54 protein-coding genes (2 of these 54 cut by a window edge) are annotated in these 55,352 nt (G+C 64.1%); 38 read left to right on the forward strand and 16 right to left on the reverse strand.

Going from position 1 to position 55,352, the window contains the following annotated elements; all coding sequences use genetic code 11:
• On the forward strand, positions 1–400 hold the final stretch of the coding sequence (recN, locus tag RAZWK3B_RS10220; protein ID WP_007814810.1) for a DNA repair protein RecN. It extends 1,250 nt beyond the left edge of the window; the window shows 400 of its 1,650 coding nt (coding positions 1,251–1,650); the start codon falls outside the window, past its left edge; it ends in the stop codon at positions 398–400.
• Between the two features lie 31 nt (positions 401–431).
• On the opposite strand, the gene RAZWK3B_RS10225 is transcribed toward recN, so the two are convergent.
• Positions 432–1,808, reverse strand: a complete 1,377-nt coding sequence (locus RAZWK3B_RS10225) for an FAD-binding oxidoreductase (protein ID WP_007814811.1) — start codon at positions 1,806–1,808, stop codon at positions 432–434.
• 85 nt (positions 1,809–1,893) lie between these two features.
• On the opposite strand from RAZWK3B_RS10225, the gene RAZWK3B_RS10230 reads away from it, so the two are divergent.
• A complete protein-coding gene (locus RAZWK3B_RS10230; protein ID WP_007814812.1) occupies positions 1,894–3,582 on the forward strand; it encodes a chloride channel protein in 1,689 nt (562 codons plus the stop codon).
• A gap of 27 nt (positions 3,583–3,609) precedes the next feature.
• Here RAZWK3B_RS10230 and RAZWK3B_RS10235 read toward each other — a convergent pair whose 3' ends face one another.
• The 4 genes from RAZWK3B_RS10235 to cobS all read right to left on the reverse strand — a co-directional run bounded on the left by RAZWK3B_RS10235 (position 3,610) and on the right by cobS (position 8,936).
• Positions 3,610–3,951 carry a DUF427 domain-containing protein gene (locus RAZWK3B_RS10235; RefSeq protein ID WP_037295625.1) on the reverse strand — a complete coding sequence of 114 codons (342 nt, stop codon included), beginning with the start codon at positions 3,949–3,951 and terminating at the stop codon, positions 3,610–3,612.
• Between the two features lie 62 nt (positions 3,952–4,013).
• On the reverse strand, positions 4,014–5,816 hold the full coding sequence (locus RAZWK3B_RS10240; protein WP_007814814.1) for an aminopeptidase P family protein: 1,803 nt from the start codon (positions 5,814–5,816) through the stop codon (positions 4,014–4,016).
• A gap of 148 nt (positions 5,817–5,964) precedes the next feature.
• A complete protein-coding gene (gene cobT, locus RAZWK3B_RS10245) occupies positions 5,965–7,842 on the reverse strand; it encodes a cobaltochelatase subunit CobT (protein WP_007814815.1) in 1,878 nt (625 codons plus the stop codon).
• 107 nt (positions 7,843–7,949) lie between these two features.
• Complete coding sequence (cobS, locus tag RAZWK3B_RS10250; protein WP_007814816.1) at positions 7,950–8,936, reverse strand: cobaltochelatase subunit CobS; 987 nt, start codon at positions 8,934–8,936, stop codon at positions 7,950–7,952.
• A gap of 146 nt (positions 8,937–9,082) precedes the next feature.
• Between cobS and RAZWK3B_RS10255 the strand changes: the two genes are divergently transcribed.
• From RAZWK3B_RS10255 to msrB, 4 genes are all read left to right on the forward strand, one after another.
• Positions 9,083–9,625 (forward strand): sigma-70 family RNA polymerase sigma factor, encoded by a 543-nt coding sequence (locus tag RAZWK3B_RS10255; RefSeq protein ID WP_037295589.1) that lies wholly within the window; start codon positions 9,083–9,085, stop codon positions 9,623–9,625.
• Positions 9,622–10,332, forward strand: coding sequence for an anti-sigma factor (locus RAZWK3B_RS10260; protein WP_007814818.1), 711 nt, complete (start codon positions 9,622–9,624; stop codon positions 10,330–10,332). The genes RAZWK3B_RS10255 and RAZWK3B_RS10260 overlap by 4 nt, the downstream gene beginning before the upstream one ends.
• Before the next feature lie 90 nt (positions 10,333–10,422).
• Positions 10,423–10,983 (forward strand): fasciclin domain-containing protein, encoded by a 561-nt coding sequence (locus RAZWK3B_RS10265; RefSeq protein ID WP_007814819.1) that lies wholly within the window; start codon positions 10,423–10,425, stop codon positions 10,981–10,983.
• Between the two features lie 86 nt (positions 10,984–11,069).
• Positions 11,070–11,546, forward strand: coding sequence for a peptide-methionine (R)-S-oxide reductase MsrB (gene msrB / locus RAZWK3B_RS10270; RefSeq protein WP_007814820.1), 477 nt, complete (start codon positions 11,070–11,072; stop codon positions 11,544–11,546).
• Between the two features lie 106 nt (positions 11,547–11,652).
• Here the strand turns inward: msrB and RAZWK3B_RS10275 are convergent, their stop codons facing one another.
• From RAZWK3B_RS10275 to RAZWK3B_RS10285, 3 genes are all read right to left on the reverse strand, one after another.
• Positions 11,653–12,276 (reverse strand): J domain-containing protein, encoded by a 624-nt coding sequence (locus RAZWK3B_RS10275; RefSeq protein ID WP_007814821.1) that lies wholly within the window; start codon positions 12,274–12,276, stop codon positions 11,653–11,655.
• 228 nt (positions 12,277–12,504) lie between these two features.
• Positions 12,505–12,906 carry a DUF4177 domain-containing protein gene (locus tag RAZWK3B_RS21445; RefSeq protein ID WP_007814823.1) on the reverse strand — a complete coding sequence of 134 codons (402 nt, stop codon included), beginning with the start codon at positions 12,904–12,906 and terminating at the stop codon, positions 12,505–12,507.
• A 121-nt stretch (positions 12,907–13,027) separates the two neighbouring features.
• Complete coding sequence (locus RAZWK3B_RS10285) at positions 13,028–14,071, reverse strand: YeeE/YedE family protein (protein ID WP_007814825.1); 1,044 nt, start codon at positions 14,069–14,071, stop codon at positions 13,028–13,030.
• Positions 14,072–14,426: 355 nt separating this feature from the next.
• On the opposite strand from RAZWK3B_RS10285, the gene RAZWK3B_RS10290 reads away from it, so the two are divergent.
• Positions 14,427–15,701 (forward strand): aminotransferase class V-fold PLP-dependent enzyme, encoded by a 1,275-nt coding sequence (locus RAZWK3B_RS10290; RefSeq protein WP_007814827.1) that lies wholly within the window; start codon positions 14,427–14,429, stop codon positions 15,699–15,701.
• Here the strand turns inward: RAZWK3B_RS10290 and RAZWK3B_RS10295 are convergent.
• The 3 genes from RAZWK3B_RS10295 to RAZWK3B_RS10305 are packed head-to-tail and all read right to left on the reverse strand — an operon-like array spanning position 15,698 to position 19,348.
• Positions 15,698–16,576 (reverse strand): ABC transporter permease, encoded by an 879-nt coding sequence (locus RAZWK3B_RS10295; protein ID WP_007814829.1) that lies wholly within the window; start codon positions 16,574–16,576, stop codon positions 15,698–15,700. The two genes, RAZWK3B_RS10290 and RAZWK3B_RS10295, sit on opposite strands and share 4 nt — an antisense overlap.
• A 28-nt stretch (positions 16,577–16,604) precedes the next feature.
• Complete coding sequence (locus RAZWK3B_RS10300; protein WP_007814831.1) at positions 16,605–17,621, reverse strand: ABC transporter permease; 1,017 nt, start codon at positions 17,619–17,621, stop codon at positions 16,605–16,607.
• Positions 17,618–19,348 carry a peptide ABC transporter substrate-binding protein gene (locus RAZWK3B_RS10305; RefSeq protein WP_007814833.1) on the reverse strand — a complete coding sequence of 577 codons (1,731 nt, stop codon included), beginning with the start codon at positions 19,346–19,348 and terminating at the stop codon, positions 17,618–17,620. The genes RAZWK3B_RS10300 and RAZWK3B_RS10305 overlap by 4 nt, the downstream gene beginning before the upstream one ends.
• A gap of 275 nt (positions 19,349–19,623) precedes the next feature.
• On the opposite strand from RAZWK3B_RS10305, the gene RAZWK3B_RS10310 reads away from it, so the two are divergent.
• Positions 19,624–20,787, forward strand: coding sequence for a M20 aminoacylase family protein (locus tag RAZWK3B_RS10310; RefSeq protein WP_007814834.1), 1,164 nt, complete (start codon positions 19,624–19,626; stop codon positions 20,785–20,787).
• Between the two features lie 18 nt (positions 20,788–20,805).
• On the opposite strand, the gene RAZWK3B_RS10315 is transcribed toward RAZWK3B_RS10310, so the two are convergent.
• Genes RAZWK3B_RS10315 through moaA form a run of 3 tightly spaced genes read right to left on the reverse strand, consistent with a single transcriptional unit; the run spans position 20,806 to position 24,184 of the window.
• Complete coding sequence (locus RAZWK3B_RS10315; protein ID WP_007814836.1) at positions 20,806–21,852, reverse strand: glycosyltransferase family 4 protein; 1,047 nt, start codon at positions 21,850–21,852, stop codon at positions 20,806–20,808.
• Between the two features lie 36 nt (positions 21,853–21,888).
• Complete coding sequence (locus tag RAZWK3B_RS10320; protein WP_007814838.1) at positions 21,889–23,169, reverse strand: 3-deoxy-D-manno-octulosonic acid transferase; 1,281 nt, start codon at positions 23,167–23,169, stop codon at positions 21,889–21,891.
• 7 nt (positions 23,170–23,176) lie between these two features.
• Complete coding sequence (gene moaA / locus RAZWK3B_RS10325) at positions 23,177–24,184, reverse strand: GTP 3',8-cyclase MoaA (protein ID WP_007814840.1); 1,008 nt, start codon at positions 24,182–24,184, stop codon at positions 23,177–23,179.
• 97 nt (positions 24,185–24,281) lie between these two features.
• On the opposite strand from moaA, the gene RAZWK3B_RS10330 reads away from it, so the two are divergent.
• Both RAZWK3B_RS10330 and RAZWK3B_RS10335 read left to right on the forward strand, forming a co-directional pair.
• Positions 24,282–24,794 (forward strand): hypothetical protein, encoded by a 513-nt coding sequence (locus RAZWK3B_RS10330; protein WP_007814842.1) that lies wholly within the window; start codon positions 24,282–24,284, stop codon positions 24,792–24,794.
• A gap of 211 nt (positions 24,795–25,005) precedes the next feature.
• Entirely contained in the window at positions 25,006–27,033 is a 2,028-nt protein-coding gene (locus RAZWK3B_RS10335) for a sensor histidine kinase (RefSeq protein WP_007814843.1), read from the forward strand.
• Positions 27,034–27,049: 16 nt separating this feature from the next.
• Here the strand turns inward: RAZWK3B_RS10335 and glmS are convergent, their stop codons facing one another.
• Both glmS and glmU read right to left on the reverse strand, forming a co-directional pair.
• Positions 27,050–28,876 (reverse strand): glutamine--fructose-6-phosphate transaminase (isomerizing), encoded by a 1,827-nt coding sequence (gene glmS / locus RAZWK3B_RS10340; protein WP_007814846.1) that lies wholly within the window; start codon positions 28,874–28,876, stop codon positions 27,050–27,052.
• Positions 28,876–30,231, reverse strand: a complete 1,356-nt coding sequence (glmU, locus tag RAZWK3B_RS10345; protein ID WP_007814848.1) for a bifunctional UDP-N-acetylglucosamine diphosphorylase/glucosamine-1-phosphate N-acetyltransferase GlmU — start codon at positions 30,229–30,231, stop codon at positions 28,876–28,878. Before glmU ends, glmS begins: the two co-directional genes overlap by 1 nt.
• Before the next feature lie 140 nt (positions 30,232–30,371).
• On the opposite strand from glmU, the gene RAZWK3B_RS10350 reads away from it, so the two are divergent.
• The 28 genes from RAZWK3B_RS10350 to RAZWK3B_RS10485 form a co-directional block, all read left to right on the forward strand.
• Positions 30,372–31,037 (forward strand): HAD-IA family hydrolase, encoded by a 666-nt coding sequence (locus tag RAZWK3B_RS10350; RefSeq protein WP_007814850.1) that lies wholly within the window; start codon positions 30,372–30,374, stop codon positions 31,035–31,037.
• Positions 31,038–31,140: 103 nt separating this feature from the next.
• Positions 31,141–32,340 carry a DegT/DnrJ/EryC1/StrS family aminotransferase gene (locus RAZWK3B_RS10355; protein WP_037295629.1) on the forward strand — a complete coding sequence of 400 codons (1,200 nt, stop codon included), beginning with the start codon at positions 31,141–31,143 and terminating at the stop codon, positions 32,338–32,340.
• 282 nt (positions 32,341–32,622) lie between these two features.
• Positions 32,623–33,786, forward strand: a complete 1,164-nt coding sequence (locus tag RAZWK3B_RS10360) for an isovaleryl-CoA dehydrogenase (protein ID WP_007814855.1) — start codon at positions 32,623–32,625, stop codon at positions 33,784–33,786.
• The gene (locus RAZWK3B_RS10365) at positions 33,783–34,091 is read left to right on the forward strand and encodes a hypothetical protein (RefSeq protein ID WP_007814857.1); all 309 of its coding nucleotides are present in this window, start codon (positions 33,783–33,785) and stop codon (positions 34,089–34,091) included. Before RAZWK3B_RS10360 ends, RAZWK3B_RS10365 begins: the two co-directional genes overlap by 4 nt.
• Positions 34,092–34,100: 9 nt before the next feature.
• Positions 34,101–35,657, forward strand: coding sequence for an AMP-binding protein (locus RAZWK3B_RS10370; protein WP_007814859.1), 1,557 nt, complete (start codon positions 34,101–34,103; stop codon positions 35,655–35,657).
• A gap of 205 nt (positions 35,658–35,862) precedes the next feature.
• Positions 35,863–37,467 (forward strand): carboxyl transferase domain-containing protein, encoded by a 1,605-nt coding sequence (locus RAZWK3B_RS10375; RefSeq protein WP_007814861.1) that lies wholly within the window; start codon positions 35,863–35,865, stop codon positions 37,465–37,467.
• An 81-nt stretch (positions 37,468–37,548) separates the two neighbouring features.
• A complete protein-coding gene (locus RAZWK3B_RS10380) occupies positions 37,549–38,154 on the forward strand; it encodes a hypothetical protein (protein WP_007814863.1) in 606 nt (201 codons plus the stop codon).
• Positions 38,155–38,159: 5 nt separating this feature from the next.
• The gene (locus tag RAZWK3B_RS10385; protein WP_007814865.1) at positions 38,160–39,146 is read left to right on the forward strand and encodes an NAD(P)H-dependent flavin oxidoreductase; all 987 of its coding nucleotides are present in this window, start codon (positions 38,160–38,162) and stop codon (positions 39,144–39,146) included.
• A 97-nt stretch (positions 39,147–39,243) separates the two neighbouring features.
• The gene (locus tag RAZWK3B_RS10390) at positions 39,244–41,211 is read left to right on the forward strand and encodes an acetyl/propionyl/methylcrotonyl-CoA carboxylase subunit alpha (RefSeq protein WP_007814866.1); all 1,968 of its coding nucleotides are present in this window, start codon (positions 39,244–39,246) and stop codon (positions 41,209–41,211) included.
• On the forward strand, positions 41,208–41,876 hold the full coding sequence (locus tag RAZWK3B_RS10395; RefSeq protein WP_007814868.1) for a glutathione S-transferase family protein: 669 nt from the start codon (positions 41,208–41,210) through the stop codon (positions 41,874–41,876). The genes RAZWK3B_RS10390 and RAZWK3B_RS10395 overlap by 4 nt, the downstream gene beginning before the upstream one ends.
• A complete protein-coding gene (locus RAZWK3B_RS10400; protein ID WP_007814870.1) occupies positions 41,869–42,726 on the forward strand; it encodes a hydroxymethylglutaryl-CoA lyase in 858 nt (285 codons plus the stop codon). Before RAZWK3B_RS10395 ends, RAZWK3B_RS10400 begins: the two co-directional genes overlap by 8 nt.
• Positions 42,727–42,743: 17 nt before the next feature.
• Positions 42,744–43,526: a crotonase/enoyl-CoA hydratase family protein gene (locus RAZWK3B_RS10405; protein ID WP_007814872.1), complete on the forward strand. Its 783-nt coding sequence runs from the start codon at positions 42,744–42,746 to the stop codon at positions 43,524–43,526.
• 268 nt (positions 43,527–43,794) lie between these two features.
• Entirely contained in the window at positions 43,795–44,160 is a 366-nt protein-coding gene (locus RAZWK3B_RS10410) for an NADH-quinone oxidoreductase subunit A (protein ID WP_007814874.1), read from the forward strand.
• Positions 44,151–44,684 (forward strand): NuoB/complex I 20 kDa subunit family protein, encoded by a 534-nt coding sequence (locus tag RAZWK3B_RS10415; protein ID WP_007814875.1) that lies wholly within the window; start codon positions 44,151–44,153, stop codon positions 44,682–44,684. Before RAZWK3B_RS10410 ends, RAZWK3B_RS10415 begins: the two co-directional genes overlap by 10 nt.
• A 55-nt stretch (positions 44,685–44,739) precedes the next feature.
• Complete coding sequence (locus RAZWK3B_RS10420) at positions 44,740–45,348, forward strand: NADH-quinone oxidoreductase subunit C (RefSeq protein ID WP_007814877.1); 609 nt, start codon at positions 44,740–44,742, stop codon at positions 45,346–45,348.
• Positions 45,348–46,565 carry an NADH-quinone oxidoreductase subunit D gene (locus RAZWK3B_RS10425; RefSeq protein ID WP_007814879.1) on the forward strand — a complete coding sequence of 406 codons (1,218 nt, stop codon included), beginning with the start codon at positions 45,348–45,350 and terminating at the stop codon, positions 46,563–46,565. The genes RAZWK3B_RS10420 and RAZWK3B_RS10425 overlap by 1 nt, the downstream gene beginning before the upstream one ends.
• 2 nt (positions 46,566–46,567) lie before the next feature.
• A complete protein-coding gene (locus RAZWK3B_RS10430; protein WP_050774221.1) occupies positions 46,568–46,846 on the forward strand; it encodes a hypothetical protein in 279 nt (92 codons plus the stop codon).
• 2 nt (positions 46,847–46,848) lie between these two features.
• Positions 46,849–48,039: an NADH-quinone oxidoreductase subunit E gene (locus tag RAZWK3B_RS10435; RefSeq protein WP_007814883.1), complete on the forward strand. Its 1,191-nt coding sequence runs from the start codon at positions 46,849–46,851 to the stop codon at positions 48,037–48,039.
• A 35-nt stretch (positions 48,040–48,074) separates the two neighbouring features.
• On the forward strand, positions 48,075–48,842 hold the full coding sequence (locus RAZWK3B_RS20580; protein WP_007814885.1) for a helix-hairpin-helix domain-containing protein: 768 nt from the start codon (positions 48,075–48,077) through the stop codon (positions 48,840–48,842).
• A gap of 16 nt (positions 48,843–48,858) precedes the next feature.
• On the forward strand, positions 48,859–49,086 hold the full coding sequence (locus RAZWK3B_RS10445) for a DUF5337 domain-containing protein (protein WP_007814887.1): 228 nt from the start codon (positions 48,859–48,861) through the stop codon (positions 49,084–49,086).
• A gap of 6 nt (positions 49,087–49,092) precedes the next feature.
• Positions 49,093–50,388 (forward strand): NADH-quinone oxidoreductase subunit NuoF, encoded by a 1,296-nt coding sequence (nuoF, locus tag RAZWK3B_RS10450; protein WP_007814889.1) that lies wholly within the window; start codon positions 49,093–49,095, stop codon positions 50,386–50,388.
• A 4-nt stretch (positions 50,389–50,392) separates the two neighbouring features.
• The gene (locus RAZWK3B_RS10455; protein ID WP_007814891.1) at positions 50,393–50,722 is read left to right on the forward strand and encodes a hypothetical protein; all 330 of its coding nucleotides are present in this window, start codon (positions 50,393–50,395) and stop codon (positions 50,720–50,722) included.
• 125 nt (positions 50,723–50,847) lie between these two features.
• Positions 50,848–51,261, forward strand: a complete 414-nt coding sequence (locus RAZWK3B_RS10460) for a DUF5333 domain-containing protein (protein ID WP_007814892.1) — start codon at positions 50,848–50,850, stop codon at positions 51,259–51,261.
• 6 nt (positions 51,262–51,267) lie between these two features.
• Positions 51,268–53,256: an NADH-quinone oxidoreductase subunit NuoG gene (nuoG, locus tag RAZWK3B_RS10465; RefSeq protein WP_007814894.1), complete on the forward strand. Its 1,989-nt coding sequence runs from the start codon at positions 51,268–51,270 to the stop codon at positions 53,254–53,256.
• Positions 53,256–53,657, forward strand: coding sequence for a YNQ4 family lipoprotein (locus RAZWK3B_RS10470; protein WP_007814895.1), 402 nt, complete (start codon positions 53,256–53,258; stop codon positions 53,655–53,657). The genes nuoG and RAZWK3B_RS10470 overlap by 1 nt, the downstream gene beginning before the upstream one ends.
• Before the next feature lie 7 nt (positions 53,658–53,664).
• Positions 53,665–54,702, forward strand: coding sequence for an NADH-quinone oxidoreductase subunit NuoH (gene nuoH, locus RAZWK3B_RS10475; RefSeq protein ID WP_007814897.1), 1,038 nt, complete (start codon positions 53,665–53,667; stop codon positions 54,700–54,702).
• Positions 54,703–54,705: 3 nt separating this feature from the next.
• A complete protein-coding gene (gene nuoI, locus RAZWK3B_RS10480; protein ID WP_007814898.1) occupies positions 54,706–55,200 on the forward strand; it encodes an NADH-quinone oxidoreductase subunit NuoI in 495 nt (164 codons plus the stop codon).
• Positions 55,197–55,352 carry the 5' portion of a carboxymuconolactone decarboxylase family protein gene (locus RAZWK3B_RS10485; RefSeq protein ID WP_007814900.1) on the forward strand. 258 nt of this gene lie beyond the right edge of the window, so 156 of the gene's 414 nt are visible here — the first part of the coding sequence; the start codon lies at positions 55,197–55,199; its stop codon lies off the right edge, out of view. Before nuoI ends, RAZWK3B_RS10485 begins: the two co-directional genes overlap by 4 nt.

A 55,352-nucleotide genomic window follows, 5' to 3' on the forward strand; every position in this document is an offset into this window, starting at 1 on the left:
TGCGCCTGCTGGTCCGCTCAACAAAATCGCCTCAGGTGGCGAACTCAGCCGGTTTCTTCTGGCTCTGAAAGTCTGTCTGACCGGAACCGACTCAGGGCTAACGATGATTTTCGACGAGATTGACCGTGGTGTCGGCGGGGCGACGGCGGATGCGGTGGGTCGGCGGCTTGCGCAACTGGCGGGTGGTGGACAGGTGCTGGTGGTCACGCACTCGCCGCAGGTGGCTGCCCGTGGCGCGCATCACTGGCGTGTCGAAAAGAAGGTTGTGCACGATATCACCTTGTCGACGGTCACACCTCTTTCGCAGTCCGACCGCGTGGACGAGATCGCCCGCATGTTGTCCGGTGACCGGATCACGGCAGAGGCGCGGGCCGCGGCCGAAGCCTTGATGGCAGGCTGATCGGTCGCCGCGCCTCCTCTGGCGCCGGGTGTCAGCTGTCAGGCGGGACCAGTTTGCCGGGGTTCATGATGCCTTTGGGATCAAGCGCCCGCTTTAGCGCACCCATCACGCACCAGGCCGCCCCATGTTCGCGCTCCATGTAGCCCAGTTTGCCGATGCCTATGCCGTGCTCGCCAGTGGCCGTGCCGCCAAGCGCCAGTGCACGCTCGACCATGCGCTCCGAGACGGCCATGGCCTTGCCGACCGCTTCAGTATCGGTGTCGTCGAAAAGCAGGATCGCATGGAAATTACCGTCTCCGACATGGCCCAGTATCGGGCCGGGTATGCCGGTGGCTTCAAGATCCGTGCGGGTCGTCTCGATCGCCTCGGCGAGCCGCGAAATCGGCACGCAAATGTCAGTGACCAAGGCCCGCATCCCAGGGCGACTGGCAAGGATCGCGTGATAGGCATTGTGCCGCATGGTCCAGAGCGCGGTGCGATCCTCGGGTCGTGTGGCCCAGTCAAAGCCCGTCCCGCGGTGCTCGGCGGCGATCAGTCCGAAGGTTTCTGCCTGTTCTGCCACGCCTGCATCCGAGCCGTGAAACTCCAGAAGAAGATGCGGCCGTTCAGGCAAGTCCATCCCGGCATAGGCATTCACGGCCGCGACACTGGCGGGATCCATCAGTTCGATCCGCGCCATCGGGATCCCCATCTGGATGGTCTCAATAACCGCCTGCACCGCATCGCCGACCGTCTCGAACCCGCAGACCGCGCTTGATATCGCCTCGGGTTGACCGTGCAGGCGCAACGTGACCTCGGTGATCAGACCTAGCGTACCTTCCGATCCCACGAATAGCCCCGTCAGGTCATAGCCCGAAGACGATTTGCGCGCGCGCGTGCCGGTGCGGATCACTTCGCCCGAAGCGGTCACCACCTCAAGCCCCAGAACATTGTCGCGCATCGTACCATAGCGCACCGCCGTCGTGCCGCTTGCACGGGTCGAAGTCATACCCCCGATCGAGGCATTGGCGCCGGGATCCACTGGAAAGAACAATCCCGTCGCGCGGAGGTCTTCATTCAGCGATTCGCGCGTCACCCCCGGCTGAACCGTCACGTCCATGTCTTCGGGATGCACGGCAAGGATGCGGTTCATCCGGCTGAAATCCACGCTTATACCTCCTTGAAAGGCCTGTGCCTGCCCTTCAAGAGAGGTACCGGTTCCCCATCCGATCACCGGGCATTCTGCCTTTGCGCAAGCCTTCACGATCCTTGTGACCTCTTCCGTGGTTTCAGGATAGGCGACCGCATTCGGTGGGCTGCAGGGAAAATGACTTTCGCTTCTGCCATGCAGGTTCAAATCGGACTTGGACCGGCTGAGCCGTTGGCCTAGAAACGTGGATATCTCGGCGATTGCTTCCTGCACGCCCATGACTGCCCTCCAGAACTGCGACAGGTTCAGGTTACGGTAAGCAAAGCGCAGGGAAAAGAGCGCTAGACCCGGCAAGTGGCAGGCAATGAACGACGGCGAACAGTCTATTTTCCGACAGAAGGCGACCGCCGCGCGCGGTGCTGTGCGCAGTGGCTGGGACGTGCTGCTGCATCGGGGGCCAAGCCAGTTCCAGTTCTGGCTGATCGCTCTTGCCATAGGGATCGCCGCCGGTTTTGCCGCGTTGTTGTTCCGCAAGGGGATCGCTGCGCTCCAAAACCTCGCCTATGGCTCCGATGATCCGGGCTATTTGCATTCACTGGCCGAAACCTTGCCTTGGTATTGGGTTTTGATCGTGCCGATCCTCGGCGGTCTGGTTGTCGGGATCATCCTGCATCTGTTCACCGATGATGCGCGGGTACGGTCGGTCTCGGATGTGATCGAGGGGGCCGCGCTCAACGATGGCCGGGTCGAGGGGCGTGAGGGTGTCGCCTCTGCCTTCGCGTCGCTGATCACGCTTGGTACGGGCGGGTCTTCCGGGCGCGAAGGACCGGTCGTGCATATGGCTGGCGTGATCTCGAGCTGGGTGAGCGATCGGATCAACGCCGATGGGATCACCGGCCGCGATCTTCTGGGATGTGCGGTTGCCGCTGCGGTCTCGGCGTCTTTCAACGCGCCGATTGCAGGCGCGCTTTTCGCGCTTGAGGTGGTGCTGCGCCATTTCGCGCTGCATGCCTTTGCCCCGATCGTGATTGCCAGCGTCGCGGGCACGGTCATCAACCGCCTTGAATTCGGCGACATCACGGAATTCGCCCTGCCCACGGTCAGTGTGCTGGAATTCTATGTCGAACTGCCCGCTTTCCTTATTTTGGGGCTTGTCTGCGGTGTTGTCGCCACGGTGATGATGCACTCGATCTTTTTTGCCGAAGACATGGCCAGTTACATGCAAAAGCGAATCCGCTTGCCGCGATGGCTCCGTCCGGCGGTGGCGGGCGGCTTGCTGGGGGTTCTGGCGATCTGGTTTCCGCATATCATCGGCGTCGGATACGAGACGACCTCTCTTGCCCTGACAGGCCAGCTTTTGCTGCATGAGGTGGTGATCTTCGCCATTCTCAAGGTGCTTGCGGTGTCGATCACGATCGGGGGGCGGATGGGCGGCGGAGTGTTCTCGCCATCGCTGATGGTGGGCGCTCTGACCGGGCTGGCCTTTGGGCTGATCGCCACGGGGCTGCTGCCTGAGGTGTCGGGCTCGGTCACACTTTATGCCTTGGCGGGAATGGGTGCTGTCGCAGCGGCGGTTCTGGGAGCGCCGATTTCGACCACGCTGATCGTGTTCGAACTCACAGGCGACTGGCAGACAGGCCTTGCGGTGATGGTTGCGGTGTCGATGTCGACAGCGCTTGGCGCCAAGCTGGTGAAGCGGTCATTCTTCCTGACGCAGCTTGAGCGGCGCGGGCGTCGGCTGGCCGCTGGACCGCAAAGCTATCTTCTGGCGATGTTCCGCGTCGAACGGTTGATGCGCAAGTCTGACCACGAACGCCCGGCCCGCGAGGAAAAATGCTGGGAGCTGATCGAGCAGGGGCTCTATGTCGACGGCAACGCCACGCTCGAGGCGGCGATGCCGGTCTTTGACCGAACGGGGGTTCCGTTTCTTCCTGTCGTCATGCTCAAGGGCGAGGGACAGCCGCCCGAATTGCTGGGCGCGCTGTTCCATGTCGATGCTCTCAAGATGTACAACAGGGCGCTGGCGGCGGTGTCCGAAGAAGAACACAGCTAGCGCGCCCAGGCTGCGCTCTAACCCGTGTCAGACCCGCTCGACCGTGACGGCATCGCTGCTGTAGAACGCCAGATGGTCCTTGATCCGGGCGACATCGTCCTTGGGCTCCGGGTAACTCCAGGCCGCGTTTTCAAGCGTCTGGCTTTTCGTCACGATGGAATAGTAATGCGCCTCGCCCTTTTTGGGGCAGGTCGTCCGGTGATCGGTTTCATCGAGAAAGGCCATGGCGATATCGTCGCGCGGAAAATAGATCACGTACGGATACCCGTCTTCGACGAGTTCCAGTGCGTTCTTGCTTTCTGCAAGAACCGCTCCGCCTGCACGAACTGTCCATGTGCCTTCGGCCTTGCGTATGGTGATATCAGCCATCATCGTCCCTTTCTTGTTTTTCTTTACGTCCTCAAGTGCCGTCGCTTTGTTACAGCAATGTGTCACAGGGGATCGGTTGCCTGGCGCAACCATAATTCAGCTGGCCCCGACATCCGAGGCCCGATTTTTTCCCGACATTCAGCATGATAGGCATTGAGCCAGTCGCGCTCGGGACCTGTCAGCATCTCCAGCACGATCAGCCGGCGGTCGATGGGAACGAAACTCAGCGTCTCGAAACACAGCTTGCCGCTGGCGTCGCCGCCGGGCAGGGTCTGCGCCTCGGTGACGACGAGCAGATTTTCGATACGGATGCCGAAAGCGCCCTCGCGGTAATATCCGGGCTCGTTTGACAGGATCATCCCCGGCTCCAGCGTGACCTCGCCGCTTTTCGACAGGCGCTGCGGGCCTTCGTGAACGCACAGATGCACGCCCACGCCATGCCCTGTCCCGTGGCCGTAATCCTGATCGGCAAGCCATAGCGGATGCCGCGCAATCGCATCCAGATCGCGCCCCGACAGACCGCGCGGCCAACGGGTGCGGCTCATCGCGATCATCCCCTGCAGAACCCGTGTGAAGGCCGCGCGCTCGTCCGGGCCGGGTTGGCCCACGGGCAGGGTGCGCGTGATGTCGGTGGTGCCATCCAGATATTGCCCGCCGCTGTCGAGCACCAGCAGGTCTCCATCGGTCAGCACCCGGTTTGTCTTGCGTGTCACCCGGTAATGCGCCAGAGCGCCGTTCGGGCCGCTTCCGGCGATGGTGTCGAAGCTGATATCCAGAAGCTTGCCAGTCGCCCGGCGGCAGGCTTCAAGCTCGGTGACAACGTCGATTTCGGTGAGCGTGCCGGGGGGCTGATCGTCAAACCAGGCAAGAAACGCACACACCGCAGCCCCATCGTGCAGATGCGCTTCGCTTGTGGCGGCGATCTCGGCCCGGCTCTTGCAGGCTTTGGGCAGGATGCAGGGATCATCCCCCCAGACATGCGCGACATTCGCTTCGTCCAGTTGGCTGGCGACCCAGACAGGCACGCTGCCCTTATCCAGACGCACAGGGCCGCCAAGACTGCGCAACCCCGGGGCGAAGGCGCTAGGCGGGCGGATGGTGACATCCTCTCCCAGATGCTCTCGTACGGCCTCGTCCAGTTTGCCTGCCTCGACAAAGAGCGTCAGATGCGCGTCCGAATGCAGCACGGCAAAGGCATGGGGAACCGGATTGCGGGGAATGTCGCTGCCGCGGATATTGAGCAGCCACGCGATCGAGTCGGGTAGGGTGATCACCGCGCATGTATGTCCCGCATTGCGCAGGGCCGCAGCCACACGGCGCCGCTTGTCACTATGCGACTCGCCCGCCAGATCCTCGGGATAGACGCGGATCGCCCCGCAGGGGGGCTCGGGTTGATCGGCCCGGACCCGGTCGATCAGGTTGCGGGTCGGCTTGAGGCTGATGGCGGTGCCGCTCAGCTCTTTCTCCGCCGCCTCGATCTGCGTCGGTGTGTAAAGCCAAGGATCAAAACCGATGACGCCGCCATTCGGCAGGTGCCGCTTGAGCCAGTCGGTCAGCTTCACCTCGGGCCAGTCCACCGGGGTGAAATGCGCGCCGTCCACTTGCGCGCGGACCTGCGTGCGATACCGGCCATCCACGAACACACCCGCGCGCTCGGCGAGAACGGCACAGAAGCCTGCCGATCCGGTGAATCCCGTGAGCCATGCCAATCGATTGTCGCAGTCCGCGACATACTCGCCCTGATGCGCATCGGCGCGCGGCACCAGAAACCCCGAAAGACCCTCGGCAGCGATGGCGTCGCGCAACAGGGCAAGCCGGGATTGCCCCTGATCCGGAGACGCGGTGTCATCGAAGGACTGGAACATGGCAATCTCCTTTGGGCGAGCGCGGCTCGTAAGTGCTAGAGAACCGCGCCGCGAAGATCAATCTCCCAACGGTCGGACAATAAAACAAGGGGGCAGGGCAGAGCACGCCGTCATGGTGCAAAGACCAAAAGCCGCAAAACGACCGAGCTCAGCCTGCCTTGCGGATTCCCATGATCCTTGCGCGGGCGCGCGGATCGGGATCGAACAGGGCAGCCAACTGCTCGGTCATCGCACCGGCCAGCTGATCGACATCGGTGATGGTCACCGCGCGGTCGTAATAGCGCGTCACGTCATGGCCGATACCGATGGCCAGCAATTCGACCGCCTTGCGCCGCTCGATCATCGCGATCACGTCGCGCAGGTGCTTTTCAAGGTAATTCGCGGGGTTCACCGAAAGGGTGCTGTCATCGACCGGGGCGCCGTCCGAGATCACCATCATGATCTTGCGCGCCTCCTTGCGGCCAGCCAGCCGCCGATGTGCCCATTCCAGCGCTTCACCGTCGATGTTTTCCTTGAGCAGCCCCTCTTTCATCATCAGGCCCAGATTGTCCCGAGTGCGCCGCATCGGCGCATCGGCGGATTTGTAGATGATGTGGCGCAGATCGTTGAGCCGCCCGGGAACCTGCCGGCGCCCCTCGTTCAGCCATGCCCCGCGGCTTTGACCTCCCTTCCAGGCGCGGGTTGTGAAGCCCAGGATCTCAACCTTGACGCTGCATCTTTCCAGCGTGCGGGCCAGAACATCGGCGCAGATCGCGGCAATCGAGATCGGTCGCCCGCGCATAGACCCGGAATTGTCCAGAAGCAGCGTCACCACCGTGTCGCGGAACTCCATGTCCTTCTCGACCTTGAAGCTCAGAGGGGTGGTCGGGTTGGCCACCACGCGCGCCAGACGGCCTGCATCGAGGATCCCTTCCTCGCGGTCGAATTCCCAACTGCGGCTTTGTTGGGCCTGCAGGCGGCGTTGCAGCTTGTTGGCCAGCCGACTTACCGCGCCTTTCAGCGGATCGAGCTGCTGATCGAGATAGGCGCGCAAGCGTTCAAGTTCGACGGGTTCGGCCAGATCCTCGGCGCGGATTTCCTCGTCATATTCGGTGGAATAGACGGTGTAATTCGGGTCCGCATCCGAAACCGGGGCAGGGGCGGGCGGCTCCATCGGGGCCTCGCCTTCAGGCAATTCGGTCTCTTCGCCCATGTCCTCATCGGCCATGTCGTCCATGCTGACCTGGGCTTGCGCGTCGTCCTGCTGCTGCTCCTGACTTTGCTCGGGGTTGGCCTCGGCGTCGCTTTCGTCGCTCTCGTCCTGACCCGAGCTGTCGGGCTGCTCGTCTTCCTCGGCGGTCTGTTCGGCCTCGTCGTCCTGATCGTCATCGGGGGCGTCGGGATCGTCGCCCAACTGGTCGCCATATCCCAGATCCTCGATCACCTTGCGGGCAAAGCGTGCGAACTCGGTCTGGTCCGCCAGCGTCTTTTCCAGATTTTCCAGAGTGCCGCCGGCCTGTTGCTCGATGAAATCGCGCCACAGGTTCATGACATTCTGCGCGGCGGGCGGCAGATCGCGCCCGGTCGCCAGATGCCGCACAAGATAGCCCGCAGCCGTGGCCAGCGGCGCATCGGCAGGGGTGGTGATCCCGCCATAGCCCAGCCTGTCGGCCTCGGCACCGATCTTGGCGTCGATATTGCCTGCCGTGCCGGGCATGTGACGCGCGCCGATCGCCTCGCAGCGGGCGGTTTCCATGGCTTCATAAAGATCGCGCGCCATCTCGCCCGCCGGAGTATAACGCGCATGCGTGGCGGCATCGTGATATCTGTGCCGCAGTGCAAGGGCATCGGCGGTGCCGCGCGCCTGCAGAACCTCGTCGCGTGTCATGCGGCGGCTGATCTGGGGCAAGCGCAGGGAATCGCCCGACAGTCCGGCAGGATCGACCGAATAGCTGACGTTCAGATCGGAATCGTCGGCCATCACCTTGGTCGCTTGGGCCAACGCCTTCTTGAACGGATCGGCCGGATTGTCGGTTTTCTGCGCCATGCGCGTTCACTCTCCTCGGCGGACTGCAGCGGGGGCGATGGGGCTCCCGTCGCCCAGCCCGTCAGTTCCTGATGCGCCCGTGGCGCCTGACATGCCCGTGGTCAGTCTTACCCAAGGCTCATGCTGGCAGCGCTTTCGGGCAGTTCCTCGTCAAAGCAGCGCTGATAGAACTCGGCCACCGTCTGCCGCTCCAGCTCGTCACATTTGTTGAGGAAGGTCAGCCGGAACGCATAGCCCACATCGCGGAAGATCGTGGCGTTCTGCGCCCATGCGATCACCGTGCGCGGGCTCATCACCGTGGACAGCTCGCCATTCATGAAGGCGGTGCGGCTCAGATCAGCGACCGTCACCATCTGGCTGATGGTCTTGCGTCCGGCGGCGGTGTTGTAGACCGGGTTCTTGGCCAGCACGATGTTGGTTTCCGCGTCATGGCTGAGATAATTGAGCGTCGCGACAAGGCTCCAGCGGTCCATCTGACCCTGGTTGATCTGCTGGGTGCCGTGATAAAGCCCAGTCGTGTCGCCCAGACCAACCGTGTTGGCCGTGGCGAAAAGGCGGAAATACGGGTTGGGCGAGATCACCTCGTTCTGGTCCAGCAGCGTCAGCTTGCCATCGGCCTCCAGCACGCGCTGGATCACGAACATCACGTCGGCCCGGCCCGCATCGTATTCGTCGAACACGATAGCCGTCGGATTGCGCAGCGCCCAAGGCAGGATGCCTTCGTGGAACTCGGTCACCTGCTTGCCATCGCGCAGCTTGATCGCATCCTTGCCGATCAGGTCGATCCGGCTGATATGACTGTCGAGATTGACGCGCACGCAGGGCCAGTTCAAGCGGCTCGCCACCTGTTCGATATGTGTGGATTTGCCCGTGCCGTGATAGCCTTGCACCATGACGCGGCGGTTATGGCTGAACCCGGCAAGGATCGCCAGTGTCGTGTCGGGATCGAACTTGTAGGTGCTGTCATTCTCGGGCACGCGCTCGGTGCGCTCGGGAAAGCCTTTTACAATCATGTCCGTGTCGATGCCGAAAACTTCGCGCACCGAGATTTCCTCGGTCGGTTTCGCGTTTACATCGATGCTGCCGTCAGCCATTCGCGCAGTCCTTCAATCGGGTATCCTGAGTTTGATTTCCGTGGTGCAACATATTGCGTCCGAGAGCAAGGGGAAGGGCGGGAATTGCATGGTGCCGGACGCAAACGTCTCTGGACACCTCCTGTGGCTGCAATAGAACAGCAAGAATGGCGAGTCGTAACGACATCGAAAACTGGCTGGCTCGATGCGCCATGGGCGACAGGCGGGCATTCGCGGCGCTCTATCAGGCGACATCGGCGAAACTTTTCGGCATTTGCCTGCGTGTCTTGCAAGACCGCTCCGAGGCCGAGGATGTGCTGCAGGACGTTTACGTGAAGATCTGGCGCAATGCCGGGAAGTATCAGGTGAACGGTCTGAGCCCGATGACATGGCTGATCACCATTGCCCGTAATGCGTCTATAGATCGTTTGCGCCGCCGGCGCGCGATGTCCGGCGACAGCGACGGCGCGGATCTGCAAGCCGATCCAGCGCCCGGCCCCGAAGCGCGCGCCATGGCCGCCTCGGACAGTGCGCGTCTGACCGGATGCCTTGGGGAATTGGACGAAAGACATGCGCAGGCGGTAAAAGGCGCCTATCTTGACGGCGAGACCTATGCCGATCTTGCGGCACGGTTCGACGTGCCGTTGAACACGATGCGGACATGGCTGCGGCGCAGCCTGCTTAAACTGAGGGAGTGCCTCTCGCGATGAGCGACGCGTTGCCGGAACGCGATGCCGACAAGGCCCTGGCGGGGGAATATGCCCTTGGCCTTCTGCCGCCCGACGAGGCGGTGGCTTTCGAGGCGCGTCTCGCATCCGAGCCCCAGTTGCGCGCACTTTATGCCGACTGGGCCGAGGATCTGGCCCGGCTGACCGACCGGATCGACCCAGTGGCCCCCCCGCCTCAGATTTGGGCCGGGACCGAAGAGCGGCTTTTCGGATCGCGCGGCCGAGTGCGCCCCTCTGCCGCTTGGTCGGGCGGGTGGCTCGGAACCCTGATGGGCGGCATCACCGCCACTGTCCTTGTGCTTGCGCTGATCGTCGGTGCGGACCTGATGCAGCGCGGGCCGTCTGGCCCCTCTGATCCGGCCTATGTCGCGGAACTTGTGTCCGAAGATCGCAACCTGATCCTCTTTGCCGCCTATGACGCGCAGCAGGGCACGCTATTTGTCGAGCGCCAAAGCGGCGCCCCTGCGCAGGATCGTGCCCTTGAGCTTTGGCTGATCGCAGGCTCCGATGCGCCGGTCTCCCTTGGGGTGTTGCCCGACGCGCGCGCCGGAGTAATCGATATCCCCGAGGCTCTGCGCCCCCGGCTCGAGGGAGCTGCACTGGCGGTATCCGACGAACCCGAAGGCGGCTCGCCCACGGGCGCACCGACCGGTGCGGTGCTGGCCGTGGCACAGATCACGAACACGTGAGACCGATTTCTGAAACTTCCTGATGCGCCCTGCGTGACTTCGGGGTCTGCGGGCACTTGCGCCCGGGATTACAAATCAGGAGAATTTCTCATGTTCAGATCAACTTTTTTCGCAGCAACAGCCGCCGCCGCACTTGGCCTCGGCGCATCCGTGGCCAGTGCCGACAACCCGATGGTGGGCGGCGCGCCGATGTTCGCCAACAAGACGATCGTCGAAAATGCCGTGAACTCCAAGGACCATGAAACCCTTGTGGCCGCGGTGCAGGCGGCAGGCCTTGTCGATGTGTTGAACTCCGATGGTCCGTTCACCGTCTTCGCGCCGACCGATGCAGCCTTCGGAATGCTCAAGGAGGGCACGGTCGAGGCGCTGCTTCAGCCCGAGGCCAAGGCGCAACTGGCCAACATTCTCAAATGCCACGTGGTCGGCGCCGAGGCGATGTCGATGGCGATCAAGGGCATGATCGACGATGACGGTGGCGTGCATCCCGTTCCCACGCTCGGGACCTGCACACTTCAGGCCACCTACAAGGGTGACAGCATCATGCTCGAGGATGAACGCGGCCGCGTCATCAACGTGACCATCGCCGATGTGCAGCAGTCCAACGGCGTGATCCATGTGGTCGACAGGGTCATCCTGCCCCCGCAGTCCTGAGATCACAGCATCGTGCGGGGCCGTGCATTGCGCATCGGCCCCGTGCAGCTCATTTTTGCCAGGCATAGAGCCAAAGGAGAGCCGCCATGAACCGACGCAGAGCGATCGCAACGATCATGACCGCAAGTGCGGTCCTGTCGATCTCCGGCAGGGGCGGGGCCGCGCCGGGCGCGTTCGACGTGACCCGCACCGATGCCGAATGGAAAGCCATGCTCAGCGATCTGGAATACAAGGTGATGCGCAAGGAAGGCACCGAACGCGCCTTCACATCGCCCCTGCATGACCTCAAGACCGCCGGGACCTATCACTGCCGGGGGTGCGATCTGGAACTTTATTCAAGCCAGCACAAGTTCGATAGCGGCACCGGCTGGCCCAGCTTCTGGCAAGCGGTCGACGATCAGGCCATCGGCACCAAACGTGACTGGAAACTCGTCATTCCGCGCACAGAATGCCATTGCGCGCGCTGCGGCAGCCATCTGGGGCATATCTTCGATGACGGCCCTCAGCCAACCGGCAAGCGCCACTGCATCAACGGCGTCAGCCTGGTGTTCAAACCGGCCTGATCCCAAGGATACCTGCTCCGCTCGTGGTGATGGCGCTTCACAGCGCCATGACACGCGATTTTGAAATCGCGTCGGCAAGGCCATGTGAATGGCCTTGCGTCCCGCTTCACTTGAAATTGCGGCTCTGCTTGATCTGGTCCCAGGCCCAGACCACCTGCTGCAGCTGTTCTTCCTGGCTGCGGTCCCCGCCGTTGATGTCGGGATGCAGCACCTTGATCAGCGCCTTGTAGGATTTCCGGATTTCCGTCTTGGTCCAGTCGTCCTTGGCCTCGAGGATCTCGATCGCGCGCCGTTCCGTCGGCGGCAGCTTGCGTCCCCCCACCTTGGCACGGCCCGGATTCTGCGTCGCATTGCCGCCCAGCACCTGATGGGGGTCTTCGATCCCCAGACGGGCCCACGCGCGCTGCTCGGGATCGACAAAAGCCTTGGTCTCGCGCTCCCAGACCTTGTCCTTGGACATTTGCGCATTCATCTCGGCCTCGGTGGTGCCGTGGAAGAAGTTCCACTCCTGATTGTATTCGCGCACATGATCCTTGCAGAACCAGAAATACTCATCCAGCACATCCGGAGCCTTGGGGGCGCGATATTTGCCCGGCTCCTGACAGCCGTCTTTCTCGCAAATGCGCGTCGAGGTTTCGGACGCGCCCGACATGCCTCGGCGTCCGCGAGGATTTTTCTTCTTCGCCGACGAAACCGACAGGTCGAAACCGAAGGGATCTGTCTTGGACATGGCTCTACCTTTGCGACTCGGAGGGTGGAGTTTATTGCAAACACGTGGAAATTGAAGGGGCGACGGACAAAAAAGTTTGCTCGTCGGCCAGCATTATCTTTTATGCGCCATCAGCGTCAGGCCGCGTGCGATACCGGCAATCCACGCGCGGCGTATGGCGGATGACTCCCTGATTGCGATGCGGGGCGAAAGCCCCTGGGCATCATCCCTGCGGCCCGATGGCCTGATCTAGCTTTGTGGCCTGTCGCCGTTGGTGGTGTCCTGCGCCGCGTCGCTCATGTCGTCCTGCGCGGATCCGGGCCGGGGCACGTCCTCGCCCGCTGTCTTGTCTTGTGTCATGTCTGGTCGCGTGCGCTGCGTTTCAACCCCCGCACGGGTATCGGGCGCCGTGGTCACCTCGACCGCAAGGGCCCGTCGAAACACCAGCACGCTGCGATAGACGGTATGGGTCGATGTCAGCCCCTGGCGTTCTTCAGAGGGAAGGATGTCCGAGCGCTGATAGTCCCACCCCTCGGCGGCGAGCGCATTCATCACCTCTTCGAGAGCAAGGGCGAAACGCGGCCCGGGGCCTTTGACACCGGCGGCTTTCTTGCCGCGCGCTGGCGCAGGTATCACCTTGTATTCGTACATCACCACCCCCCGGAAACATCTGTCGGCCCGCATCCTATCGGCTGGGTCCGCAAGCACAAGGGCCCCGGCGCGGATCGCGACCGGGGCCCTGAACTCTGAGGCGAAGTGCGTTCTGTGTGCCTCACTCGGCCGGTTGAATTCCCGAGCGCAGGCTTTGTGCCGGACGCAGGACACGGTCCATGAGAACACCACCCGCCACGATCGCGCCAATCGCAAGCAGCGCTGCAATGGACAGGGTGGGGATGCCGGAAAGGCCCGCGCCGACCGTGCAGCCTCCTGCCAGAACGCCGCCCACGCCCATCAGCACGGCACCGGCCAGATAGCGGCCTGTCTGCGCGGGGCTTTCAAAGCTCTGCCAGCGAAAACCGCCAAAGACCAAGGCCGCAATCAAAGCGCCGATCAGCACACCACCCACAAGGCCCACGCCGAAATTCGCCGGGATCGCGCTCGAGGCGACCGTGAAAAAGATGGCATCCGCCGCAGGGGCCGTGAAGGACAGCGATTCCATGGCGATGGGGTCGAACTCATCCTGCAGCACGAAGCCCGTGCCGACCCAGCCAAGCGGCACCAGCGCGCCGATCAGCGCCGCCAGAACCAGCGTTCCCGCCCTGTTGCCCGAACGCAGCCCATAGATCAGCGCCGCCAGCGCGATCAGCCCCGCCCAGATCAGCGCATTGCCGGGCAATGCAGCCGTCTCGAGGCTCAAGGTGATCGACCCGAGCGTCGTGCGCAACGGGGCTAAAACACCTTTCAGCGTGGCATGGGCCGTCAGCGCGAAGACCACCAGCACAACCAGCGCCCGCAGATTGCCCGACCCCGTCAGAACAGTCATCCGCGACACGCAGCCGCGCGTCAGGATCATGCCAGCACCGAACAACAGACCGCCCACGAGGATCGCAACGACCGGCAGCTCCGCCGCCATGAAACGATGCGCGTCGAACCCGATCCAGCCCTGCGCCACGGCAGCCTGCGTGCCAAGTACCGCCACCGCCAGCGCGGTCAGCCAGACGCCCGCCGCTTGCCGGCGATCCTCACCCACCAGCGCGCGGCGCAGGCAAAAGCGTGTCACTTGCGCCAGGGCCCCGAACACGATGCCCAGACCAAGTGCGAACCAGACCGCCGCTTGCGGCGCGGTCAAGGTCTCGAAGCCCAGAATTTCGAACATGGCGGTTCTCCCGGAGTTGGAATTTCGTTCCAAATGACGTGTTACACTCGCTTATTCAAGCATATTAATATGTATGATCGCATCCGGATGCGGGACGATTTCCCATATTCTGCACCTGCAAAGAATGCCTGTTCCAATAGGGGCGCATGTAACGCCGCTGCGTTCGGCACAACGGCTCTCACCGGCAATAGCGGTTCTTTTCTTGTGATACGCGGCCAGAACGCGCCGCGGCATGGGCGATGGCCCTCATCCAGCCCTTGGCCCTTGAATTCCGGCCCTGTGTGGCAGATGGTCCCTCTCGCCATTCGCGGCATGACGCTCCGTTCCACCTCGCGCAGAAGGAAGATTTTCCCGCATGATCGCCGAAACCCCCTGCCTGATGGATGCCGTCCGCTCCCGTTTTGCTCATGTCGAGACCTGCCCCTTTGAAGGCCCCCGCATCTTCTTCGAGAATGCGGGCGGCGCGCTGCGGCTCAAATCCGTGATCGAAAGCTCTGCCGCCTATGCGGGCTATCCAGACAATCAGGGCCGTGACAACCCGGCATCTCAGGCCTTGATGGAGACCATCGCGCGCGGCAAGGCCGATATGGCGCTGTTTCTCAACGCGTCCGGTGGCCAGTGTTTTGTCGGTGAAAGCGGCACCGAGGTGTTGTTCCGACTGGTCCGCACTGCCGCTTTCGGCGCATCGGCGGGCGGGCAGATGATCGGCTCGACGCTGGAACATCCGGCCTCCGCCAGCGCCATGGCGCGGTGGGCCGAAGCCACGGGCCGCCCGCATATCCGTGTGGCCCATGACAACGCGACCGGCACCGTCACCGCCAAGGCCTATCGCGCCGCCGTGACGCCCGACACGCGGGTGGCCACCATCGTGCACACCTCGCCGGTCACCGGCATGTCGGTCGATGTGGCGGCCGTCGCCGCCGCGATCCGCGAGAGTGCGCCCGAGTGTTTCATCATCGTCGACGGCATTCAGCATGCCAGCCACGGCGCTGTGGATGTCGCCGCGATCGGCGCGGATGGCTATGCCCTCTCGCCCTACAAGATGTTTTCGCGCCATGGCTATGGGGTGGGCTGGGCCTCGGACCGGCTGACCGCCTGCCCGAAAGAACAGATCGTCAACGGTCCCGCCGCCAACTGGGAAATGGGCACCCGCGACACCGGCGCCTATGCCACGTTCTCGGATGTGGTGGAGTATCTCGAGTGGTTGGGCGCGCGCGTCAGCGACAGCACCGACAGGCGTGCCCGGCTCGAGGCGGCGGGTCAGGCGATCCGCGCCCATGAGGAACATCTGATGCGCGCCATGCTGCAGGGCGTCGGCAATCTTCCGGGATTGGCGGATATGCCGGGTGTGCAGCTGATCGGCGGTGCCGCGATCGAGGGCCGCGAAGGCGTCGTCTCGCTTCGGCTTGCGGGCATGGCCTCTGCCGACCTGGTTCAGCATCTGCGCGACAACGGCATTCGCGTGCATATCCGCAAGAACGACCATTATTGCGGCAATATCCTCGACCCTCTGGGGTTCGAGGACTGCATCCGCGTCTCGGTCTGCCATTACAACACCGAAGACGAGGTGCGCCGCTTCCTGTCGGCCATGACGCAGGCGGTGGCCAAGGCGCAGCAGGGCGTGGATTAACGCGGCGGCGCGCGGCGCGGGTCCAGCGCATCGCCAAGCGCATCGGCCATCCAGGTGACGCTCAGCACGGTCAACGAAATCGCCATCCCGGGCCAGATCACCCGCCCGGGATGATCCAAGAGACCCGGCGCCGCATCACTGACCAATCGGCCCCATGTGGGGAAATCCGGTGGAAATCCCAGCCCCAGAAAGCTCAGGGCAGATTCCGTCAGGATCGCGCTGGCGATGCCCAAGCTCGCCGAAACAAGGATCGGCGCGGCCACATTGGGCAGGATATGATGCAGGATCAGCCCCATATCCGACACGCCCATGGCGCGGGCCGCGCGGATGAAATCGCGCTCTTTAAGCGCCAGAACCTCGGCGCGCACGATCCGTGCCGTGGTCATCCAGCTGGTGATCCCGACCGCCCCGACGATCAGCACGAACAGCCCTGCTTGCGGGCCAAGCCCCTCTGACAGCGCATCGCGGAACAGCATCATCACCACCAGAAGCAGCGGCAGCAGCGGCAGCGACAAGAAAAGGTCCGTCAGCCGCATCAACGGCCCGTCCAGCCTTCGCGACAGGCCCGCCATCACCCCGATGAGCGTGCCCAGTCCAAGCGCCACCATCATCGCCGCGACCCCCACCGCGATCGAGATGCGCCCGCCTGTCAGAACCCGCGCCATCATGTCCCGTCCCAGCTGATCGGTCCCCAGAGGATGCGCCAGGCTGGCTGGCGCATTGCGGTTGCCAAGATCGACCGCCGCCGGATCAACCCCCCAGAGCACCGCGCCGGGAAAGACCGCCATGCAGATCGCGGCAAAGACCAGCCCGCCCGCGACAGCGCCCCGATGCGCCCCGATCCGCCGCCGTAGCAGGCGCGGCGCGACCGCCATTTGTGGGGCAGGGCGCGGGGAAACAGGCTCAGTCATGCGCGCCAATCCTGGGGTCCAGCAGACGGCAGGTCACATCGGCGGCCAGATTGGCCAGCACGATCAGCACCGCCATCAGGAAGGTGACCGTGCGCACCAACGGCAGGTCATTGGCCTCGATCGACGAAATCAGCAGATGCCCCAACCCGTTCACCAGAAATATCTGTTCGGTCACCACCGCGCCGCCAAAGACTTGCGGCAGCCCAAGGGCGATCACCGTGACAACCGGGATCATCGATTGCCGCAGCACATGCCGCGCCAGCACCGCCGCTTCGCTCAGCCCCTTGGACCGGGCGGTGCGCACGTGATCCATCTCCAGGTTCTCCAGCACCGCAGCCCTTGTGTAACGCGCGATCAATGCCGTGGTCTGCACCGCCAGCACCGCGACCGGCAGGATCATCTGCCGCGCCTGCACCCACAGATCGGACCAGCCCCGCACCTCATGGGTCGTGTCATAGATCGAGGGCAGCCAGCCAAGCCAGACCGAGAACGCCGCGATCAGCACCACCCCAGACAGGAACGGCGGCACCGAATAGGCCAACATGGTCACGGCGGTGCCCGCCCGGTCGAACACCGAATGCCGCCACCAGGCCTGACAGATGCCAAGCGGCAGCGCGATGGCCACGCCCACCGCATAGGCCAGCCCGACCACCCACAGCGTCTGCGGCAGATGCGAGGCGACGATCTGCATCACCGGCGCGCGCGCCTGCCAACTCAGGATACGCGGCTGCCCCTCGCTCAGCTGCGTGCCCAGAACGGCATCCAGCCCCGCCAGCGGCTCGATCACGCAAAGCTGCCACAGCCACAGCCCGAAGCGCATATGCGCGGGCTCATCAAGCCCAAGCGCGCGGCGCATCTCGTCCTTGACCTCGTCGGGCACGGTCATCGGCACCTGCGCCATCGGATCGCCCGGCGCCAGCTCCATCAGCGCAAAGATCGCCAGCGCGAAGATCAGCAGCGTCGCGCCCGCGCGCCCGGCACTTCGGATCAGGCCGCTTGCTTGCGTCATTCGGCCTGCCTGCGCCACTGCGCGATGTTCCAGAACTCACTGTCCCAAGGGTTCATCTCGACGCCCGCAAGCCCTTTCGCCCGCCCCGAGACGCGCCCTCGCGCCACCAGCGGCACAAGAACGTGATCCTGCACCAGCCTGTCATTAAGCGCGCGCACCAGCCGCGCGCGCTCATCAGGCGCGCCCGTGCGCGCCAATTCCTCGGTCAGCCGGTCGTACTCCGCATCGCAAAACCGTGGCACGTTGCTGCCCTGCCAGCCCGTGTCGGGGCCGGGAATTCGGTCGCAGCGCCAGTTGCGCAAAAACGTCTCTGGATCGGTGCCATCGAACATCGAGGCGAACATCTGCACATCGGCGTGGAATTTCTGGAACGTGTCGGGGCTTGCCGGGTCGCTGCCGAAAAACACCGACGCATTGATGTTGCGTAGCTCCGCGCCCACGCCGATCTGCGCCCACCAATGCTTGATTATGGCCTGGAAATCCTGCCTCACCGCGTTGGTGGATGTCTGAAAGCTCAGGCTGAGGTCCCGCCCGTCCTTGTCGTGGATGCCGTCGCCATCGCTGTCGCGCCAGCCCGCCTGATCCAGAAGGGCGCGCGGGGTCTCGATGTCCTGCATGTGGCAGGCCTCATTGGCGGTCGAGGCGACATGCGCCGGCGCCACCACGATGTTGCAGGTCGCCCGCCCGGCGGCGCCATAGCCGATCTCGACAAGTGCTGCACGGTCCAGCGCCAGCGACAGCGCCCGGCGCACCAGCGGATCGCTCAGCATCGGGTGGGGATGCGCCGGTGTCGCGCGCGCGGCGCCATGCCTGGGGTCGGGATCGGTGAGGTTGAGCGCGATATACTCGACCAGCGGTCCGAAGGCGGTCTCGATCTCGCCCCGGCCGCCCTGCGCCATCCGCTCCAGCAGCTCGGGCGCAAGTTGCAGGTTGGTGGCATAATCCACCTCGGCGGTCTGGAACACCGCGCGGGCCGCCCCTGGGGCATCGCCGCCGCCCTTCAGCACTACCTCGGCAAAGCCCGGCAGGGCAGGGTCGCGATACTGTGGATTGGCGGCAAAGCGGATCACGTCATTTGGGCGAAATTCGGCCACCGTGAAAGGGCCGGTGCCGATCGGCGCGAAATTCTGGGCCGTGCAGGTGGCGCTCTGCGCACCCATGCAGCGCGCGAATTGCGCACCTTGCAGGATCGGTGTCTGCGCGCCGACAAAGGCGGCATAGGGATTGGGCTGTGGCGCGTTGAAGCGGATCGTGATCGTGCGCGCATCGGGCGTTTCGATCCCGGCGATCCCGTCGAACTTGGCCGCCTGTGCGCAGCCCGCCCCCTCGGCGGTGCAATAGGCCCAGGTGAAGCGCACATCCTCGGATGTCACCGCGCTGCCATCGGACCACAGCAGCCCCTCTCGCAGGCGCCAGGTGATCGCCATCATGTCCGCGCTGCGTCCGCCATTTTCAAGCGTTGGGATCTCGTCCGCCAGCCAGGCGACCAACTGCCCCTCGGGGGTGAAGCGTGCCAGCGGCTCCAGCACAAGGCTGGCCGCCTCGACATCCTTGGCACCCGCCGAAAGATAGGGATTGAGCGTCGATGGCGCCTGCCATGACAGGATCGTCAGACGCTCGCCCGCCCGTTCCCCGGACTGTTCTTCGGCTAGCTCTTCGGCCTGTGCCGCGCAGGCAAGCAGCGTCACCCATGCGGCAAGGGCCGCGCCCGCGCACCTCGTCACCATACTGGACCCCTTCACTCGTCAACCCGATACGCAGCCTGACACCGCTCGCGCGATGCCGCCGATCCTTGTCTATTTACGTCACTCTGTCCCGCTGGCAAATGCAAGGCTGACCAGTGGTCGGGATATCGGCCCGATCCTCGCATGCTGTTTGACGCATCCGGTCTGCCGCTGTAGCGTTCGGCTTGCGATGCGTTCCTAGACCGTCGGCCCCGCTCAGAGGCCGTGGAACGAGGATTACGCCGCGCCCTCATCGCCCGGAAACAAAGGATGCACCCATGCCCGTTAAGAACCGGTTCGCCGAACTCCATGACGACATCACCGCCTGGCGACGTGATATCCACGCGAACCCGGAACTCCTCTTTGATACGCATCGCACGGCGGCACTGGTGGCCGAGAAGCTGCGCGCCTTCGGCTGCGACGACGTGGTTAGCGGGCTGGGGCGCACCGGCGTCGTGGGCGTCATCAAGGGCAATCAGACCGGATCGGGCCGGGTGATCGCGCTGCGCGCGGACATGGACGCGCTGCCCATCCACGAGGTGACAGGGGCGGACTATGCCAGCAAGACCCCCGGCAAGATGCATGCCTGCGGCCATGACGGGCATACAGCGATGCTTCTGGGGGCCGCGCAATACCTTGCCGAGACACGCAATTTCGATGGCACCTGCGTCGTGATCTTCCAGCCCGCCGAAGAAGGCGGCGGCGGCGGCCGCGAGATGTGCGCCGACGGGCTGATGGACCGCTTCGGCATTCAGGAAGTCTACGGCATGCACAACTGGCCCGGCGTGCCCGAGGGGATGTTCGCGATCCGCCCGGGTCCGTTCTTCGCGGCCACCGACAAGTTCGAGATCGTGATCGAAGGGCAGGGCGGGCATGCCGCCAAACCCCATGACACGATCGATCCCACCGTGGTCGCCAGCCATCTGGTGCTGGCTTTGCAAAGCATCGTCAGCCGCAATGTCGATCCGACCGAACAGGCGGTCGTGTCGGTCACCGCCTTCAAGACCAGCTCGGACGCCTTCAACGTGATCCCCAGCCGGGTGGAGATGATGGGCACCGTCCGCACCCTCAGCGCCAAGGTCCGCGATCAGGTCGAGGCACGGATGCAAGCACTCTGCGAGACGATCCCCGCAGGCTTCGGCGCGACCGGGCGGCTTGACTATGAACGCAACTACCCGGTGATGGTCAATCACGAGGAACAGACCGAATTCGCGGCCTCCGTCGCGCGCACCATCACCGGCCAATGCGAGGACGCGCCGCTTGTTATGGGCGGCGAGGATTTCGCCTTCATGCTCGAAGAACGCCCCGGCGCCTATATCCTGATGGGCAATGGCGACACCGCCATGGTCCACAGCCCGGACTATGACTTCAACGATGCGGTGATTCCCACCGGATGCAGCTGGTGGGCCGGGATCGTCGAGCAGCGCATGCCTTTGGGCTAAGGCCGCAGTACCGCGCGCTCACGCCTCGTCCAGCAGCTCGCGATAGATCCGGCACAAGGCCTCGGCCTCCTGCTCGATCCGGCAATGGGCGGCACTATGGGCGCGGGCCTTGGCGGACCAGTCGGCGCGCAGGGCCGCGTCATCCAGCAAGCGCGCCGTGGCCTCGGTCATCGCGTCCAGATCCTCGATCTCCACCAGCGTTCCCGTCTGCCCGTCCTGCACCAGCTCCTCGAAGGCGCCCGCGCGCGTCGCCACCACCGGCACAGCACACGCCATCGCCTCCAGCGGGGTCAGCCCGAACCCTTCCCACCGTTGCGGCGCCACATAAAGATCCAGCGCCTTGAACCAGCGCGACACATCCCAATGCGGATCTTCGGGCAGGAACAGCACCCGTTCCTGCAGCCCCGCCGCCGCCACCTTGTCGACAAGCCCCTTGTGAAAGTCGCGGAACTGATCGGTCACACCGCCCATCATCACCGCCACCACATCGGGGCGCTCAGGCAGCAGGCGCAGCATCATATCGATGAACAGATCATTGCCCTTCTGTGGCCGGATCCGCCCGAAACAGCCCACCAGCACCTTGCCCTCGGGCAGGCCCAGATCGCGGCGCAGCGCCCTCCTGTCGGGGTGCGGCGCGAAGCGTTCGGCATCTATGCCGTGATGGATCACCTTTGCGGGCACCTCCAGAAACGCCGCCGAGCGCGCCGAGGTCGCCACCACCCGATCCATCTGCCGGATCATCCACTTGGTCAGCGCCTTGTGATCGCGCTGTGCCGCCGAGGTGAACATCAGCTTGAGATCCTTGCCCAACAGCCGCCTGAGCGCGATCCCCGCCAGCATCTCGTTGTTGCGCCTCGCGTGCCAGACGCGCCTCCTCCGGCTCATGGTCACAAGGCTCGATACCGGGATCTGCGGGATATCCTCGGGGATCTTCGGCCCGCTGCTGGCAATCCGCATCTCGCGCGCCTGAATCGGCACCAGCCGGAACACCGTGGACGTGACCCCCGACATCCGCGCCTTGAAATTCGGGGCGATCACGTCGATGGAATCGGCAGAATGGGGCATGGGGCAGGCCTCGGGCTGATGTCTCAGGCCCGGCTCTTACACTGGATCGACCAGCGCCGAAAGGTCCAGCGCCAGCGCATCCAGCGCATCCTCCTGACCCTTGGAAAAGCTGCTGATCGCTTGCCGCGCCTGCGCCAGCGCGGCGCCGTCTCGCAAGAACCGGTCCACCGCAGCCGCAAGCGCCTCGGCCCCCTCTACTTGCGTGCTGGCACCCGCCTCGTGCAATTCGCCATAGGTGTCGGCGAAATTGGCATGCAGCGGGCCATGCACCAGCGCCGATCCCGCCTGCGCCGGCTCATAGGGGTTGTGCCCGCCCACCGGCACAAAAGACCCGCACAGGCAGGTGATCGGGCAAAGCGCATACCAAAGCCCGGTCTCTCCAAGCGTATCGGCCAGATAAACCTGTGTCCCGTCCTCCGGCATCTCTCCCGCCGAACGCTGCGTGATGCGCCGCCCGTTTGCCCTTGCCAGCCCGGCAATCGCCTCGGCCCTCTCGGGATGGCGCGGCACAAGCACCAACAACAGGTCCGGATGATCCTCGAGCAGCGCCCGATGCGCCTCGAGCATGATCTCGTCCTCTCCCGGATGGGTCGAGCTTGCCAACCACAAAGGGCGCCCGGCGATGGCCTCCTGCATCGCTTGCAGCTTTGCCTCATCCACCGGCAACGGACCGGACAGCGACTTGAGGTTACGCCCCGCCTTTGCATGCGCCATTCCCAAGTGCCGCAAATTGGCCTCGGTTCTGCGGTCCTGACAATGGATCAGCGAAAACACCCCCAAGAGATGCCGCGCAGTTGCCGCGAACCTCTGCCAGCCGCGCACCGAGCGATCCGACAGGCGCGCATTTATCAACGCTATCGGCACGCCCCCGGCATGCGTCAGGCACAGCATTTGCGGCCAGAACTCGCTTTCCACGAACACCGCCAGATCAGGGTTCCAATGCGCCAGGAACCGCTGCACCGCGGCGCGGCTGTCCAGCGGCGCGAATTGATGCACACAGCGATCCGGCAGCCTGTCGCTCAGGATCTTGCCCGATGTCGCCGTGCCCGAGGTGATGAGAAAATTCCACTCATCATGCGTCTGACCCATATGCTCGATCAGGCGCAGCACCGACAGGCTTTCGCCGACGCTTGCAGCGTGAAACCAGATCAGCCGCCCGTCGGGTCTGCTTTTCGTTGGATGGCCCAGCCGTTCCCGGATGCGCACCGGATCGGTGCCATGTTCGCGCAGCTTTGCCCGGACGCGGCCATAGGCAACAGGGGCCAGCAGGTTCGCCGCGACCGCATAAAGACGCAAGGGAAACGGCCGGCGGCCCATGGCTGCATCAGCCGCCGGTGTGGCTCATGTGGCGTGACACCCGCCCGTCGACCGTCTGGCGGGAATAGTCGAAATCATGTCCCTTCGGTTTGCGCAGGATCGCCGCGCGAATGGCCTCTTCCAGCATCTCGTCACTGCCGGGATTGTTGCGCAAAGGGGCGCGCAAATCGGCCATGTCCTCTTGGCCAAGGCACATATACAACTCCCCGGTGCAGGTCAGACGCACCCGGTTGCAGCTTTCGCAGAAATTATGCGTGAGCGGCGTGATGAAGCCGATCTTCTGGCCCGTCTCCTCCAGCCGCACATAGCGTGCCGGCCCGCCGGTGCGCTCGGTCAATTCGGTCAGACTGTAGCGTGTCGCCAACTCGGCGCGCAGATCGCTCAGCTTCCAGTATTGGCCCAGTCGGTCCTCGTTGCCGATATCGCCCATCGGCATGACCTCGATAAAGGTCAGGTCCATGTCGCGGCTCTTGCACCACTCCACCAGCGTGAACAGCTCGCTCTCGTTGAAATCCTTCAGCGCAACAGTGTTGATCTTCACCCGAAGCCCGGCGCGCTGTGCCGCGTCTATGCCGTTGATGACCTGGGACAGACGGCCCCACCGGGTGATCTCGGCGAATTTCTTGTCATCCAGCGTATCGAGCGAGACATTGACCCGCCGCACACCCGCCGCAAAAAGATCATCGGCGAAGCGCTCCAGCTGACTGCCATTGGTGGTCAGCGTCAATTCTTTCAGATCGCCCGACTCAAGATGCCGGGTCATCCCATTGAAAAACGTCATGATCCCCTTGCGCACCAGCGGCTCGCCGCCGGTGATCCGCAGCTTTTCCACGCCCATCCGCACGAAGGTCGAACACATTCGGTCCAGCTCCTCCAGCGTCAGAAGTTCTTTCTTGGGCAGGAATGTCATGTTTTCCGACATGCAATAGACACAGCGGAAATCGCAGCGGTCGGTCACCGAAACGCGCAGGTAAGAGATCGCGCGCTGGAAAGGATCTATCAGTGGTGCGGTCATGGCCGAAAACCTATGTGTTCGCGTGGCGATGGGCAACCCCGGAGTTGGGCGCGATCTTGTCATTGAAGGCAGTTGAGCCCGGGCGTAAAGTCCTCTTATGAAAACAGTGTTTCGAACCGTCATTCTGGGTATTCTCCTGAGCGGCTGTGCGCAGGTCGAGGGACTATTTGACCGTGTGCGCGGCCCCTCTGAGCCACAGGTCGCAGCGCCCGCCGATGACCAGCCCCGCCCGGAACAGCGTCCCGACGCCTCTCTCTTGTCCGGTGCGGCCCGCACCCCCGAGGCATTCGACACCACGACCGAGGCCGAACGCCGCGCCGCCCGCGCCGACGCGGCCAGCGCAACCGCCGGTGCCACCGATCTCGGCACCACCATCGCCTCTCTGGGGGCGCCGGGCAAGCCCGGCTTCTGGCTGCGCACACCACTGGTCGACAGCCCCGCCAAGGGGCGTCTGGACTATCCCGCCAAAGGCACGTCCGTAGTGGTCGATCTCATCCCGCTCGCGGCCGAGACAGGGGCGGGAAGCCAGATTTCCCTCGCTGCGATGCGCCTGCTTGAGGCCGATCTGACGGGCCTTCCGGAACTTCGTGTGGTCCGTCTCGCGCAGTGATCCGTTGCGCGCTCCGGCGCCCCGCGCCGTGCGGGCTGTTAACGCGGCCTGCGTCGGCCTTCGATACCGACGCGATACCGACGTTTTACCGACGTGATGCCGATCCCTGTTTTTGCCTGTTAATCAGAGGCTTGAGGGGTGATTCGTCCCTGTCTTGCCGGAAAGGGCTGGACCACCGCCCCCGATCCGCGATTATGCGCCTGTGACCCAGATGGAGGATCAGGTGACCACCCCCGAGCCAGACACGCCGCCCCCCGACGCCGCGCAGGACACGATGTGGCGCGCCGTGTTCCGCTCGGTCCGGGTCCGGCTTCTGGTGATCGCGCTCTTGCCGATGCTGGTGCTTGTTCCTGTGATGCTGGGCAGCACCATGATGCGATGGGGCGGCAAGATCGACGAGATTCTCATCACCAAGGTGAACGGCGATCTTACCATTGCAAATCAGTATCTTGGCCAGCTTCTCCAGAACTCGGGAGAACGTCTGGACGGCTTTGCCAATTCCGTCGCGCTGCGTGATGCCATAGGGGATGAGGCAGCCCTTGCCACCCTGCTCGAGAACCAGCGCAAGGCGCTTGGGCTCGATTTTCTCTATGTCACCGACGGTCGCACCACGCCCGCCGGGTTTACCCCCTCCGACTGGCCGGTGATCCGCAGCGCCCTTGATGGAACCTGGCGTAGTGCCGTGGATATCCTCTCCGCCCAGGACCTCAACGCCGTGTCCGCGGGCCTTGATGCCTGGGCCGCGATCCGCCTTGTTCCCACCGTCGCCGCCATCCCCACCGACCGCTCGGTCGAGGACCGTGGCATGATCATCCACTCCGCCGCCCCCCTTCGCCTTGCCGACAATCGCCCCGGTGCTCTGGTGGGCGGGCTTCTGCTTAACCGGAATTTAAGCTTTATCGATACAATCAACGCACTGGTTTATCGTGAACAAAGCCTGCCGGAAGGAAGTCAGGGCACAGCAACACTTTTTCTGGATGATGTGCGCGTCTCGACGAATGTGCGGCTGTTCGAAAATGTGCGCGCCCTTGGAACGCGCGTTTCGGCTGAGGTGCGTGATCGGGTTCTGGGCGAAGGGAAGGTGTGGCTCAATCGCGCCTTCGTGGTCAATGACTGGTATATTTCGGCCTACGAGCCGATTGTCGACAGCCGCGGAAAACGGGTCGGAATGCTGTATGTCGGCTTTCTCGAAGCGCCGTTTCTCGCGGCCAAGAAAAACGCGGCCTTGTCCGTGATGGTTCTTTTCGTACTGATCGCGGCGATTTCCGTACCAATCTTCCTGCGATGGGCCGGGCGCATTTTCCGCCCCCTCGAACGCATGACCCAGACGATCGCGCGGGTCGAGGCCGGCGACATGGATGCGCGCAACCGGCCTGCCCAGGGCACGGGCGAAATTGCGCAGGTCGCGGGCCATCTCGATACGCTGCTCGACCGCATTCAGGAACGCGACCGGCAGCTCAGGGAATGGGGTGAAAGCCTTGAACGCAAGGTCGAAGAGCGGACCCGCGATCTGCGCGACGCCAATCACAAGCTCGAACGCACGACAGAAAGGCTCATCATGTCCGAGAAACTGGCCGCCGTCGGCGAGATCACGGCCAGCGTCGCCCATGAGATCAACAACCCGATCGCGGTCATTCAGGGCAATCTGGATGTCGCGCGCAGCGTTCTGGACCGCGACGCCGACAAGGTGCAGACTGAATTCCGTTTGATTGACGATCAGGTCTACAGGATCAGCGTGATCGTCTCGAAACTGCTGCAATTCGCCAAGCCCGAAGAATATTCCGGGGCAGCCAACGTGATCTCACCGGTCGATGTCGTCCGCGATTGCCTTGTCCTGACTCGCCACCAGACCGAGGTGGCCGATATCGACGTGGTCACGGAATTCTCAAGCGAAAACAAGGTGATAATGTCGCGGACCGAGTTGCAGCAGGTGGTCGTCAACCTGATCCTCAACGCGGTTCATGCCATGGGGGCAAAGGGCAGACTGAGCCTCGGTGTCCATGACGAGGAAGGCGGGGTTGTGATCCGCGTCGATGACACCGGACAGGGGATCGACGCCGCCGTGCTCAAGCGGATTTTCGATCCGTTTTTCACCACCAAACAGGCCGAAGGCACGGGGCTGGGCCTGTCGATCAGCCAGACCCTCGTCACCCGCGCTGGCGGTCAGATCACCGTCACATCCACGCCCGGGACAGGCAGCCGGTTTCGGGTCTGGCTGCCCTGCGCTGCGCGGGAGTGATGGCCTCGCGCTGCGGCTATTCAACCGTAACGGATTTGGCCAGGTTGCGCGGCTGGTCCACATCCGTCCCCTTGGCCACGGCCGTGTGATAGGCCAGCAGCTGCGCGGGAATGGCATAGAGGATCGGGCTCAGAACCGGGTCCACCTCGGGGAGTGTCAGCAGACGCCATATGCCGCCGTCCGCGGCTTCGGCCCCGCACCGGTCGGTGATCAGTATCACCTTGCCATCGCGGGCCATCACTTCCTGCATGTTGGATACGGTCTTGTCGAACAGGGCGTCGCGGGGGGCCATGACCACTACGGGCATGCGCTTGTCGATGAGTGCGATGGGGCCGTGCTTGAGTTCACCCGATGCATAAGCTTCGGCGTGTATGTAGCTGATTTCCTTTAGTTTCAATGCCCCTTCAAGGGCCAGTGGATACATCAGGCCACGGCCCAGAAACAGGGCGTTGTCGGCCTCGGCAAGGCGCCGAGCGGCCTTCTTGAAATCGTCGTCCATCTCAAGCGCGATATTGATCGTCGCCGGCAGTCCGCGCAGCTTGGACAGAAGGTCCGCGACCGCATCCTCGCTCAGCGTGCCGCGTGCCTTGGCCGCCTTGATCGCCAAAAGCAACAGCACCGTCAACTGGCAGGTGAACGCCTTGGTCGACGCCACCCCGATCTCGACCCCGGCATGGATCGGCAGCGCCAGATCGCTTTCCCGAGCGATCGAGCTTTCGTCCACATTCACCACGCTGACGATCCGCTCCGCCTTGCCCGCGCAATAGCGCAGCGCCGCCAGCGTATCGGCGGTCTCGCCCGATTGACTGACGAAAAGCGCCACCCCGCGCGGCGGGATTGGCGGCTCGCGATAGCGGAACTCCGAGGCGATATCGACCTCGACAGGCAGTCGGGCCAATTGCTCGAACCAGTATTTCGCCGTCAGGCAGGCATAATAGGCCGTGCCGCAGGCCACCATCGTCATCCGGTCGATCTGCGTGAAATCCAAACCGTCGCCGCCGGGCAGGATGACGTCGCGCCCATCCGCCGACAGGTAATGCCCAAGCGCATCGCCGATCACCGCGGGCTGTTCGGTGATTTCCTTGGCCATGAAATGCTTGTGCCCGGCCTTGTCGATCCGGGTATTGCCGATGCGGATGGTCTTGACCTCCCGCTCAACAGTCTTGCCCTCGGCATCGGTGATCCACAGGCTGTCGCGTGTCACGACGGCAACATCACCCTCATCGAGATAGGTGATTCTGTCCGTCAGCGACGCAAGCGCGATCGCGTCCGAGCCGACATACATCTCGCCATCCCCGTGCCCGATCGCCAGGGGACTGCCCTTGCGCGCCGCGATCATCAGGTCAGGCTCGCCATCGAACAGGAACAATAGGGCATAGGCTCCCTCGAGCCGCGCCAGTGTCGCGCGGGCGGCATCGACAGGGGGCATTCCCTGCTCGAGATGGTAGTGGGTCAGCAGGGCGACCGTTTCTGTATCGGTGTCTGTCTCGTGATTGAGGCCTTTTTCGGCCAGTTCGGCGCGCAGGTCGCGGTAATTCTCGATGATCCCGTTATGGACCACGGCCACGGGACCCGAGCGGTGGGGATGCGTGTTCGACAGATTGGGTGCGCCATGGGTGGCCCATCTTGTGTGGCCGATGCCGGCCTTGCCCGCCAGCGGTTCATGCACCAGGAGATCCGACAGGTTCACCAGCTTGCCGACCGCGCGCCGCCGGTCCAGCCGGCCGTGATTCAGCGTGGCGATCCCGGCGCTGTCATAGCCGCGATATTCCAGCCGCCTCAGCGCCTCAACCAGTGTCGGCGCAACTTCATGCGTCCCGAGGATCCCTACAATACCGCACATTATTCTGCCCCTTTATCGCGTTTTGCCTTTTTGGCCTTTAGAATTTCGAACATTTTGCGGGCCATCCCTGGTTTGTCCACCTGTGCGCTGCGCGCCAGCGCCAGGGCGCCCTCGGGCACGTCGCGCGTGATGACCGAGCCCGATCCCGTCATGGCGTCATCCCCGATGGTGACCGGGGCGACCAGCATGGTGTTCGATCCGATGAACACGTTTCGGCCAATCTCGGTATGGTGTTTCATGACGCCGTCGTAATTGCAGGTGATCGTGCCCGCGCCGACATTGCTGGCGGCGCCCAGATGCGCGTCGCCGATATAGCTCAGGTGATTGACCTTGGCGCCTTCGTCGATGATGGCGTTCTTGATTTCGACGAAGTTGCCGATCCGCGTGTCTTCCGCCAATTCGGCGCCGGGGCGCAGGCGGGCGTAGGGTCCGACGACCGCTCCGCGCGACACATGGCACCCTTCGAGATGCGAAAATGCCCGGATGCGCGCACCGGACTCGATGGTGACGCCGGGTCTGAAGACGACATTCTGCTCGATCAACGTATCGCGGCCGATCACCGTGTCATGTGCGAAATGCACCGTGTCCGGGGCAATCAGCGTGACACCATCCTCCAGCGCCGCGGCGCGGGCGCGGGCCTGAAAGGCGGCCTCGGCCAAGGCCAGTTCGCTGCGGGAATTGATACCCAGTGTCTCGGCCTCGTCACACAGGATTGCGGTGGCCGAAAGCCCCTGCGCCTGTGCAAGCCCCACGATATCGGTCAGGTAGTATTCGCCACTGGCATTGTCATTTCCCACCGCGTCAATCAGTTTGAAAAGGGTCGCGGTCTGCGCTGCGATTACGCCCGAATTGCACAGGGTAATGGCGCGAATGGCCTCATCGGCATCCTTGAATTCCACAATTCTTTCAAGGCTCTCGCCGTTCATGACCAGCCGACCGTAGCGCGCGGGGTCTGCCGCGTTGAAGCCCAGAACGACCACATCATGTCTGGCACGGGCCTTGGCCATCCGTTCAAGCGTCTCGGTGCTGATGAAAGGCGTATCGCCATAAAGGACAATGGTGTCACCGGTGTGACCCGCCAGCAGCGGAGCGGCTTGGGCCACGGCATGCGCGGTACCCTTCTGCTCGGACTGAATCGCGATCTCGACGCTGTCATCATGGGCCAGTGCGGCTTTTTTCACGTCCTCTGCGCCATGTCCCGCCACGATCACAGTCCGGTCAGGCTCGAGCGCGGCGCCGGCCTTCATGGCATGCACGATAAGCGGCGCCCCGGCCACCTCGTGCAGGACTTTCGGCAGATCGCTGTTCATGCGTGTGCCCTGACCTGCGGCCAGGATGACAAGGGCTGTACTCATTCCGGCTTTTCCTTCGTCGACTGGCCCCCGTTTTATCGGGTTGCCGATGCTGTGCAAGGTCGCATTGGATCACACTAGATTGCGGTATATGTCAGTCGGGCGCGGATGGGCGCAGACCAAAGGTAAAGGGGCGGGCGGCGATGCGGACTGTGGTTTTCGATCTGGACGGGACTTTGGCGGATACCAGCGGCGATCTGATCGCGGCGGCCAATGCCTGTTTCCGGGCAATGGGTGAGGGGGATCTTCTGCATCCGGTGGCTGATGCGGGGACTGCCCTGCGCGGCGGTCGGGCAATGCTGCGCCTTGGGCTGGACCGGCTGGGCCGGACGCAGGACGAGGCCGAGGTGGATCGGCAATATCCCCTGTTGCTGCAGGCATATGAAGGCGCGATCGACACGCATACCATGCTTTATCCCGGCGCCATGGACGCGGTCGAGGGGCTGCGGACTGCGGGCTACAAAGTGGCCATTTGCACCAACAAACCCGAGGGGCTTGCGCGCCTTCTGATGACCCGGCTTGGTGTTCTGGAGGCCTTTGGGTCCCTGATCGGGGCCGATACGCTGCCCGTGCGCAAGCCCGATCCCGAGGCGCTGCGCGAAACCGTGCGCCGGGCCGGGGGTGATCCGGGGCGCTGTGTGTTGGTGGGCGATACCGAGACCGATCGCGCGACGTCGCGCGCGGCGGGGGTTCCGTCGATTCTGGTGACGTTCGGGCCAGCGGGCCAAGGGGTTGCCGATCTGGCACCCGAGGCGCTGTTGGGCTGCTACACCGAGTTGGGCGACACCGTGCGCCGTCTTATCGGATAGGTTTTCGGAGGGCGCGCAAGCGGCTTTCGGGTTTCGTGAAGAACCGCCCGGGCTGATGCCAAACCCATTGACCCGGACGGGCAACAATCGCAAAGAATACGCCATGACAGATGTTTTCAAAGGCAGTTTCACCCAGCAGGAATCGATCCCCGAAGAGGGGATTGCGGCGGCGGTCGAGGTGATGCGCAGCGGGCGGTTGCACCGCTACAATCTCGTCGGGGACGAGGTTGGAGAGACGGGCCTGCTTGAGCGGGAATTCGCCGCCTATACAGGGGCGCGCTATGCGCTGGCGGTGGCGTCGGGGGGGTATGCGATGTCCACGGCGCTGCGGGCGGTGGGGGTCAGGCCGGGACAGCGGGTGCTGACCAATGCCTTCACGCTGGCGCCGGTGCCGGGGGCCATTGCGAGTGTGGGCGCGGTGCCGGTGTTTGTCGGCGTGACCGAGGATCTGGTCATCGATCTGGATGATCTGGAGGCCAAGTCGGATCAGGCTGACATCCTCATGCTCAGCCACATGCGCGGGCATCTGTGCGACATGGAAAGGTTGATGGAGATCTGCGACCGCGCCGGGATCACGGTGCTGGAGGATTGCGCGCATACGATGGGGGCTGCCTGGAAGGGGCGCGCGTCGGGGCGGTGGGGCAAGGTGGGGTGCTACAGCACCCAGACCTACAAGCACATGAACTCGGGCGAGGGCGGTTTTCTGGTCACCGATGACGATGAAGTCGCCGCGCGGGCAACGATGCTGTCGGGGTCCTACATGCTGTACGGGCGCAATGGGACGGTGCCGCCGGAAGCGATATTCGCGGATGTGAAATACGAAACTCCCAATGTTTCCGGTAGGATGGACCATTTGCGAGCGGCGATCCTGCGGCCGCAGCTGGCGCGGCTGGACAGCCAGTGCGCGGCGTGGAACGCGCGCTATCACAAGGTCGAGGAAGGGTTGCGCGGCACGCCGGGATTGCGGCTGGTCGAGCGGCCCGAGGAGGAGAAATTCGTCGGCTCGTCGATCCAGTTCCTGCTGCTGGACTGGGACGAGACGGCGGTGGGCGAGGTGGTGGCGCGCTGCCTGCGGCGCGGCGTGGAGCTCAAATGGTTCGGGGGCGCGGAGCCGGTGGGCTTTACCAGCCGCTATGACAGCTGGCGCTATGCGCCGAGCGAGCGGATGCCCAAATCGGACCGTATCCTGAAAAGCATTCTGGACATGCGGCTGCCGCTGACCTTCAGCCTTGAGGATTGCGCGCTGATCGCGCGGATCATCCGGGCCGAGGTGGGCGCGGTCTGGCAGGGTGCGCAGAGCTGAGCGTTAATCGCAGTTAAAAAATCGGTGACGGCACTGCGCGCGGATGGCGGCGCAGAGTGCGAATCTCTTTGTTAACAAGGGGAATGACCGCGGAATCGGCCTTCGGTATCGCGTCGGTATGACGTCGGTATCGCGTCGGTATCCTGTCTGCAAAACCCGAGAAAAGGCATGAGTTAACGCAGCGTGCGCCGGGCATGCGATGCGCGGGATTGACCGGACGGCGCAGTTGCGGCTATAAAATGAACAACTGTTCAATAAATGCCGAATTCGGGAGAGAGGCGCATGTTCAACGCCGTCATGCAGTTTGATCTGGGCGAGGATGTGAACGCCCTGCGGGAGATGGTTCACCGGTGGGCACAGGAGCGGGTCAAGCCGCTGGCCGGGGCCATCGACCGCGACAATGACTTTCCGTCCGACCTGTGGCGCGAGATGGGCGATCTGGGTCTGTTGGGCATCACGGTGCCCGAAGAGTATGGCGGTGCCGACATGAGCTATCTGGCGCATGTCATCGCCATCGAGGAGATCGCGCGCGCCTCGGCCAGTGTGTCGCTGTCCTATGGGGCGCATTCCAACCTTTGCGTCAATCAGATCAAGCTGAACGGGACGCCGGAGCAGAAGGAAAAATACCTGCCGGGTCTGGTCAGCGGCGCGCATGTCGGCGCGCTGGCGATGTCCGAGGCGGGCGCGGGCAGCGATGTTGTGTCGATGAAGCTGCGGGCCGAAAAGCGCAACGATCATTACAAGCTGAACGGCACCAAATACTGGATCACCAACGGCCCTGACGCCGATACGCTGGTCGTCTATGCCAAGACCGATCCGGATGCCGGATCGAAGGGGATCACCGCGTTCCTGATCGAAAAGACCATGAAGGGCTTCAGCACCAGCCCGCATTTCGACAAGCTGGGGATGCGCGGATCGAACACCGCCGAGCTGATCTTCGACGATGTGGAGGTTCCCTTCGAGAATGTCCTTGGCGAAGAGGGGCGCGGGGTGCGCGTGCTGATGTCGGGGCTGGATTACGAACGGGTCGTGCTGGCGGGGATCGGGACCGGTATCATGGCGGCCTGTCTGGATGAGATCATGCCGTATATGGCCGAGCGCAAGCAGTTCGGGCAGCCCATCGGCTCGTTCCAGCTGATGCAGGGCAAGATTGCCGACATGTACACGGCGATGAATTCGGCGCGCGCCTATGTGTACGAGGTGGCCAAGGCCTGTGACCGGGGTGATGTCACCCGGCAGGATGCCGCCGCGTGCTGCCTTTATGCCAGCGAGCAGGCCATGGTGCAGGCGCATCAGGCGGTGCAGGCGATGGGCGGGGCGGGCTTTCTGGCGGATGCGCCGGTCGCAAGGCTGTTTCGGGATGCCAAGCTGATGGAGATCGGCGCCGGGACCAGCGAAATCCGCCGGATGCTGGTGGGCCGCGAATTGATGGGCGCCATGGGATGACACGGCGCTGGCTGCTTTTCGTGCCGCTCGCCGCCATTGTGGCGGTGGCGGCGGGAATCGGCCTTTTGCTGGGTGGGCGCGCTGTTCTGACCACGGAAACCGATGTGATCGAGGCGGTGGCGGACCGATATCTGGCCGAGGCGGGCGCCGGGGCCGAGCGCACGGATTGTCAGGCGCGGATCGCGCAATCGGACGGGCTGTGGCTGGTGGTGATCTGCGAGGACGCCGAAGGCGCGGGATACGAGTATTTCATCGACCGGTTCGGCCGGGTGGCTGACCGCAAGCGCCTTGATGGGCGGGCGTGAGGGGCCGGGATGCTGAGACGCGCGCCATATGACACGCTTTACCAAGGCTTTCGCTGGCAGATACCTGCGCGGCTGAACATGGCGGCGCAGGTCTGTGACGACTGGGCCGAGACAGACCCGGACCGGGTGGCGATCATCGATCTGACGGCGGAGCGGCGCGAGACCAGCTATGGCGCGCTGCGCGAGATGGCGGATGCGCTGGCGCTGCATCTTGCAGGGCAGGGGATCGGGCGCGGCGACAGGGTTGGTGTGCTGCGCTCGCAGGATGCGTGGTGTGCGGCGGCGCATGTGGCGATCTGGAAGCTGGGGGCGGTGTCGATTCCGCTCTTCAAGCTGTTTCAGGTCGATGCGCTGCGCACGCGGCTGACGGATGCGGGTGCGCGGATCGTGGTGAGCGATGGTGACGGGGTTGCTTTGCTTGAGCAGGTGCCGGGTGTCGCGGCGCTGGTGCCGGAAGAGGTGGATTTGCCCCAAGGGCGCATGGGGTCTGCGGAGACCGGCCCGGAAGATGCCGCCGTGCTGATCTATACCAGCGGGACCACCGGCAGCCCCAAGGGGGCGTTGCATGGTCACAGGATGCTGTTGGGGCATCTGCCGGGGGTCGAGATCAGCCATGATTTTCTGGGCCAGCCGGGCGATTGCCTGTGGACGCCCGCGGATTGGGCGTGGATCGGGGGGCTGTTCGATGTGCTGATGCCGGGGCTGGCGCTTGGGGTGCCGGTGGTGGCGGCGCGCTTGCCGAAGTTCACGCCCGAGGCGTGCGCAAGGGTGCTGCGCGAGGGGGGTGTGCGGAATGTCTTTTTCCCGCCGACGGCGCTCAGGATGCTGAAGGCCGAGGGCTGCGCCGTGCCGGGATTGCGCAGCGTGGCCAGTGGCGGCGAGCCCCTGGGCGCAGAGATGCTGGACTGGGGGCGGCGGGCCTTTGGGCTGACGATCAACGAGTTTTACGGCCAGACCGAATGCAACATGGTGGCCAGTTCCTGCGGCACGCTGTTCGCGCCGCGCGCGGGCGCGATCGGGCGGGCGGTGCCCGGCTTCGAGATCGGTGTGATCGACGGGCAGGGGCAGGCGGTTGTGGGCGAGGGCGATATCGCGATCCGGCGTGGCACGGCCAGCATGATGCTGGGCTATTGGAACCGTCCCGAGGCGACCGCCGAGAAGTTTCGCGGCGACTGGATGCTGACCGGCGACCGGGGTGTGCTGGAGGAGGGGTATCTGCGTTTCGTGGGGCGCGAGGATGATGTCATCACCTCGGCCGGGTACCGGATCGGGCCGGGGGAGATCGAGGATTGCCTGCTGACCCATGAGGCGGTGGCGACGGTGGGGGTGATCGGCAAGCCCTGCGCGCTGCGCACGCAGATCGTGAAGGCCTATGTGGTGTTGAAGCCCGGAGTGGCGGGGACGGATGATCTGGTCCGGGCGCTGCAGGACCACGTCAAGGCGCGGCTGGCGGGGCATTGCTATCCAAGGGAGGTGACGTTTCTTGACGCGCTGCCGATGACGGTGACGGGCAAGGTGATCCGTCGCGCGCTGAAGGCGCGGGCCGCCGGGGAGGGGGTGTTATGACGGGTGGCAGAGAATATGTCCGTGGTTGTGTCTCGGGTGACGGGCCTTGTGGTCGTATCTCGTGGTTTCCAATGCGCCGGACACGGCGTCGGGGCAGGGAGGAGCGCGATGCTATGCGTCCCATGCCGCATGAGCGCCGCTGTTGCGGCATAATGGCAGTCGTCGGGCGCGCGAGTAGCCGCCCCGCAGTATATCCGGAGGCGGCATGAAGCTTCAGTCCAAGGTGATCGCAACATCGCAGGAGTTCCGCGCCAATCGCGAGGGCCATCTGGCGGCGCTCCGGGTGGTCGAGGAGGCCGCGGCCCTTGCGGCGGCGGGCGGCGGCGAGGCGGCGCGCGAACGGCATCTGGCGCGCGGCAAGATGCTGCCGCGCGAGCGGGTGGCGACTCTGCTCGATCCGGGATCGCCCTTTCTGGAAGTGGGGGCCACGGCGGCGCATGGCATGTATGAGGTGGCCGCACCTTGTGCAGGGGTGATCGCGGGGGTGGGCCGGGTGCAGGGGCTGGACTGCATGATCCTGTGCAATGACGCCACGGTGAAGGGCGGCACCTATTATCCGATGACCGTCAAGAAACACCTGAGGGCACAGGAGATCGCGGAGGAATGCAACCTGCCCTGCATCTATCTGGTGGATAGCGGGGGTGCGAACCTGCCCAATCAGGACGAGGTCTTTCCCGACCGCGATCATTTCGGGCGCATCTTCTATAATCAGGCGCGGATGAGCGCCAAGGGCATCCCGCAGATCGCGGTGGTGATGGGATCGTGCACGGCGGGCGGGGCTTATGTGCCGGCGATGTCGGATGTGACGATCATCGTCAAGGACCAGGGCACGATCTTTCTGGCCGGCCCGCCGCTGGTCCGGGCGGCGACGGGCGAGCAGGTCAGCGCCGAGGAGCTGGGCGGCGGGGACGTGCATACGCGGCTGAGCGGCGTGGCGGATTACCTGGCCGAGGATGATGCACATGCGCTGGCGCTGGCGCGGCAGGCGGTGGCGGGGCTGAACCGTGTCACCCCGGCGACGGTCGCGTGGGCCAGCCCCGAGGAGCCGGCCTATGATCCCGAGGACCTGCTGGGCGTGGTGCCTGCCGATCTGCGCACGCCCTATGATATTCGCGAGGTGATCGCGCGGCTGGTGGATGGCTCGCGGCTGGACGAGTTCAAGGCGCGCTTCGGCGAGACGCTGGTGACGGGCTTTGCCAATATCAAGGGCTGTCCGGTGGGGATCGTCGCCAATAATGGCGTGCTGTTTTCGGAAGCCGCCCAGAAGGGCGCGCATTTCATCGAGCTGTGCAGTCAGCGCCGGGTGCCGCTTGTCTTTTTGCAGAACATCACGGGTTTCATGGTGGGCCGTAAATACGAAAACGAGGGTATTGCGCGCCATGGCGCCAAGATGGTGACGGCGGTGGCGACCACATCGGTGCCCAAGATCACCATGGTGGTGGGCGGCTCGTTCGGGGCGGGCAATTACGGCATGTCGGGCCGGGCCTATCAGCCGCGCTTCATGTGGTCCTGGCCCAACAGCCGGATCGGCGTGATGGGCGGCGAGCAGGCGGCGGGCGTTCTGGCCACCGTCAAGCGCGATGCGATCGAGCGCAAGGGCGGCGCATGGTCGGCCGAGGAAGAGGCCGCGTTCAAGCGCCCCACGATCGAGATGTTCGAGCGCCAGTCGCATCCTCTTTATGCCAGCGCGCGGCTTTGGGACGACGGGATCGTCGATCCACGCAAATCGCGCGATGTGCTGGCCCTGTCGCTGCGCGCCGCGCTCTGCGCCCCGATAGAGGAGACCCGCTTTGGCGTATTCCGCATGTGATAGGGTGGTGACGCGGGCCCTCGCCGCACGCGCGGCGGGCGCGCGAGCCGTTTCGGAGGATGGCTCGGAGGATGGCGCGCGATGAGCGATGATCCGAGTCGCACAAAAGCCGAGGAGGCGCGGCAGCTATGGGCGGATATGCGCGGGCTGGTCGAGCATGAGGACACGCTGGTGGATCACCGCCTGCGGTGGCTGTTCACTTTCAACGGCTTTCTCTTCGCGGCCATGGGCCTGTCGCTGAGTGCCGAAGGCGGGCTTCTGACAAGTGAGTGCCGCGATCCCGAACGCTGCGGGCAGATGCTGCAACTGCTGGCGGGGCTACGCTATGCGATCACCGCAGCGGGGGCGCTTTCGGCCGTGGCGAGCCTGTTTGGCGTGATGGCGGCGCAATCGGCGGTGCGCGCCGTGCGCTCGGATTATGTGAAGGCCTGCAAGGCGCGCGGCCTTCCCGCAGGGCCGTTCTCTCCGATCGGGCGGCTGCGGGCGGATATGTGGGGTGTCAATATCGCCACCTGGCTGCCGGTGATCGTGGCCGCGGTCTGGGTGGCGCTGGCCATGTGGGCGTGGCGTTTGCAGGCGGACATGGCCATTGGCGCAGGGGGGGCGACCATCGTCTTGCTGCTGGTGCTGATCTTCTGGCGCACCACGGCGGCGGACACGGTCAACGATGTGCGGGACGTGGAGTGAGCGCGATGACGGATCGTCCGACCCCTTCATCAAGGCCCGCGCTGGTCACCCGGCTGACCGAACGCTTCGGGCTGCGGGCGCCGATCGCGTCGGCGCCGATGGCGATGGCGGCGGGCGGGCGACTGGCGGCGGCGGTGAGTCGGGCGGGAGGGCTTGGCTTTATCGGCGGCGGCTATGGCGATGCGGCCTGGATCGAGGCGCAGATGGCCGAGGCCGGGAATGTGGCCGTGGGCTGCGGGCTGATCACATGGGCGCTCGAGCGGCGCGAGGCCGAGGCGCCGGGCCTGTTCGAGGCGATCCTTGCGCGCAGCCCGGCGGGGGTTTTCCTGTCCTTCGGTGATCCCGCGCCCTTTGCGGCCCGCGCAAGGGCGGCGGGCGTGCCGGTCTTCGTGCAGGTCCAGAGCCTGAGCGGCGCCCGTGAGGCGCTGGCGGCGGGCGCGGATGTGATCGTGGCGCAGGGCACGGAAGCGGGCGGGCATGGCGCGACACGCGGCACGATGAGCCTTGTGCCCGAAGTGGTCGATGCGGTGGGTGACCGGGCGATCGTGCTTGCGGCGGGTGGTATCGCGGATGGCCGGGGCGTGGCCGCGGCGCTGATGCTGGGGGCGGATGGCGTGCTGGTGGGCACGCGGTTCTGGGCCGCGGAGGAGGCGCTGGTGGCGCCGGGATTTCAGGCCGCGGCGGTGGCGGCGGATGGCGACAGGACGCTGCGCTCGTCGCTGCCGGATATCGCGCGGGGGCTGGACTGGCCTACGCCCTATACGATCCGGACCTTGCGCAACGGCTGGACCGGACAATGGGAAGGGGTGCCGGGTGGGCCGGCCTCGGGTGCGGCGCGCGCGGCTTATGCACGCGCGGTGGCCGAAGGCGACGCCGAGAAAGCCCCGGCGATTGCCGGAGAGGCGGTGGGGCTGATCCATGCGGTCGAGCCTGCGGAAGCGATTGTCACGCGCATGATCGAGGAGGCGCGGGAGGCGCTGGCGCGATGGTGAGCGATACGGCGACGGGCGCGCAAAGGCGCGGGCCGAGGCAGGTGAGTATTTGGGGAACGATGAAGAGGGGCGGCACCGCCCCCGGGAGAGAGCTGGCATGTTCGAGACGATCCTGATTGCGAATCGCGGCGAGATCGCCTGCCGCGTGATCGATACCGCCCGGCGCATGGGGGTGCGCACAGTGGCGGTCTATTCCGATGCGGATCGCGGCGCGCGGCATGTGGCGATGGCGGACCGGGCGGTGCGGATCGGCGGGCCTGCGCCTGCCGAGAGCTATCTGCGGAGCGATGCGATCATCGCGGCGGCTCTCGAGACGGGCGCGCAGGCGATCCATCCGGGCTATGGCTTCTTGTCGGAGAACCCCGATTTCGTGGACGCCGTCGAGGCGGCGGGGCTTGTGTTCATCGGGCCGTCGGCAGCCGCGATCCGGGCAATGGGGCTGAAAGATGCCGCCAAGGCGCTGATGGAGGAGGCGGGCGTGCCGGTGGTGCCGGGCTATCACGGCGCACATCAGGACCCGGAGCATCTGGCGGGGGCGGCGGATGCGATCGGCTATCCGGTGCTGATCAAGGCCGTCGCGGGGGGCGGCGGCAAGGGGATGCGGCTGGTCGAGCGGCCGGGGGATTTTGCCGATGCGCTGCGAAGCGCGCGCAGCGAGGCGCGGACCGCCTTTGGCAATGATGCCGTGCTGATCGAGAAATTCGTGGCAAAACCGCGTCATATCGAGGTGCAGGTCTTTGGCGACGGACGCCGGGCGGTGCATCTTTTCGAGCGCGATTGTTCGCTGCAGCGACGCCATCAGAAGGTGATCGAGGAGGCACCGGCGCCCGGCATGACCGAAGAGATGCGCGCGGCGATGGGACAGGCGGCGGTGCGCGCGGCCGAGGCGATCGGCTATGCGGGGGCGGGCACGGTGGAATTCATCGTCGATGGCAGCCGGGGGCTCAGGACCGATGGGTTCTGGTTCATGGAGATGAACACGCGCCTGCAGGTGGAGCATCCCGTGACCGAGGCGATCACCGGCGTCGATCTGGTGGAATGGCAGCTGCGGGTGGCCTCGGGGGAGGCGTTGCCGCTGCAACAGGAGGATCTGGCGATCCGCGGCCATGCCTTCGAGGCGAGGCTTTATGCGGAGGATGTTCCCAAGGGGTTCCTGCCCGCGACGGGCCGATTGACGCATCTGCGCTTTGCCGAAGGGGCGAGGGCCGATACGGGCGTGCGGGCAGGCGACGAGATCTCGCCGTATTACGATCCGATGATCGCGAAGATCGTCGTGCAGGGCGCCACGCGGGCGGGGGCGCTCAGGCGGTTGTCGGCGGCGCTGGAGGCCACGCAGGTGGCGGGTACGGTGACCAACCTGGCCTTTCTGGGCGCCCTGGCGCGGCACGGGGGCTTTGCGCAGGGCGATGTCGATACCGGGCTGATCGCGCGCGATATCGACGCGCTGGCGCGGATGCCCCAGCCGCGGCCGGGCGAGATCGCGCTGGCGGGGCTGGCGGCGCTTGGATTGCTTGGGCAGAGCATGGCCGAGACCGGGTTCACGCTATGGCAGCCGATGGAGCGCGGTGTCATCCTCAGGCGCGAGGGCGAAGAGATCGCGCTGCGCCTGCGCAGCCTGTCGTGCGATGCGCATGATGTCATGGTCGCAGGCAGACCCGTGGAGGCGCGCCGCGTCGCGGGCCGCTGGCAGATCGATGGTGAAGCGGCGCCAGAGGTGGCGGTCAATGGCGCGAGTGTCACGGTGTTCAGCCAATACGGCTTGGGTTTCGAGATTATCGATCCGTTGGATCGCGCGGCGGCCAAGGGCGGGGATACCGATCTGATCGCGGCGCCGATGCCGGGGTTGGTCAAGGAGGTGCTGGCGCGGCCCGGTCAGGCGGTGGCCGAGGGCGACAGGCTGGCGGTGCTGGAGGCCATGAAGATGGAGCATGCCCTGCTGGCCGCGCGCGACGGGATCGTGGCCGAGGTTCTGGTCGAGGCCGGTGCGCAGGTCGAGGCCGGGGCCGCGCTGGTGCGGCTGGAGGGACAGGCGGAGGCGAAAGACGGGGAGGCGGACAGCGCATGATCACGCTGCATCATGTGCCGCAGAGCCGCTCGATGCGGGTGTTGTGGCTGCTGCATGAGCTGGGGGTGTCGTTCCGGGTGCAGGAACATGCCTTCGACAAGTCCTTGCGCGCGCCCGAATTCCTGAGCCTGTCACCGGCGGGGCGGGTGCCTGCGCTGGAGATCGAGGGGGAGCGGATGTTCGAATCCGGCGCCATGGTCGAATATCTGTGCGACCGGTTTCCGGAGGCGGGATTGGGCCGGATGCCGGGGGACATGGACCGCATGGCGTGGCTGGTCTGGGTGCATTTCGCCGAAACGCTGAGCCAGCATGTCGCGGCGCTGACGCAGCAGCATATCATGCTCTATGAAGACGCCATGCGCAGTCCCATCGTCATGAAGCTCGAGGCGGCACGGATCGCCAAATGCTATGCCGCGATCGAGGCGCGGTTGTCGACGCCGGTGGAGAATCGCGACCATCTGCTGACCAGCGGATTCTCGGCGGCGGATATCTGCGTGGGGCAGGCGGTTTATATGGCGCGTCACTTCGCGCGGCTCGATCCGTTCCCGCAGACGGCTGCTTGGTACGAGCGGCTGACCGAGCGCGAGGGGTTTCGCGCATCGCTGCCCACGGAAGATGGCACGCGGATCTATGACAGGGATTTCTACGAGGCATGGGATGGCTGACAGGGTCGAGATATTCGAGGTCGGCCCGCGCGACGGGCTGCAGAACGAAAAACGGCAGATCCCCACGGCGGAGAAGATCGCGCTGATCGATACCTTGAGCAGTGCGGGATTTGCCCGGATCGAGGTGGCGAGTTTCGTCAGCCCGAAATGGGTGCCGCAGATGGCGGATTCCGCCGATGTCCTCGCCGGTATTCGCCGCGCACCCGGTGTCCGCTATGCCGCGCTGACGCCCAATTTGCGCGGGCTGGAAGGGGCGCTGGCGGCGAAGGCCGATGAGGTGGCGATTTTCGGGGCGGCCTCGGAGGGGTTCTCGAAGGCCAATATCAACGCGAGCATCGCCGAAAGCCTCGAGCGGTTCGCGCCGGTGACAGAGGCGGCACGGGCGGCGGGGATAACGGTGCGGGGTTATGTGTCCTGCGTGACCGATTGCCCCTATGACGGGCCGGTTGCGCCGGGGGATGTGGCGCGCGTGGCGGCGAGGCTTTTCGAGATGGGCTGCTACGAGATTTCGCTTGGTGACACGATCGGGCAGGGCACACCCGAGACCATCGACGCCATGCTGGCGGCGGTCTGCGATGTGGTGCCGGAAAGCGCGCTGGCCGGGCATTACCACGACACGGGCGGGCGCGCGCTGGACAATATCGGGGTGTCGCTGGCGCGCGGGCTGCGGGTGTTCGATGCGGCGGTGGGCGGGCTTGGCGGCTGTCCCTATGCGCCGGGGGCGTCGGGCAATGTGGCGACGGAGGCCGTGCACGACCATGTGCAGGCGATGGGATATGAGACAGGGCTGGACCGCGAGGTGCTGGCGCGCGCCGCACAGATGGCCCGCACGATGCGGTCAGGCGGATGAGCGGAGGGAGCAGGGGCATGTTCGAGACAATCAGCATCGAGAGGGATGTGCGCGGTGTGGCGACGCTGTGGCTGGACCGGGCCGACAAGCACAATGCCATGTCGGCACGGATGATCGCGGAGCTGCACGAGGCGGCGCGCGAGCTTGGCGCGGATGAGGGCGTGCGGGTGGTGGTGCTCGCGGCCCACGGCAAGACGTTTTGCGCGGGTGGTGATCTGGACTGGATGCGGCAGCAATTCGATGCGGAGCCCGAGACGAGATCGGCCGAGGCGGGCAAGCTGGCGCATATGCTGCAGGCGCTCAACACCTTGCCCAAGCCGCTGATCGGGCGGCTGCATGGCCCTGCCTTCGGCGGTGGGGTCGGGCTGGCCAGCGTCTGCGACGTGGCGATCGGGGTGGAGCATATCACGATGGGCCTGACCGAGACGCGGCTGGGGCTGATCCCGGCCACGATCGGGCCGTATGTCTGCGCGCGGATGGGCGAGGCACGGGCGCGGCGGGTGTTCATGTCGGGGCGACGCTTTGGCGCGGAGGAGGCCGTGGCGCTGAACCTGCTGTCCCGGTCGGTGCCCGAAGACCGGCTGGATGAGGCTGTGGAGGCCGAGGTGGCGCCTTACCTGTCCTGCGCGCCCGGTGCCGTGGCGCGTGCGAAAGCCCTGCTGCGCCATCTTGGGCCGCGCATCGACGAGGCGGTGATCGCGCATTCCGTCGCGGAACTTGCCGCGTGTTGGGAGGGCCGCGAGGCGCCCGAGGGGATCGGCGCGTTTTTCGACAAGCGCAAGCCGGGTTGGGCCGAGTGACGGATTCGTGTCCCGAGAGGGGATGACAGGCGCCGGATTCGCCCTAATTTTTCAACGAACACTCGTGAAGACTGGCCGGGATATCGGGGCGTTGGGACAATTTGTCTATATTTAGTATACACCTGCATACATCTTTAGTTTAAGGACGCGTGCAGTGATCGGAATGTGTTCGCCGTTGGTTGACCCGGAAGTGGGGCGGCGGTAAACCCTGCCATAGTCAGTGTAGCCATCTGAATGCGCTCGGGACGCGCGTGAAAGGAGCCACCCAGTGGAAGAGATGCTGAGGGAATATCTTCCCATTCTGGTCCTTCTGGCCGTTGCGATCGGTCTTGGCCTTGTTCTTCTTCTTGCGGCGATCGTTGCGGCGGTGCGAAATCCCGACCCCGAAAAGCTGAGCGCCTATGAATGCGGGTTCAACGCTTTCGATGATGCGCGGATGAAATTCGATGTCCGGTTCTACCTGGTGTCGATCCTGTTCATCATCTTCGACCTGGAAATCGCGATGCTGTTTCCGTGGGCGGTGGCGTTTCAGGACATCTCGATGACGGCGTTCTGGTCGATGATGGCGTTTCTGGCCGTTCTGACGGCCGGGTTCGCGTATGAATGGAGAAAAGGGGCGATGGAATGGGAGTAGCGACCGGAGCCAACACAGCCGGGTTCGATCGCGAGGTCGCCACCCAGGATCTGAACCGCGAGTTGCAGGACAAGGGCTTTCTTGTCACCTCGACCGAGGACATCATCAACTGGGCGCGCACCGGCAGCCTGCACTGGATGACATTCGGTCTGGCGTGCTGTGCGGTCGAGATGATGCATGCCTCGATGCCGCGCTATGACCTTGAGCGGTTCGGCACGGCGCCGCGCGCCAGCCCGCGCCAGTCGGACCTTATGATCGTGGCCGGCACGCTGACCAACAAGATGGCGCCCGCGCTGCGCAAGGTCTATGACCAGATGCCCGAGCCGCGTTACGTGATCTCGATGGGCTCCTGCGCCAATGGCGGGGGTTACTACCACTACAGCTATTCGGTGGTGCGCGGATGCGACCGCATCGTGCCGGTGGACATCTACGTGCCGGGTTGCCCTCCGACGGCCGAGGCGCTGGTCTACGGGATCATGCAGTTGCAGCGCAAGATACGCCGGACCGGGACGATCGTGCGCTGAGGGTGCACTGTGTTACAGGCGTGGGGCGGGACCCTCGCGCGAAAGGACGATGACGATGAGCAACGCGCTGAAGGAACTGGGCGCCTATATCGAGGTGAAACGCCCCGATTGCGTTCTTGGTTGGGATGTTTCCCATGGCGAATTGAATGTGGACGTGGCGCTGCCGAATATCGCGGCGCTGGTCGAGTTTCTGAAAACCGATCAGACCTGTCGCTTTTCGTCACTGGTGGATATCACCGCGGTCGATTACCCCGACCGAGCCAAGCGGTTCGACGTGGTCTATCATTTCCTGAGCATGTATCAGAACCACCGTATCCGCCTGCGGGCGGCGGCGCGCGAAGAGGACATGGTGCCGTCGATCACCGAGATCCATCCCTCGGCCAACTGGTTCGAGCGCGAAGTCTTCGATATGTTCGGCATCCTGTTTTCCGGTCACCCGGACCTGCGCCGCATCCTGACTGATTACGGCTTTCGCGGGCATCCGCTGCGCAAGGATTTCCCGACCACCGGTTATACCGAGGTGCGCTATGACGAGGTGCAAAAGCGCGTGGTCTATGAGCCTGTGAGCCTGGTGCAGGAATATCGTCAATTCGACTTCATGTCGCCTTGGGAAGGGGCCGAATACATCCTGCCCGGCGACGAGAAGAAAGCGGAGGGCAAGTGATGGACGGCGCCAAGTTCGAAGACGCCCTGACGGGCGAACAGAAGATCCGCAACTTCAATCTCAATTTCGGGCCGCAGCACCCGGCGGCGCATGGTGTGCTGCGTCTTGTGCTCGAGCTTGACGGCGAGATCGTCGAACGCTGCGATCCGCATATCGGGCTGCTCCATCGCGGCACCGAAAAGCTGATGGAAAGTCGGACCTATCTGCAGAACCTGCCCTATTTCGACCGGCTGGATTACGTGGCGCCGATGAACCAGGAACATGCCTGGTGTCTGGCGATCGAGAAGCTGACCGGGGTTGAGGTGCCACGCCGCGCCAGCCTGATCCGGGTGCTTTATTCCGAGATCGGCCGCATCCTGAACCACCTGCTGAACGTCACGACGCAGGCGATGGATGTGGGCGCGCTCACACCGCCCTTGTGGGGGTTCGAAGAGCGCGAAAAGCTGATGGTCTTCTATGAGCGGGCCTGCGGCGCGCGCCTTCATGCGGCCTATTTCCGCCCCGGCGGCGTGCATCAGGATCTGCCGACCGAGCTGATCGACGATATCGAGACATGGGCGCATGAGTTCCCGCGCGTGCTTGCTGATATCGACGGCCTGTTGACCGAGAACCGGATCTTCAAGCAGCGCAATGCCGATATCGGGGTGGTGACCGAGAAGGACATTCTCGATTGGGGATTCTCGGGTGTCATGGTGCGCGGCTCGGGGCTGGCATGGGATCTGCGCCGCGCGCAGCCTTATGAATGTTACGACGAGTTCGATTTCCAGATCCCCGTGGGCAAGAACGGCGATTGCTATGACCGCTATCTGGTGCGCATGGAAGAGATGCGCCAGTCGCTGTCGATCATCCATCAGTGCATCGCCAAGCTGCGGGCACCCGACGGGCAGGGCGATGTGCTGGCACGCGGCAAGATCACGCCGCCGTCGCGGGGCGAGATGAAGACCTCGATGGAGGCGCTGATCCACCACTTCAAGCTTTACACCGAAGGATTCCGCGTGCCCGAGGGCGAAGTCTATGCCGCCGTCGAAGCGCCCAAGGGCGAGTTTGGCGTCTATCTGGTGGCGGATGGCACCAACAAGCCCTATCGCGCCAAGCTGCGCGCGCCGGGGTTCCTGCATCTGCAGGCGATGGATTATGTCGCAGGCGGCCATCAATTGGCCGACGTGGCGGCGATCATCGGAACGATGGACGTTGTGTTCGGGGAGATCGACAGGTGACGATGCGTGTCTGGGCGGCAATGGCCGTCGGTTTTGTCGGGCTTGCGGGTTGTGCGATGCCGCCCGAGGGGGTGAGCCCCGAAGATCTGAAAGATTACAAAACGGCCGTCGCCTCGATCGGGTGCGAGATGGTCACCGAAGCGGATTATCTGCCGGTCGAATTGCAGGCGGGACTGACCCGCGAGCAGTCGACGGCGATCACCGCGTATCTGCTGACCGCGGGCGAAGCCGAACGGTTGGACAATGGCGGGGTGAAATTGAAGACAGGAGCCTGTGCGTAGGTATGCTGAGACGTCTCCATAAAGAGCAGCCTGAAAGCTTCGCCTTCACGCCCGAAAACCGGGCCTGGGCCGAGGCACAGATCACCAAGTATCCCGAGGGCCGGCAGGCGAGCGCGATCATTCCGCTGCTGTGGCGCGCCCAGGAGCAGGAGGGGTGGCTGAGCCGTCCCGCGATCGAGCATGTCGCGCAGATGCTGGACATGGATTTCATTCGCGGTCTCGAAGTGGCCACCTTCTATTTCATGTTCCAGCTGCAGCCGGTGGGCAGCGTGGCGCATGTGCAGGTTTGCGGCACCACGTCTTGCATGATCTGCGGCGCCGAGGATCTGATCGGTGTGTGCCGCGAAAAGATCTCGCCCAATCCCCACGAGCTGAGCGCCGATGGCAAGCTGAGCTGGGAAGAGGTGGAATGCCTTGGCGCCTGTGCGAATGCGCCAATGGCGCAGATCGGCAAGGATTATTACGAGGATCTCACAGCAGAGCGCTTTGCGCAGATGCTGGATGATCTGGTGGCGGGCAAGGTTCCTGCACCGGGTCCGCAGAATGGCCGCTATGCCAGCGAGCCGGTGTCGGGGCTGACCAGCCTTCTGGCGCATGACAAGGGGCGCATGGCGCATAACGCGAGTGTGCAGCTGGCCAACGATCTGGGGGATACGGTCAAGCGGATCGACGGCACCGAGGTGCCGGTGCTTGCGCCATGGCGCGACAAAGGCGCGAACCACCGGCCTGCAGACCCTGCTGTGAAGCTGAACGAAACACCGCAGGAGGTGGGCGCGAAGGCCGCCAAGCCGCAACCGGGCAAGGATGCCAAGGCCGATGAGACGGGCATCTCCAAGCGCGAGGCACCGGCCAAGTCCAAGGCCAAGCCTGCGCCGCAACCGGCGGCAGATCCGTCGCAATCGCCCGGCAAGAAGCCGCGCGTCATGAAAGCGCCGCGCAAGGCCGGGGCGGATGATCTCAAGCTGATCAAAGGCGTTGGCCCCAAACTTGAACAGCTGCTGCATGGTCTGGGATTTTTCCATTTCGATCAGGTGGCGAACTGGACCGAAGAAGAAGTGCAGTGGGTTGACCAGAACCTCGAAGGGTTCAAGGGACGGGTCAGCCGCGATCATTGGGTCGAACAAGCGAAACTGCTGGCCGAGGGCAAGGACACCGAGTTTTCGTCCAGAGCCAGGAAAGGAGGCGTCGAATAAGGCGCTCTTGAGACACCAACAGGGGGTTAATAGTGATGTCGAATTCTGCAAATTGGACGGTCTGCCAGATCGTTTGCTGGGCCTTGTCGGCGATCGCGGGGATCGCTGTGCTTTGGGGCACCATCGAGCCGGTCGGGTTCATCGGTGCACTGATGGCCGGGGTGGCCGTGGCGGTGTTTCTTGGGTTGGTGTTCACGCGGCTTGTCTGCACGGGTGAGGCACCTGTCGCGGCTACGGTTGCCGGGGGTGCTATCGGCAAGCTGATGGGCACCGAACCGGCAGGGGCCACGCCGGCGGCAGCGGCGGCAAGTGCGACGGCAGAGCCAAAAGTGGCAGCGGCACCGGAAGCGCCAAAGTCTGCGACTGCGCCCGTGGCCAAGCCGGCGGCGCCTGAGGCACCCAAGGCCAAGGCCGAGACCAAGGCGAAGGATACAGCCAAGGCCGAGGACAAGGCCGACGCGAAAACGACATCGACGGCGTCCTCGGGGGATGAGGGCAAAGACGACGAGGAAATCGGCACCAAGCCAGCGGCGCTGTCGGCGCCAAAGGGCGGGCAGGCCGATAATCTGAAGGAAATCAAGGGCGTTGGTCCGAAACTTGAAAGTCTGCTGCATGAGATGGGCTTTTATCATTTCGACCAGATCGCCAGCTGGGGCGCGGATGAGTTGGCGTGGATGGATGCCAATCTGAAGGGCTTCAAGGGCCGCGCAAGCCGCGACAACTGGGTCGAGCAGGCCAAGATACTGGCGGCGGGCGGTGAAACGGAATTCTCTAAACGCGTCGAAGACGGCGGCGTGTATTGAGGGAAAGGCTGACAGAATGAGCAACCGTCCGGACGAAATGCAATTGGCACGCAAGGGCCGCACCGTTGGTGTGGTCATTGCGGTGACGATGCTCGTCTGGATGGGCGCTCAGTGGGTCGGGTCGCAAATGGACTGGCCGGTAAGGTTCGTCTTTCTGTTCGATCTGGCCGCCATTGCCGCCCTGTTCTGGGCGTTGGTGGTCACGATGCAAATCTGGCGCGCGCGCCGGGACAACCGAGGGTGATATCGGATGCTCAAGGACGAAGACCGTATCTTTACCAATCTTTACGGGATGCATGACCGTTCCCTGAAAGGGGCGATGGCGCGTGGTCATTGGGACGGGACGGCGAAAATCCTGCAGAATGGCCGCGAATGGATCATCGATCAGATGAAAGCCAGCGGCCTGCGCGGACGTGGTGGCGCGGGCTTTCCGACGGGGCTGAAATGGTCCTTCATGCCCAAGGAAAGCGATGGTCGCCCTGCCTATCTGGTGGTCAATGCCGACGAATCCGAGCCGGGCACCTGCAAGGACCGCGAGATCATGCGCCATGATCCGCATACCCTGATCGAAGGCTGCCTGATCGCGTCCTATGCGATGAAGGCGCATGCTTGCTACATCTACATTCGCGGCGAATATATCCGCGAGCGCGAGGCGCTGCAGACCGCGATAGACGAGGCCTATGATGCCGGTCTGATCGGCAAGAACGCCTGCAAGTCGGGCTATGATTTCGACCTCTACCTGCATCACGGCGCGGGCGCTTATATCTGTGGTGAGGAAACCGCCCTTCTGGAAAGCCTTGAAGGCAAGAAGGGGATGCCGCGCATGAAGCCGCCATTCCCGGCGATGGCGGGGCTTTACGGCTGTCCCACTACGGTGAACAACGTGGAGTCGATTGCCGTGGCGCCGACGATCCTGCGCCGTGGGCCAGAATGGTTCGCGGGCTTCGGTCGTCCGAACAACACCGGCACCAAGATTTTCGCGATCTCGGGGCATGTGAACGCGCCCTGCGTGGTCGAGGAAAGCATGTCGATCTCGTTCGAAGAGCTGATCGACAAGCATTGCGGCGGTATCCGGGGCGGCTGGAGCAACCTCAAGGCGGTGATCCCCGGCGGCTCGTCGGTGCCTTGCGTGCACGGCGAGAACATGCGCGATGCGGTGATGGATTTCGATGCGCTGAAGGAAAAGGGCTCGTCGCTCGGGACGGCGGCGGTCATCGTGATGGACCAGTCCACCGACATCATCAAGGCGATCTGGCGGCTGTCGAAATTCTACAAGCACGAAAGCTGCGGTCAGTGCACGCCTTGCCGCGAAGGCACGGGCTGGATGATGCGGGTGATGGACCGTCTGGTGCGCGGCGAGGCCGAAGTCGAGGAGATCGACATGCTGTTCGACGTGACCAAACAGGTCGAGGGCCACACGATCTGCGCGCTTGGCGACGCGGCGGCCTGGCCGATCCAAGGCTTGATCCGCAACTTCCGCGACGAGATCGAGGATCGTATCAAGGCACAGAAATCGGGCCGCGTCAGCGCGGTCGCGGCGGAGTAGGCAGATGCGCGCTCTCATCCTCATGACGGTGTCGGCTCTCATGCTGGCCGCCTGCAGCGAGCGGTCCGAACGGGTTCTGTTCGACGGCATGTATTTTCCGGCCAAGGCCAAGAAGGCATCGGATGACCGCTTGGATTTCGAGGTCAGCGTGCGCCGTGCGTCGCAGAGCCTCGAGGCGGCGCAAGCGGCCGGGCGTCATGAAGGAACCCGCTATTGCATCGAGAATTTCGGAACCTCCGAGATCGCGTGGAGCGAGGGACCAGATGGCGAGAGCGGCGCGGTACAGATGTCGAATGGCAACCTGATGCTGAAAGGCCGGTGCGTGATATGGTGACTTTCCGTTGCATGACAGGCCGTTCCGAGAGGTGTTATTGCATAGCGCCCCACGGAACGCCCATCTGCAGGGCAGATGGGACGGCACAGCGTCGTCCCGCTCTGTCGCTGAAAGGAGTTACCCCCATGCGTCTTGTGAAATCATCTGCTTTGGCGCTCATGCTGGTGGCGAGCGCCGCCACCGCGCAAGCCTCGGCTGAAATCGGACTGTCGAAGGAAAAAGACATCAACGCCGGTCTTCTGGTCATTGCCGTGGCCGACAAGATCCGCCGTGAATGCTCGGACATCTCGGCACGTTTGTTCGATGCGCGTTCCTACCTTGTGTCGCTCAAGCAGAAGGCCGCCGAGAAGGGATACTCGGACGCCGAGATCGACGCCTACATCAACAACGACGCGGAAAAGGCGAAGATGCGCGAGCGGCGCAACGCCTATTTTCAGGCGCATGGGGCCAGCAATCGAGAGCCTGCCAGCCTGTGCGCCCTTGGCCGCGCCGAAATCCAAAAGCAGAGCCAGATCGGCCTGTTGCTGAGAACGAAGTGAGAAATCATGTCTGACCTGCGCAAGATCATCATCGACGATCAGGAAGTGGAAGTGGACGGCGCGATGACGCTGATCCAGGCGTGTGAGCAGGCCGGGATCGAAATCCCGCGGTTTTGCTACCACGAGCGGCTGTCGATCGCGGGCAACTGCCGGATGTGCCTTGTCGAAGTCGTGGGCGGCCCGCCCAAGCCCGCAGCCTCTTGTGCGATGCAAGTGCGCGATCTGCGCCCCGGCCCCGAAGGTCAGCCGCCGATGGTCAAGACCAATTCGCCGATGGTCAAGAAGGCCCGCGAAGGGGTGATGGAGTTTCTGCTGATCAACCATCCCCTGGATTGTCCGATCTGCGATCAGGGCGGCGAATGCGACCTGCAGGATCAGGCGATGGCCTATGGTGTGGATTTCAGCCGCTACCGCGAACCCAAGCGCGCGAGTGAGGATCTGGATCTTGGGCCGCTGGTCGAAACCCATATGACGCGCTGCATTTCCTGCACCCGTTGCGTGCGCTTCACCACCGAGGTGGCGGGGATCAACCAGATGGGTCAGACCGGACGCGGCGAAGATGCCGAGATCACCAGCTATCTGGGAGAGACGCTGGACAGCAACCTGCAGGGCAACATCATCGATCTGTGCCCGGTTGGGGCGCTTGTCTCGAAGCCCTATGCCTTCACCGCGCGGCCCTGGGAGCTGACCAAGACAGAGACGATCGACGTGATGGATGCGCTTGGATCGAACATCCGGGTGGACACCAAGGGGCGCGAAGTGATGCGGATCCTGCCGCGCAACCATGATGGCGTGAACGAGGAATGGATTTCCGACAAGACCCGGTTCGTTTGGGACGGTCTGCGCCGTCAACGGCTGGACCGGCCCTATATCCGTGAGAATGGCAAGCTGCGCCCTGCCAGCTGGCCCGAAGCGCTTGGCAAAGCGGCTGCGGCGCTCAAGGGCGCGCGCAAGGTGGCCGGGCTGGTCGGTGATCTCGTGTCGGTCGAGCCGGCCTTTGCGCTGCGGCAGATGATCGAGGGTCTGGGCGGTCAGGTGGAGTGTCGCACCGATGGCGCCAAGCTTCCGGCGGGCAATCGCTCGGGCTATGTCGGCAATGTGGCGATCGAAGAGCTGGATACCGCGAAGGAGGTCGTGCTGATCGGCACCAATCCGGCGGTTGAGGCCCCGGTGCTGAATGCGCGGATCCGCAAGGCGTGGATCAATGGTGCGAACGTGACACTGGTCGGACCTTCTGTCGACCTGACCTATGATTACAGCCATGCCGGCACGGGCCGGGATGCGCTCTCCAAGCTGAAAACGTCCAGCGATGCGATCGTCATCGTCGGGCAGGGGGCATTGAACGAGGCGGATGGCGAGGCGGTTCTGGCTGCCGCTCAAGCGATTTCCGGGCGGGTCCTCGTCCTGCATACGGCTGCGGGACGGGTCGGCGCCATGGATGCGGGCTGCACGACGCAAGGCGGGCTTGCCGCTGCTGTCGACGGGGCGGAGGTGATCTACAACCTCGGCGCGGATGAGCTCGACATACATGAGGGGCCGTTCGTGATCTATCAGGGCAGCCACGGGGACCGAGGCGCGCATCGCGCCGATGTGATCCTGCCGGGGGCCGCCTATACCGAGGAGCAGGGGCTGTTCGTCAACACCGAAGGTCGGCCGCAACTGGCGCTGCGCGGGGGCTTCCCGCCGGGCGAGGCCAAGGAGAACTGGGCGATTCTGAGGGCGCTGTCGGGTGAGATGGGCAGTGTGCTGCCGTATGATTCGCTCGTGCAGCTGCGTCAGGCGCTGGTCGCCGAGGTGCCGCATCTCAAGAGGGTGGATCAGGTGATCGACACCGACTGGACCCCGCTGCCCAAGGGCAAACTGGGCGACGCGGATTTCCGGTTGCCGATCCGGGACTTCTACCTGACCAACCCGATTGCGCGTGCAAGCGAGTTGATGGCGGAGCTGAGTGCCAACGCCAAGGCGCGGCGCGACACGCCGGTGGCCGCCGAGTGATGGGGCGCGCGGCGCTCATATCGCCGCTGGCGCTGCTATTGGCAGGCGCGGTGTCCGGGTGCGAGTCGACCGCGCCTCAGACCGTGGAGTTCAAGCCCCTCTATCAGGGCGTGGAGACCCGGTTTCTGGGCGATGACCTGGTGAATTTCCAGGTCCGTATGGTAGGCGCACGCGACCGTGAGGACGTGAGCCGCTATGCGGAATGCGCCGCCGCGCAATACACGCTGATCCGCGGCTATGGTTTTGCCCGGCATCTGCGCACGAATGTGGATCTGGCGGGTGGTATCTGGCGCGGCGATGCGGTTTATACGATCTCGCCGGCCCTGCCCCGAGGGCTGAAGACAATCGACGCCGAAGTCGTCGCCGCCGACTGTGCGGAAAACGGAATACCGATGGTGTGAGGACCTGATGGCTGAATTCTTGACAACCCCTTTCGGGATCGCGGTTCTGATCGTGGCGCAATGCCTTGCCGTAGTCGGCTTTGTCATGATCTCGCTGCTGTTTCTTGTGTATGGGGACCGCAAGATCTGGGCGGCGGTTCAGATGCGCCGTGGCCCGAACGTCGTGGGGGCCTTCGGCCTTCTGCAGACTGTGGCCGACGCGCTGAAATACGTGGTCAAGGAAGTGGTCGTGCCTGCGGGGGCCGACAAGACGGTGTTCATGCTGGCACCGCTTACCAGTTTCGTTCTGGCGATCCTTGCCTGGGCGGTGATTCCGCTGAACGAGGGCTGGGTGCTGAGCGATATCAATGTCGCTATCCTGTTCGTTTTCGCGGTGTCCTCGCTCGAGGTATACGGTGTCATCATGGGCGGATGGGCCTCGAATTCGAAATATCCGTTCCTGGGAAGCCTGCGGTCTGCGGCGCAGATGATTTCCTACGAGGTGTCGATCGGCCTTATCATCATCGGCGTCATCATCTCGACCGGCTCGATGAATTTCGGCGCGATCGTTGCAGCGCAGGATACGGCCTATGGCTTCTTCGGTTGGTACTGGTTGCCGCATCTGCCGATGGTGTTCCTGTTCTTCATTTCGGCGCTGGCCGAAACGAACCGCCCGCCTTTCGATCTGCCCGAAGCGGAATCCGAACTGGTGGCGGGGTATCAGGTGGAATATTCCAGCACGCCGTTCCTGTTGTTCATGGCAGGCGAATATATCGCGATCTTCCTGATGTGCGCGTTGACCTCGCTGCTGTTCTTCGGGGGCTGGCTGTCTCCCATTCCGGGCCTGCCTGACGGGGTGCTGTGGATGATCGCGAAGATGGCGTTCTTCTTCTTCCTCTTCGCGATGGTCAAGGCGATCACGCCGCGCTACCGCTATGACCAATTGATGCGGATCGGCTGGAAAGTGTTCCTGCCGATGTCGCTGGCCTGGGTGGTGATCGTGGCGTTTCTTGCGAAATTCGAAGTGCTCGGCGGGTTCTGGGCCCGTTGGGCGATTGGAGGCTGAGCCATGGCGAATATCGATTACGGACGTGCGGCGGGCTACTTCCTGCTTAAGGATTTCCTCGTGGGGTTCCGTCTGGGCCTGAAGTATTTCTTCGCGCCCAAAGCGACGCTTAACTATCCACACGAGAAAGGCCCGCTCAGCCCGCGGTTTCGCGGGGAACATGCGCTGCGCCGCTATCCCAATGGCGAGGAGCGCTGCATCGCGTGCAAGCTGTGCGAGGCGATCTGCCCGGCGCAGGCCATCACGATCGATGCCGAGCCTCGCGATGACGGCAGCCGCCGCACCACGCGTTATGACATCGACATGACGAAATGCATCTATTGCGGCTTCTGCCAAGAGGCTTGCCCGGTGGATGCGATCGTCGAAGGGCCGAATTTCGAATTCGCCACGGAAACCCGGGAAGAGCTGTTCTACGACAAGCAGAAGCTGCTTGAGAACGGGGACCGTTGGGAAGCCGAAATCGCCCGCAACCTGGAACTGGACGCACCGTACAGATGACCGACTCCAAGAACCCTTTCGAGGCGATCATGGCGCAGGCGCAGGAGATGGCGAAGGCCATGAATCCGGCGCTCGAGTCGTTCTCGCCCAAGGGAATGGAAAAGCTGTGGCCGACCATGCCGAAGGAGCTCATGGAGATGACCTTCGGCAAG

The organism is Roseobacter sp. AzwK-3b, from assembly GCF_000170875.1.
GTDB classification, from domain to species: Bacteria; Pseudomonadota; Alphaproteobacteria; order Rhodobacterales; family Rhodobacteraceae; genus Roseovarius; species Roseovarius litoreus.

What these genes read in the sequence shown, in the direction of transcription:
- RAZWK3B_RS10335 (WP_007814843.1), top strand. Translation starts at nt 25,006, where the DNA reads ATGGAGGATCAGGTGACCACCCCCGAGCCAGACACGCCGCCCCCCGAC.
- RAZWK3B_RS10405 (WP_007814872.1), top strand. Translation starts at nt 42,744, where the DNA reads ATGTTCGAGACAATCAGCATCGAGAGGGATGTGCGCGGTGTGGCGACG.
- RAZWK3B_RS10365 (WP_007814857.1), top strand. Translation starts at nt 33,783, where the DNA reads ATGACACGGCGCTGGCTGCTTTTCGTGCCGCTCGCCGCCATTGTGGCG.
- RAZWK3B_RS10275 (WP_007814821.1), bottom strand. Translation starts at nt 12,276, where the DNA reads ATGTCCAAGACAGATCCCTTCGGTTTCGACCTGTCGGTTTCGTCGGCG.
- RAZWK3B_RS10240 (WP_007814814.1), bottom strand. Translation starts at nt 5,816, where the DNA reads ATGTTCCAGTCCTTCGATGACACCGCGTCTCCGGATCAGGGGCAATCC.
- RAZWK3B_RS10415 (WP_007814875.1), top strand. Translation starts at nt 44,151, where the DNA reads ATGGGAGTAGCGACCGGAGCCAACACAGCCGGGTTCGATCGCGAGGTC.
- RAZWK3B_RS10470 (WP_007814895.1), top strand. Translation starts at nt 53,256, where the DNA reads ATGGGGCGCGCGGCGCTCATATCGCCGCTGGCGCTGCTATTGGCAGGC.
- RAZWK3B_RS10445 (WP_007814887.1), top strand. Translation starts at nt 48,859, where the DNA reads ATGAGCAACCGTCCGGACGAAATGCAATTGGCACGCAAGGGCCGCACC.
- RAZWK3B_RS20580 (WP_007814885.1), top strand. Translation starts at nt 48,075, where the DNA reads ATGTCGAATTCTGCAAATTGGACGGTCTGCCAGATCGTTTGCTGGGCC.
- RAZWK3B_RS10230 (WP_007814812.1), top strand. Translation starts at nt 1,894, where the DNA reads ATGAACGACGGCGAACAGTCTATTTTCCGACAGAAGGCGACCGCCGCG.
- RAZWK3B_RS10290 (WP_007814827.1), top strand. Translation starts at nt 14,427, where the DNA reads ATGATCGCCGAAACCCCCTGCCTGATGGATGCCGTCCGCTCCCGTTTT.
- nuoI (WP_007814898.1), top strand. Translation starts at nt 54,706, where the DNA reads ATGGCGAATATCGATTACGGACGTGCGGCGGGCTACTTCCTGCTTAAG.
- RAZWK3B_RS10390 (WP_007814866.1), top strand. Translation starts at nt 39,244, where the DNA reads ATGTTCGAGACGATCCTGATTGCGAATCGCGGCGAGATCGCCTGCCGC.
- RAZWK3B_RS10435 (WP_007814883.1), top strand. Translation starts at nt 46,849, where the DNA reads ATGCTGAGACGTCTCCATAAAGAGCAGCCTGAAAGCTTCGCCTTCACG.
- RAZWK3B_RS10300 (WP_007814831.1), bottom strand. Translation starts at nt 17,621, where the DNA reads ATGACGCAAGCAAGCGGCCTGATCCGAAGTGCCGGGCGCGCGGGCGCG.
- RAZWK3B_RS10225 (WP_007814811.1), bottom strand. Translation starts at nt 1,808, where the DNA reads ATGGGCGTGCAGGAAGCAATCGCCGAGATATCCACGTTTCTAGGCCAA.
- RAZWK3B_RS10375 (WP_007814861.1), top strand. Translation starts at nt 35,863, where the DNA reads ATGAAGCTTCAGTCCAAGGTGATCGCAACATCGCAGGAGTTCCGCGCC.
- nuoF (WP_007814889.1), top strand. Translation starts at nt 49,093, where the DNA reads ATGCTCAAGGACGAAGACCGTATCTTTACCAATCTTTACGGGATGCAT.
- RAZWK3B_RS10370 (WP_007814859.1), top strand. Translation starts at nt 34,101, where the DNA reads ATGCTGAGACGCGCGCCATATGACACGCTTTACCAAGGCTTTCGCTGG.
- RAZWK3B_RS10460 (WP_007814892.1), top strand. Translation starts at nt 50,848, where the DNA reads ATGCGTCTTGTGAAATCATCTGCTTTGGCGCTCATGCTGGTGGCGAGC.
- moaA (WP_007814840.1), bottom strand. Translation starts at nt 24,184, where the DNA reads ATGACCGCACCACTGATAGATCCTTTCCAGCGCGCGATCTCTTACCTG.
- RAZWK3B_RS10395 (WP_007814868.1), top strand. Translation starts at nt 41,208, where the DNA reads ATGATCACGCTGCATCATGTGCCGCAGAGCCGCTCGATGCGGGTGTTG.
- glmS (WP_007814846.1), bottom strand. Translation starts at nt 28,876, where the DNA reads ATGTGCGGTATTGTAGGGATCCTCGGGACGCATGAAGTTGCGCCGACA.
- RAZWK3B_RS10385 (WP_007814865.1), top strand. Translation starts at nt 38,160, where the DNA reads ATGACGGATCGTCCGACCCCTTCATCAAGGCCCGCGCTGGTCACCCGG.
- RAZWK3B_RS10315 (WP_007814836.1), bottom strand. Translation starts at nt 21,852, where the DNA reads ATGCCCCATTCTGCCGATTCCATCGACGTGATCGCCCCGAATTTCAAG.
- RAZWK3B_RS21445 (WP_007814823.1), bottom strand. Translation starts at nt 12,906, where the DNA reads ATGTACGAATACAAGGTGATACCTGCGCCAGCGCGCGGCAAGAAAGCC.
- RAZWK3B_RS10235 (WP_037295625.1), bottom strand. Translation starts at nt 3,951, where the DNA reads ATGGCTGATATCACCATACGCAAGGCCGAAGGCACATGGACAGTTCGT.
- RAZWK3B_RS10260 (WP_007814818.1), top strand. Translation starts at nt 9,622, where the DNA reads ATGAGCGACGCGTTGCCGGAACGCGATGCCGACAAGGCCCTGGCGGGG.
- RAZWK3B_RS10430 (WP_050774221.1), top strand. Translation starts at nt 46,568, where the DNA reads ATGCGTGTCTGGGCGGCAATGGCCGTCGGTTTTGTCGGGCTTGCGGGT.
- RAZWK3B_RS10350 (WP_007814850.1), top strand. Translation starts at nt 30,372, where the DNA reads ATGCGGACTGTGGTTTTCGATCTGGACGGGACTTTGGCGGATACCAGC.
- RAZWK3B_RS10425 (WP_007814879.1), top strand. Translation starts at nt 45,348, where the DNA reads ATGGACGGCGCCAAGTTCGAAGACGCCCTGACGGGCGAACAGAAGATC.
- RAZWK3B_RS10330 (WP_007814842.1), top strand. Translation starts at nt 24,282, where the DNA reads ATGAAAACAGTGTTTCGAACCGTCATTCTGGGTATTCTCCTGAGCGGC.
- RAZWK3B_RS10380 (WP_007814863.1), top strand. Translation starts at nt 37,549, where the DNA reads ATGAGCGATGATCCGAGTCGCACAAAAGCCGAGGAGGCGCGGCAGCTA.
- RAZWK3B_RS10420 (WP_007814877.1), top strand. Translation starts at nt 44,740, where the DNA reads ATGAGCAACGCGCTGAAGGAACTGGGCGCCTATATCGAGGTGAAACGC.
- RAZWK3B_RS10355 (WP_037295629.1), top strand. Translation starts at nt 31,141, where the DNA reads ATGACAGATGTTTTCAAAGGCAGTTTCACCCAGCAGGAATCGATCCCC.
- RAZWK3B_RS10310 (WP_007814834.1), top strand. Translation starts at nt 19,624, where the DNA reads ATGCCCGTTAAGAACCGGTTCGCCGAACTCCATGACGACATCACCGCC.
- glmU (WP_007814848.1), bottom strand. Translation starts at nt 30,231, where the DNA reads ATGAGTACAGCCCTTGTCATCCTGGCCGCAGGTCAGGGCACACGCATG.
- RAZWK3B_RS10320 (WP_007814838.1), bottom strand. Translation starts at nt 23,169, where the DNA reads ATGGGCCGCCGGCCGTTTCCCTTGCGTCTTTATGCGGTCGCGGCGAAC.
- cobS (WP_007814816.1), bottom strand. Translation starts at nt 8,936, where the DNA reads ATGGCTGACGGCAGCATCGATGTAAACGCGAAACCGACCGAGGAAATC.
- RAZWK3B_RS10265 (WP_007814819.1), top strand. Translation starts at nt 10,423, where the DNA reads ATGTTCAGATCAACTTTTTTCGCAGCAACAGCCGCCGCCGCACTTGGC.
- RAZWK3B_RS10285 (WP_007814825.1), bottom strand. Translation starts at nt 14,071, where the DNA reads ATGTTCGAAATTCTGGGCTTCGAGACCTTGACCGCGCCGCAAGCGGCG.
- nuoH (WP_007814897.1), top strand. Translation starts at nt 53,665, where the DNA reads ATGGCTGAATTCTTGACAACCCCTTTCGGGATCGCGGTTCTGATCGTG.
- RAZWK3B_RS10360 (WP_007814855.1), top strand. Translation starts at nt 32,623, where the DNA reads ATGTTCAACGCCGTCATGCAGTTTGATCTGGGCGAGGATGTGAACGCC.
- cobT (WP_007814815.1), bottom strand. Translation starts at nt 7,842, where the DNA reads ATGGCGCAGAAAACCGACAATCCGGCCGATCCGTTCAAGAAGGCGTTG.
- RAZWK3B_RS10400 (WP_007814870.1), top strand. Translation starts at nt 41,869, where the DNA reads ATGGCTGACAGGGTCGAGATATTCGAGGTCGGCCCGCGCGACGGGCTG.
- RAZWK3B_RS10295 (WP_007814829.1), bottom strand. Translation starts at nt 16,576, where the DNA reads ATGGCGGTCGCGCCGCGCCTGCTACGGCGGCGGATCGGGGCGCATCGG.
- msrB (WP_007814820.1), top strand. Translation starts at nt 11,070, where the DNA reads ATGAACCGACGCAGAGCGATCGCAACGATCATGACCGCAAGTGCGGTC.
- RAZWK3B_RS10305 (WP_007814833.1), bottom strand. Translation starts at nt 19,348, where the DNA reads ATGGTGACGAGGTGCGCGGGCGCGGCCCTTGCCGCATGGGTGACGCTG.
- RAZWK3B_RS10455 (WP_007814891.1), top strand. Translation starts at nt 50,393, where the DNA reads ATGCGCGCTCTCATCCTCATGACGGTGTCGGCTCTCATGCTGGCCGCC.
- nuoG (WP_007814894.1), top strand. Translation starts at nt 51,268, where the DNA reads ATGTCTGACCTGCGCAAGATCATCATCGACGATCAGGAAGTGGAAGTG.
- RAZWK3B_RS10255 (WP_037295589.1), top strand. Translation starts at nt 9,083, where the DNA reads ATGGCGAGTCGTAACGACATCGAAAACTGGCTGGCTCGATGCGCCATG.